This is a genomic window from Nocardioides pini, assembly GCF_026712185.1.
GTDB lineage: Bacteria > Actinomycetota > Actinomycetes > Propionibacteriales > Nocardioidaceae > Nocardioides > Nocardioides pini.
In genome coordinates, this window is the sequence record NZ_JAPPUX010000007.1 from 56816 (window position 1) to 112326 (window position 55511).

Genomic DNA, 55511 nt, shown 5'->3' on the forward strand with positions numbered 1-55511 from the left:
GCCTGCGCTCCCCCGACATCTACGGCGACGGCACGGTCATCCGTCAGGTCTTCTCGCTGCGCGCGCTGATCCGGCCCGGCAACTCCGGCGGCCCGATCGTGACGTCGGCCGGCGACGTGGCGGGCTTGGTCTTCGCGGCGTCCGTCAGCGACCCCGACACCGGCTACGCCCTCACCGCGGACCAGGTGGCCGAGTCGGCGGCCGAGGGCATCGCCGCGACCGCCCCGGTCGACACCGGCACCTGCGTGCGCTGACGTCGTACGTCCGAGGCCCAGGCGTGCAGGCACGTCGGCCGCTGGGCGGTGCGTCAGCCACATTCGCGTGCGTCCGATTGTGGCTGGGCCACCGCCAGAGACCGAGTACCCGCGTGTCGTCCGATGGGCGGTGCGCCACCCACTTGCCCCGGCCGCGGAATGTGGCTGGGCCACCGCTCGCGCCCGGACTCCAGCGGGACCACGATCAGCGAGGGGCGTCGGTCAGGGCTTGCCCTTGAGCGCCTGGGGGATCTGCCGGCCCTGCTCGATCGCGCGCTCGGGCGCCTTGACCTTCTTGACCTGCCGCAGGCCGATGAAGGCGAGCAGCGCGGCGATCAGGACGTAGAGGCCGAAGACGACGAGGAACGCCCACTGCAGGTCGAGGCCCTCGCCGTTCCAGTGGATGAAGTAGGCCAGCGCGACCGAGAACATGATGATCGCGAGCAGCACGAGGAACGCCGCACCGGCGAACAGGCCGACGCCGACGCCGCCGTGCTTGACGCTGATCTTGAGCTCGCTCTTGGCGAGCTGGATCTCCTTGGAGATGAGCGAGGAGATGTCGCGCTGCGCGTCCATGACGAGCTTGCCGAGCGTCGGATCGGTGTCCTTGACCGGTTCGTTTGCCATGCGGGGAAGTCCTTCGGTGTACGCCGGGGGCTGAGTGCTGCGACCCTACCAACGGGCCCGTCTACACTCGGGTCTCAGGTGAGCCGGGAAGTCTGGTCGGCCCGTGGCGAGTGTGTCCGCGGTGATGCCGCTTCGACCACCCCCGGAAGGACCACCTCGTGATGGCCACGCCCCCCGACCGTTCCCGGCTCGACGACCTCTGGAGGTCCGGGCCCGTCTACAGCGCCAGCGACAAGCCGCTGGCCCGGCTGGTCGCGCGGCCGGTGCGCGAGTTCCTGCGCGTGGAGGCGGCGGGCTCGATCCTCCTGCTGCTCGCCGCGGCCGCGGCCCTGGTCTGGGCCAACAGCCCGTGGGCGTCGTCGTACGACGCGCTCTGGCACACCCACCTCACCCTCGACGTCGGTCCGCTGCACCTCGACGAGTCGCTCCAGCACTGGGTCAACGACGCCCTGATGGTGATCTTCTTCTTCGTCGTCGGCCTCGAGATCAAGTACGAGCTGGTCAACGGCGACCTGCGCGACCCGCGGACGGCGGCCCTGCCGATCGTCGCCGCGGTCGGCGGCATGGTCGTGCCAGCCGGCATCTACGTCGCGCTCAACCCGCCCGGCAGCGACGGCAGCGCCGGCTGGGGCATCCCTATGGCGACCGACATCGCGTTCGCGGTCGGGGTGCTGGGGGTGCTCGGGCGGCGGATCCCGTCGGCGGCGCGGCTGTTCCTGCTGACGCTCGCGATCGTCGACGACATCGGCGCGATCCTGGTGATCGCGGTGTTCTACACCAGCGACCTGTCGATGACCTGGCTCGCGATCGCCCTCGGTCTCCTCGGCCTGATGATCGCGGCACGCGCGCTGCGCGTCTGGAGCGTGGTCGTCTACGCGGTCCTCGGCGTCGGCGTGTGGTTCGCGCTGCTCGAGTCGGGCGTGCACGCCACCCTTGCCGGTGTCGCGATCGGCCTGCTCGCGCCCGCGACACCGCTGCTCAAGGAGGAGGTGGCCCGCGAGTTCGCCGCGAGCGCCCTCGATGACCGACACCTCGACGCCGACGAGCTGGCCCGGCTGCGCTTCCTGCTGCGGGAGTCGGTGTCGGTGGTCGAGCGGCTCATCAGCACGCTGCACCCGGTGTCGGCGTACGTCGTCCTCCCCGTCTTCGCGCTCGCCAACGCGGGCGTCGACGTGGGTGCCATCGGCGACGTCCTGACCGAACCGGTGGCCCTCGGCATCGTCCTGGGCCTGGTGCTCGGCAAGCCAGTCGGCATCCTCGCGACCTCCTTCGTCGCCGTACGCCTCGGCATCGCGAAGCTGCCCGAGGACACGCCCTGGTCGATGGTCGCGGGCCTCGGCGCCGTGGCGGGCATCGGGTTCACGGTCTCGATCTTCATCGCCGGGCTGTCGTTCCCGGGCTCCGACCTGCTGACCGAGGAGGCGAAGATCGCCATCCTGCTGGCGTCGGTCGTCGCCGCGTTCGTCGGCGTCCTGCTGCTGCTCGCCGCGAGCCGCGGGCGGTCCGCGCCGGCGGAGGCGGAGGCGGAGGCGGAGCGTCATACGAATCCGCAGTCATAGGTCGCGCTTCGTATGACGCAGCGGCCGCCGGGCCAGGTGGTCGGCCCGGACGTCATACGAACCCGCACCTACAGGTACGGGTTCGTATGACGCGGGCGAGGGCGGAGGCGAGCGAGGTCAGTCCTCCGCGGGGGCCGAGGTCTCCTTGGACTTGATCAGGTCCATCACCGTCGAGTCGGCGAGGGTGGTCACGTCGCCGACCTCGCGGTGCTCGGCGACGTCCTTGAGCAGGCGGCGCATGATCTTGCCGGAGCGGGTCTTGGGCAGCTCGGGGACGACCATGATCTGGCGCGGCTTGGCGATCGCGCCGATCTCCTTCGCGACGTGCCTGCGCAGCTCCTCGACGATGTCCTCGCCGCCGTCACCGGCGGAGTCGCGGAGGATGACGAACGCGCACACGGCCTGGCCGGTGGTCTCGTCGGCCGCCCCCACGACCGCCGCCTCGGCGACCTTGGGGTGCGACACGAGCGCCGACTCGATCTCGGTCGTCGAGAGCCGGTGGCCCGACACGTTCATCACGTCGTCGACGCGGCCGAGGAGCCAGATGTCGCCGTCGTCGTCGAGCTTGGCGCCGTCGCCGGCGAAGTAGAGGCCCGGCCAGCGCGACCAGTACGTCTCCTTGAACCGCTCGTCGTCGCCCCAGAGCGTGCGGAGCATGGCGGGCCACGGCTCCTTCAGCACGAGGTAGCCGCCATTTCCGTTGCCGACGGACTTCGCGTCGTCGTCGACCACGTCGGCGGCGATGCCGGGCAGCGCCTTCATCGCGGAGCCGGGCTTGCCCGCCGTCACACCGGGCAGGGGGCTGATCATGATCTGGCCGGTCTCGGTCTGCCACCAGGTGTCGACGACCGGGCAGCGGTCGCCGCCGATGACCTCGCGGTACCAGACGTAGGCCTCCGGGTTGATCGGCTCGCCGACCGACCCGAGCAGCCGCAGCGACGACATGTCGTAGCCGTCGGGGATCTCGCGGCCCTGCTTCATGAAGGTCCGGATCGCGGTGGGGGCGGTGTAGAAGATCGTGACCTTGTAGTCCTGCACGATCTTCCACCACCGGCCCTTCTCGGGCGTGCCCTCGTACATCACCTGCGTCGCACCGTTGGCGAGCGGGCCGTAGACCATGTAGGAGTGCCCGGTCACCCAGCCGACGTCGGCGGTGCACCAGTAGACGTCGGTCTCCGGCTTGAGGTCGAAGACCTCCCAGTGCGTGAACGACGTCCCGGTGAGGTAGCCGCCGGTCGTGTGCAGGATGCCCTTGGGCTTGCCGGTGGTCCCGGAGGTGTACATGACGTAGAGCGGGTGCTCGGAGTCGTGCAGCTCCGGCTCGTGCTCGGCGGAGGCGGAGTCGACGATGTCGTGCCACCACACGTCGCGGCCGCCCTCTTCCCGGCCGTGCCACTCGACGTCCTGGCCGGTGCGGCGTACGACGAGCACGTTGCGCACCAGGTCGCCGGTCTTCTCGACGGCCTCGTCGACCGCGGGCTTGAGCGCGCTGGCCGCGCCGCGGCGGTAGCCGCCGTCGGAGGTGATCACGACGCGGGCCTCGCAGTCGGTGATGCGCGAGGCGAGGGCGTCGGCGGAGAAGCCACCGAACACGACGGTGTGCGGGGCGCCGAGGCGGGCGCACGCGAGCATCGCGACGACGACCTCGGGGATCATCGGCATGTAGATCGCGACGCGGTCGCCCTTCCTCACGCCGAGCTCCGTCAGGGCGTTGGCGGCCCTCGACACCTCGTCCTTGAGCTGGGAGTACGTGATGTCGCGGGTGTCGTCGTCCGGCTCACCGACCCAGTGGAGGGCCACCTTGTCACCGTTGCCGGCGGCGACGTGGCGGTCGACGCAGTTGACGGAGGCGTTGATCGTGCCGCCGACGAACCACTTGGCGAACGGCGGGTTCGACCAGTCGAGGACCTGGTCCCACTTCCGGCCCCACTCCAGCCGCTCGGCGGCCTCGGCCCAGAACGCCTCCCGGTCGGCGTCCGCGCGGGCGTAGGCCTCCTCCGTGACGTTGGCGTCGGCGGCCAGGTCGGCCGGGGGCTCGAAGCGCCGGTCCTCGTGCATCAGGTTCGACAGGGTCTGCTCGGACAAGGCTCTCTCCTCGGGCGGGGCAGGTGCGGGGACTGGTGCTGCATCGGGTGCTGGTCGGGGGTGGGGACGAGGGAGGCGACCCCCTCGCCGAACCTACTCCGGCTCGGCGAGGGGGTCACCGGTGCTGCTGTGCTCAGTGCTGGACGGCCTGCTCGGCGCCGGCCCCGGTCAGGGCGCGGACCTCGAGCTCGGTGTAGCGGTCCTCGGCCTCCGGCTCACGCTTGGAGATCGTGCCGAGGTAGCCGAGCAGGAAGCCCAGCGGGATCGAGACGATGCCCGGGTTGTTGAGCGGGAACACCGACCAGTCGGAGTCGGGGAACAGCGACGTCGGCAGGCCCGACACCACCGGCGAGAAGAACACCAGCCCGACGGCCGAGATGAGGCCGCCGTAGATGCTCCACACCGCGCCGCGGGTGTTGAAGCGCCGCCAGAACATGTTGAAGATGATCGCCGGCAGGTTGGCCGACGCCGCGACCGCGAAGGCCAGTGCCACCAGGAAGGCGATGTTGAGCCGCTGCGCCGGGATCGACAGCGCGATCGCGATCGCACCGATGACGAAGGCGGCGATGCGGGCGACCCGCACCTCGTCCTTCTCGGTGATGGGCTGGTCCTTCTTGATGACGCCCTTGTAGAGGTCGTGCGCCACCGAGGAGGAGCTGGCCAGCGTCAGGCCGGCGACCACGGCGAGGATGGTCGCGAAGGCCACGGCCGCGATGAGCGCCAGCAGGACCGCCCCACCCGTGGAGCCCTCGCCGCCACCGACGGCTTCGGCGAGGAGCGGCGACGCGAGGTTCTGGTTGCCCCCCTCGAGCGGGTCCACCTGGTCGCGGTCCAGCAGGGCCGCGGCACCGAAGCCGAGCACCAGCGTCATCAGGTAGAAGGCACCGATCAGGCCGATGGCCCAGAGGACCGACTTCCGCGCGTCCTTCGCGGTCGGCACCGTGTAGAAGCGGATCAGGATGTGCGGCAGGCCGGCGGTGCCGAGCACCAGGGCGAGGCCGAGGGACAGGAAGTCGATCTTCGACGTCAGGCTCGCGCCGTACTGGAGACCGGGCTGCAGGAACGCCTCGCCCTTCCCGGAGTTCTCCGCGGCGGCGCCGAGGAGGGAGGAGAGGTTGAAGTTGAACTCGACGAGCACCAGCACCACGATCAGCGCGGAGCCGATCATGAGCAGCACGGCCTTGACGATCTGCACGTAGGTGGTGCCCTTCATGCCGCCGACGACGACGTAGAAGATCATGAGGACGCCGACGCCGACGATGGTGAGGTTCTTCAGCGCCTCGCTGTCGACGCCGAGCAGGAGGGCGACCAGCGAGCCCGCGCCGACCATCTGGGCGAGCAGGTAGAAGATCGACACCACGACCGTCGAGACCGAGGCCGCGGTGCGCACCGGGCGCTGGCTCATCCGGAACGCGAGCTGGTCGGCCATGGTGTAGCGACCCGCGTTGCGCAGCATCTCCGCCACCAGCAGCAGGGCGACGAGCCACGCGACCAGGAAGCCGATGGAGTAGAGGAAGCCGTCGTAGCCGTAGAGCGCGATGGCGCCGGAGATGCCGAGGAACGACGCCGCCGACATGTAGTCGCCGCCGATGGCGAGGCCGTTCTGGAAGCCGGAGAACGACCGGCCGCCGGAGTAGAAGTCGGCGGCCGTCTTGGTCTGGCGGCTCGCCCAGAAGGTGATGCCGATCGTCAGGGCGACGACCGACAGGAACAGGAAGGTGGTCAGGGCCTGGGTGTCCATCAGGCGTCGCCTCCCCTGCGGTACTCCTCGTCGAGCTGGCGGGCCAGCGGGTCGAGCTTGGCGGTGGAGAAGCGGGAGTACAGCCAGGCGAGGCCGAACGTCGTCGCGAACTGGAGGAGTCCGAAGATCAGCGCCACGTTGATGTGGCCCCAGACCTGCGTCGACATGAAGTCGCCCGCCCAGCTGGAGAGGATGACGTACAGCAGGTACCAGGCCAGGAACGCGACGGTCGCCGGGAACACGAAGCCGCGGTAGCGGCGTCGCAGCTCGGCGAACTCGGGTGTCGCGTGCAGCCGGTCGTAGATGGGTGCGTGGCGCGCGGCCTGCTCTTGCTCTGTCACGGATCGGGTCCTTCCGAGCGTGGGGCGGCCACCGGGTGTGACCGTCGTCACCGTGGCACCGGTCACGCGCCGCGCGGGAGGGGTGCGTGGCACCCCGTCGGTCGGAGGGCGTCGCCGGTCGCCCAGCGGTCGGTGTCGTACGACGAACGGTCGCCGCGTCGGCTCAGGCGCTGAGCTCGGCCCAGGTGACCTTGCCGGCTGCGGTGGAGTCGCAGCCGTTGCGGCGCGACAGCATCGCGACGATGGCCATGCCGCGGCCGTCGAGGTCGCCGGGAAGGGCGTGGTGCAGCTCGGGCCTGGCGTGGGACCCGTCCTCCACCGACACCCTGACGGCGTCCTCAGTGCGGACGAGCGACGCCCGGAACGGCGAGTCGCCGTGGGTGACGGCGTTCGTCGCGAGCTCGGAGGTGATGAGGACGGCGTCGCCGACGAGGTGGTCGAGGCCCCAGCCGGCGAGGGCGTCACGCACGAAGCCGCGCACGGACCCGACCGCGGCGGGGACGGGCAGGTGCACGCCCGACCGGACGACGTCGTCGTCCCCTCGGCCCCCGGCGGGCCCCGGGTGCGGTCCGGCCAGGCTGACGTGGTCGTGGAGGCCGCACATCCGCGCCACGTCTCCGAGCTCGGCGTCGCTGAGCACGGACGAGGGGTAGGCGCACAGCAACCGGACCGGGTGCTCGGCGATCGCGGCGTTCCACAGCGACTCCAGCTCGAGGGCGGCCGCGACCTCGCCCTGCTCCCACAGGATGGCGACCATCTCGCCGAACGCGCTCACCTCTTGCCCGTCGGCGGGTACCAGTGAGGCGACGAGCTCGGCGAAGAGGTCCGGGTCCGGGCGCCCGTCGACCAGGAGGCGCGCCATCGTCTCGTCGGCGTCGAGCGTGGTCAGGCGGCCGTCGCGGCGCGCGCGGTCGACGTCGACCGCCTGCGCCGCCAGGAGCGCGTCCACCGCGCGCCGGTGGGCCGGGCGGCTGACGGTGACGACGGGAACGCCTTCCTCCAGCGAGTCCGCGACGAAGGCGGCCACGCGGTCGACGAGCGAGGCGGCCTCGTCATAGGCCGCGACCTCGTGCACTCGGTCGGTCATCGAGCAGAACCCTCTCCACCACCGAGCCGAGCCCTCGGTCCCACGTCCGTCCCTGCTTCCCCCTCGGATTGTGCACCCTTCACCCTCCGGCGGGAAGGAAGGAACCATCAAGGCTTGGCGGGCATCGACCGCACGACGTGAGGCCGTGAGGAGAATGTGACGGCTCCGCCACCGGATCGGCAGGCCGCACGACACACCGGCAGCCGACCCTCGTCGGCATGAGCACCCCCGCCACGGACAACCGCCGCACGCGTCGCTGGATCGAGGACTGGCGCCCGGAGGACGCCGACTTCTGGGAGGCAGGAGGGCGCGCGGTCGCGCGGCGCAACCTCGCCTGGTCGATCTTCGCCGAGCACGTCGGCTTCTCGGTCTGGCTGATCTGGAGCGTCTCGTCGGCCTTCCTGCTGGCCCAGGGCTTCGCCTTCAGCCCCCAGCAGCTGTTCCTGCTGGTCGCGCTGCCCAACCTCGTCGGCTCGCTGCTGCGGCTGCCGTACACGTTCGCGGTGCCGAGGTTCGGCGGGCGCAACTGGACAATCGCCAGCGGCGCGATGCTGCTGGTGCCGACGCTGCTGTTCGCGTACGCCGTCCAGCACCCGACGACGCCCTACTGGGCCTTCTGCCTGATCGCCGCCACCGCGGGGGTCGGCGGCGGCAACTTCGCCTCGTCGATGGCCAACATCAACTTCTTCTACTCCTCCGACAAGAAGGGCGCGGCGCTGGGGCTGAACGCCGCCGGCGGCAACCTCGGCGTCTCGCTCATCCAGCTGCTGCTGCCCGTCATGGTCGGCGGGGCGGGCATCTTCGGCCTCGTGCAGGCGTCCGGCAGCGGCATCCACCTCGAGCGGGCGGCGTACGCCTATGCGGGGCTCGCCCTGCTCGCGACGGCCGCCGCGTGGCTCTGGATGGACAACCTCGCCACCGTGACGTCCTCGCCGCGCGAGCAGATGCAGGTCGTCAGGCAGCGGCAGACGTGGCTGATGTCGCTGCTCTACATCGGGACGTTCGGCTCGTTCATCGGCTACTCCGCCGCGATGCCGCTGCTGATCCGGCTCAACTTCTGGGTGCCCGAGCCCGCCCCGCTCGGCACCGGCACCTACTTCGCGTTCTACGCGTTCCTCGGCGCCGGCGTCGGCTCGCTGACCCGCCCCTTCGGCGGGTGGATGGCCGACCGCTGGGGCGGCGCCCGGATCACGCTGGCGTCCTTCGTCGCGATGGTCGTCTTCACCCTCGGCGTCCTGTGGACGGTCGGCCAGCTGACCCCCAACCCGGGCGCCGACCCCACCGTGGCGACCGCGAACACCGCGTGGTTCCCGCTGTTCCTCGGGTTCTTCCTCTGCATCTTCGCCGCGACCGGGATCGGCAACGGCTCGGTCTACAAGATGATCCCCGCGCTCTGGAAGGCGTCGGCGGAGCGCGCGACCACGCCGGGCACGCCGGAGCGGGAGGCCGCGCTGGTCTCGGCCACCCGGCAGTCGTCCTCCGCGCTCGGCGTGATCGGCGCGGTCGGCGCCCTCGGTGGGTTCCTCGTCCCGCTCGCCTTCGCCGCACCGTGGGTGGGCGACCCGCTGGCGGCGACGCGCGCCGCCTTCACGGTCTTCACCGCCTACTACCTCGGCTGCGCGGCGCTCACGTGGGCGCTCTACCTTCGCCGGCCGGTGCGCGCGCACGGGCTCGCGACCGCGGAGATCTGATGAGCGGGACCCGAACCGAGACCCGGACCGAGACCCACTGCCCCTACTGCTCCCTGCAGTGCGGGATGCGACTGGCCGGACGTCGTGCGCCGGAGGTGTCGGCGTGGGAGGAGTTCCCGGTCAACCGCGGGGCGCTGTGCCGCAAGGGGTGGGCCGCGGCCGGGCTGTACGGCGGTCGTGAACGGCTCACCTCGCCCCTGGTCCGCGACCGCGGGACCGGCGAGTGGTCGGCCGTCTCGTGGGACGACGCGCTCGACCGGGTCGCCGCCGGGATCCGCGCCGCCCAGGCGGCAGGCGGGCCGGACGCGGTCGCCGTCTTCGGCGGCGGCGGGCTCACCAACGAGAAGGCGTACGCCCTCGGCAAGCTCGCGCGGGTCGCTCTCGGCACCTCGCAGATCGACTACAACGGCCGCTGGTGCATGAGCTCGGCCGCCTCGGCCGCGATCCGCGCCTTCGGCCTCGACCGCGGGTTGCCGTTCCCGCTGGCCGACGTGGAGGAGACCGACGTGCTGGTGCTCGTCGGGTCCAACCTCGCCGAGACGATGCCCCCGGCCGCGCGCCACCTCGACCGGCTGCGCGAGCGCGGCGGCACGGTCGTCGTCGTCGACCCGCGGCGTACGCCGACCGCGGACCGCGCGGACCTGCACCTCCAGCCGGTGCCGGGCACCGACCTCGCCCTGGCGCTGGGGGTGCTCCACCTGCTCGTCGCCGCCGGCGCGGTCGACGCGTCGTACCTCGCCGAGCGCACCACGGGCTGGGAGGAGGTGCGCGACTCGGTCGCCTCCTGGTGGCCCGAGCGCGTCGAGCGGGTCACCGGTGTCGACGCGCACGAGGTGCGGGCGCTGGCGGCGCTGATGTCCGGCCGCAAGGTCATGGTGCTCACCGCCCGCGGCGCGGAGCAGCACTCGACCGGCTCGGACACCGTGCTCGCCTGGATCAACGTCGCCCTCGCGCTGGGCATGGTGGGCCGGCCCGGCGCCGGCTACGGCTGCCTCACGGGCCAGGGCAACGGCCAGGGTGGTCGCGAGCACGGGCAGAAGGCCGACCAGCTGCCCGGCTACCGGCGCATCGACGACCCCGCCGCCCGCGCGCACGTCGCCGGCGTGTGGGGAGTCGACCCCGACACGCTGCCCGGGCCCGGCCGGTCGGCCTACGAGCTGCTCGACGCGCTCGGCACGCCCGACGGTCCGTCGGCGCTGCTGGTCATGGGCTCCAACATCGTCGTCAGCGCACCGCGGGCCACGCACGTGACCGCGCGGCTGGAGGCGCTGGACCTGCTGGTGGTGTGCGACGTCGTGATGTCGGAGACCGCCGCGCTCGCCGACGTCGTGCTCCCGGTGACGCAGTGGGCCGAGGAGACCGGCACGATGACGAACCTCGAGGGCCGGGTGGTCCTGCGGCAGCGCGCGATCACGCCCCCGGCGGGAGTCCGGTCCGACCTCGAGGTGGTCGCCGGACTCGCCGAGCGGCTCGGCTCGCAGGCGTCGTTCCCGACCGACCCCGAGGAGGTCTTCGCCGAGCTCGGCCGCGCGTCGGCGGGCGGCCCCGCCGACTACTCGTCCATCACCTACGACCGGATCCGCGACGAGCAGGGCGTCTTCTGGGGTGGCAAGCGGCTCTTCGCCGACTCCTTCGCGCACCCCGACGGCCGGGCGAGGATGCACGCCGTCGAGCACCGCGGGGCGGCCGAGCAGCCGTGCGCGGACTACCCGGTGCACCTCACCACCGGACGCGTGCTGGCGCAGTACCAGTCCGGAGCCCAGACCCGGCGGGTCCGGTCGCTGCCCGACGACGGCCCCTTCGTCGAGCTGCACCCCTTCCTGGCGGCGCGGCTCGGGGTCGCGACGGGCGAGGCCGTGCGCATCGCCACCCGGCGCGGCGAGATGACCGCCCGGGCGTCGGTGGTGCCGACGATCCGGCCCGACACGGTCTTCGTGCCGTTCCACTGGGTGGGGGCCAACCGGCTGACCAACGACGCCCTCGACCCGGCGTCGCGGATGCCGGAGTTCAAGGTGTGCGCGGCGCGGCTCTCGCCGGTCGAGGAGGTCGCGCAGCGACCGTCACGAGACCCGGCCGCATGACCGAGGCGCCCGAGCGGGTCGTGGTCGTCGGCGGCGGGATGGCCGCCGTCCGCCTGTGCGAGCACCTCGCCGCGGACGACCGGTTCGCCGTCACGGTGCTCGCCGACGAGGCGGTGCCGCCGTACAACCGCATCCTGCTGTCGGCCGTGCTCGAGGGGACCCACCCGACCGACGCGCTGACGCTGCGGTCCGCGGGGTGGTACGCCCGGCACGGCATCGACCTGCGGCTCGGAGCCCGCGTGCTCGAGATCGACCGGGACGCCCGCGAGGTCGTGCTGGTCGACGGGGAGCGAGTGGCCTTCGACCGGCTCGTCCTGGCCTGCGGGTCGATCCCCACCCTGCCGCCGATCCGCGGGCTCGTGCGCCGCGACGGCACCCTCGACCCGCGCGTCCACCCCTTCCGGAGCCTCGGCGACTGCCGTCGGCTGGACGCGGCCGCCTCGGGGAGCCCCGTGACGAGCCGAGCCGTCGTCGTCGGCGGCGGGCTGCTCGGCCTCCAGGTCGCCCGGGCGCTGGCGGTGCGGGGGCTGCCCACCGAGGTGGTCGAGGGCGCCGACCACCTGCTCGCCCGCCAGGTCGGCCCCGCCGCGGGAGGCGTCCTCGCCCGCGACCTGCGGCGGCTCGGGACCGAGGTCTACACCGGTGCCCGTGCGGTCCGGCTGACCCCCGACGGGCTGCAGCTCGACAACGGCTACGTCCTGCCCAGCGACCTCGTCGTCCTCACCGCCGGCGGCCGCCCGTCCACCGCGCTCGCGCGGAGGGCGGGGCTGATGGTCCGCCGCGGGGTCGTGGTCGACCACACCCTCACCAGCGTCACCGACGACCGGGTGCACGCCATCGGCGACTGCGCCGAGCACCGTCGCCGAACGACCGGCTTCGTCCCTCCGGCGTGGGAGCAGGCCGGGGTGCTGGCCCGGGCGCTGCGCGGCGAGGAGGCGTCGTACGACGGCAGCCGCAGCGTCGCGCGCCTGCGCGCCACCGGCCTCGACGTCGCCGTGCTCGGCGATCCCGAGCGCGCGGAGGGTGAGGTCGTGGAGGTGACCAACCCCATCAGCGGCTCGCACCGCCGGCTCGTCGTGCGCGGGGGGCGGATCGTCGCCGCGGCGCTCGTCGGTGACCTGTCGCGCGTCGGGCTCATCACCCAGCTCTACGACCGCGGCACCCTGCTCGGCCCCGACGAGCCCGGCCGGCTGCTGCTGCCCGAGTCGGGGGCCGGCCCGGCGCCGCTGCCCGACGAGGCAGAGGTGTGTGCATGCGCCGGCGTGACCGCGGGTCAGGTGCGGTCGTGCGCGTCGGTGGGGGAGTGCGTCGACCGGACGCGGGCCACGACCGGTTGCGGGGGCTGCGCGGACGTCGTACGCCGCCTCGTCGAGGACAGCCCCACGCCGGTCGCGGTCGGCTGACAACTTCTCCGGGCGACCCGGCGTCCCACGGGGGTACCGGAGGAGGGTGGCGGTGGGCAGACGGGTCCTGGCGGGTGCGGTCGCGCTCCTCGTCGGCTTCCTCGGCGGCATGCAGCTGCACCACGTCATGGCGTCGCCCGACCAGCCGCAGCCGATGGTCCGCGCCATCGACCCGAGCGCCCACCGCGAGGAGGAGGTGGTCGTCGAGGACTGCCCCCGGCTCGCGACGGCACCGCCCTACCCGGTCAACGAGAACGGCATGTCCTACGGCTCGGGTGCCGGCATCGACGAGGACGACCCGGGGCCGGACCTGGTCGCCGCCGCCGGCACCGACGGCAGGTGCGGCTTCGTCCGGGCCTCCGACCGGCACCGGGACGAGGAGCCGCCGCCCGACTCGGAGGGCCGGGACATCCCGCTCTACGCGCAGGACGGCGTCACCGTCATCGGCAGCTTCCACATCGGTCCCGCATCGAACCGGGCAGGGTCTTGACCTCAGGTGCACCTGAGGCTCCACGATCGACTCCATGACCGACGCCCAGATCGCCGTGCACGAGCTCCGGATCACCCTGACCGTCGACGACTTCGACGCTGCCGTCCGCCTCTACCGTGACGCGCTCGGCCTGCCCGAGGTGGCCGACTGGAGCAGCGAGCAGGGCCGGGTGCTGCTGCTCGACGCCGGCCGCGCCACGCTCGAGCTCTTCGACGAGGCGCAGGCCGCGATGGTCGACGACCTCGAGGTGGGCCGGCGGGTGTCGGGGAAGGTGCGGTTCGCGCTGCAGGTGCCGGACGCCGACGCCGCCGCGACGACGCTGGTGGCCGCCGGCGCCACGGCGGTCGCGCCTGCCGCCGAGACCCCCTGGGGCGACCGCAACGCCCGCGTCGCCGCCCCCGACGGGATGCAGCTGACGCTGTTCACACCGGGGGAGTCCTGATCATCCAGCCGGCCGGGTCGGGCACCGGCACGAAGCCGGAGCCGGCGTAGACCTCGTGCGCGTCCCGCGTCTTCAGCAGGGTGCGCCCGACGCCCAGCTCGTCGACCAGCTGCGCGACTGCGGCCGCCAGCCGCTTCCCCAGCCCGCGGCCGCGGTGGTCGCGGTCGACGTACACGTCGCACAGCCAGGCGAAGGTCGCATGGTCGGTGACCACGCGGGCGTACGCCACCTGCCGGCCGTCGGCGGTGAAGACGCCGATGTTGAGCGAGTGCTCAGCCGCCGTGCCGACGGCGGCGCGGCTGCGGCCCAGGGACCAGTACGCGTCGGTGCTGAGCCACTCGTGCACGAGGTCGAGGTCCATGTCGGCGAGGTCGGTGCGGATCGCGTAGTCGGTCACACCGCGCATCCTCCTCGATCGGGCTGGACCGGCCTTGAGCGGTGCTCGCCGCAGGTCGATAGTGGCGGGATGGGCGAGGTCGAGGTCGTGGTCGAGCGCACGGTCGCGGCTCCGATCGGCGAGGTCTTCGCCCGCCTCGCCGACATCGAGGGACACAACACGTGGGTGCCCGGACGCGCGAGCATCCTGCGGGGGACGCGGCAGACGTCGCCCGGCCCGGTGGCCGTGGGCACGACCTACGAGGACCGCACCCGGATGGGCACCCTGCCCGGCGACGTCGCCGAGCTCGACCCTCCGCGCCGGATCGTCTACCACTGGTGGGACCGCGGCCCGTCGGGGAGGACGAAGATGGAGGGCTGGCCCGGCTACACGCTCGAGGCCGTGGGGGAGCGGGAGACGCTCGTGCGCCACGACGCGCGGCTGCGGGCCAACGGGATCCGGGCGCTCGGGGCGCCGGTGCTGCGCATCCTGGTCCGGCGGGAGCGGACGGCGACCATGGACGCGCTCGTCCGCTCCTTCGCCTAGCGACGGGAGGGGTGCGGCCGCCGGAGCGAGTCCGGCAGCAGCCGGGCACCGGACCCGCGCTCGCCGTGGACGTCGTCGGGGTTGGAGAAGGCGCAGGACCGCAGGCTCAGGCAACCACACCCGATGCAGCCGTCGAGGCCGCTCTTGAGCCGCTGCAACGCCGCGATCTGCTCGTCGAGGCGACGTCCCCAGTGGCGGGAGATGCGCTGCCAGTCGGCCTTGGTGGGGGTGCGGTTGCCGGGCAGCCGACCGAGCTCGTCGCGGATCTCCTCGATGGTGAGGCCGACGTTGGACGCCGCCCGGATGAAGGCGAGCCGCCGCAGCACGCTGCGCTCGAAGCGCCGCTGGCCACCGCCGGACCGGTGGGCCTCGATGAGCCCCTCGGCCTCGTAGTAGCGGATCGCCGACGCGGCGAAGCCGCTGCGCCGCGAGATCTCGCCCATCGGCAGCAGGTCGCGACCATCCATCTTCGCTCCGTCCCTTGAACTCAAGTTCACTTCAACTTGAACCATGGTGCCATGACGACGAACACGACGGAACGGGTGGCGCTGGTCACCGGGGGATCGGCCGGTCTGGGGCTCGCGCTGAGCAGAGAGCTGGCACGGCGGGGCTGGCGGGTGATCACGGACGGACGGAGCGAGGAGAAGTTCAAGGAGGCCGGGCTTCCTGGGACGGTGACGGTGGTCGTCGGCGACCTGACCGACGCCGACCACCGCGACCGCCTGCAGGCGGAGGTGGAGCGCCACGGCCGGCTCGACCTGCTCGTGCACAACGCCAGCACGCTCGGCCCGCTGCCGATGCGCCCGCTCGGCGAGGTCGACGTCGCGGACCTGATGCAGGTCTGGCGGACCAACGTCGGTGGCCCGCTGGTGCTCACCTCGGCCCTCCTGCCGTGGTTGCGCGACGCGGACGGCGTCCTGCTGTCGATCAGCTCGGACGCGGCGGTCCAGCACTACGAGACGTGGGGCCTCTACGGCGCGAGCAAGGCCGCGCTCGACCACGTGACCCTGACCTACGCCGCCGAGACCGGCCTGCGGGCGTACGCCGTCGACCCCGGCGACATGCGGACGGCGATGCACCAGGACGCCTTCCCGGGCGAGGACATCTCGGACCGGCCGCTGCCGGAGACCGTCGTACCTCACCTCCTCGCGCTGGTGGAGGCGCGGCCGGAGCCGGGTCGCTACCGGGCCGCGGACCTCGGGGGTGACCGCTCATGACGCTGCTCCACGAGACCCCGCGGACGCGCTTCGAGGCGTCGGCGTTCGCCCCTCGCCCGGCCGAGGACCGCGGACTCGCCCGCGACGAGGTGCGCCTGCTGGTCGCGACGCCGGACGGGATGTCGCACGGCCGCTTCCGCGACCTGCCGGACCACCTGCGCGCGGGCGACGTGCTGGTGGTCAACACCTCGGCGACCGTCGCCGCCGAGGTCGACGCCGAGCTCGGCGGGGACCCAGTGGTGCTCCACGTCGCGCACCGCCTCGACGACGGCGACGCCGTCGTCGAGCTGAGGACCGCGCCCGATGCCGCCCGCGCACTGCTGACCGCGAGCAGCGGGGAGGTGGTCCTCGTCGGCGACGTGCGCCTGCTCCTCCGCGCGCCCTGGCCGGGCGGTGCGTCGTCCCCGACGGGCAGCGGCAACCGGCTCTGGCGCGCATCGGTGCGCGGGGACCTGGACCGCCAGCTGGACCGGAACGGCCGCCCCATCGCCTACGGCTACCTCGACCGCCGCTACCCGCTCGAGGACTACCAGACCGTGTTCGGCACGCGACCGGGCAGCGCCGAGATGGCGTCGGCGGGTCGCCCGTTCACGCACGAGCTCGTCACCCGGCTCGTCACAGGCGGCGTCCAGCTCGCGCCGGTCACGCTGCACACCGGCGTGTCCTCCCAGGAGGCGGGCGAGGCGCCCGGGCCCGAGTGGTTCGAGGTGACGCCGACCAGCGCACGGGTGATCAACCAGGCGCGGGCCAACGGCGGTCGCGTCGTCGCCGTCGGCACCACGGCCACGCGGGCCGTCGAGTCCAGCGTGCGCGGGTCGTCCGTCGTCGCGGGCCGCGGCTGGACCGACCGGGTCGTCACGCCGGCTGCTCCGCCGCGGGTCGTGGACGGCCTCGTCACCGGCTGGCACGACCCGATGGCCTCGCACCTCCTGCTCGTCGAGGCGGTCGCCGGCTCGCGCCTGACGCAGGCGGCGTACGACGCCGCGGTCGCGGAGGGCTACCTCTGGCACGAGTTCGGCGACGCGGCGCTCCTGCTGCGCAGGTGACCGTGGTCCGGGCCGGAAAAATTCGGCGGAAACTACGGGTGCGGCCGGACGAGACCGTCCTACATTGGACGGATGATTCTCGGGGCACACCGCGCCTCCGCCGACCTGGGCTCGCTCGAGCCGGGGACGCACCTGTGCGCGCTCGAACGCGACCAGACCCTGCTCGAGCGGGTCGCCGCAACCTTCGTCGGGCAGGGCCTGGCCGCGGGCGACCAGCTGCTCTACGTCGCCTCCGAGGAGCAGGTCGACGCCCTCGTCGTGAGCCTGAGCCAGCACCTCGACGCCAGCCAGGCCCTCGCCACGGGACAGCTCCTGACCACCTCGTTCGAGGACGCCTACGGCTCGTCGCGGCCCGAGCGCCTCGACACCGTCGCCGACGGGTTCCGCCGCGCGGCGCAGGAGGCGCACAAGCGCGGGTTCCCCGGCCTGCGTGTCGCCGCCCGGATGGACGAGCTCCCCGGGCTGCTCGGCTCCGTCGACCGGGTGGTGGCCTGGGAGCGGATGGCCACCGGACTCCAGCGCGAGCTCCGGGTCAGCTCGGTGTGCCTCTACGACACCCACCGGCTGCGGGCGGGCGAGGGAGCCTCGCTGGCCCGTGAGCACGACGGGCTCGCGCCCGACCTCGAGGTCGCCCCCATCGCCACCTTCCTCCCGGTCGACGAGCCCTGGGGCGTGCAGGTCAGGGGCGAGGTCGACGTGTCCAACCGGCACCTCCTGCACCGTCTCGTGCTCTCGAGGGCCGCCGTCGTGCCGCGGCTGCGGCTGGACCTGCACGGCGTGACTTTCGCCGATGCGTGCACGGTCGCCCGCCTGAGTGCGATCGCCGCCGCCCTGCCCGAGGGCGGCCACCTCGTGCTGGCGCGCGTGCCCGCCGTCGTACGCCGCGTCCTGGAGCTCACCGGGCTCGACCACCCGAAGCTCGTGGTGGAGCCATGAGGCCGTCGCCGTGAGCGTTGCCCCGACCCACACCAGCCTGGTCTACGACGGGGACCGGGCCTACGCGACGGAGGCCGGCGGCTTCCTCCGCGAAGGCCTCGAGCAGGGACAGCGGGCGCTCGTGATGGCGCCGCAGTCCCGCATGGAGCTGGTCGCGACGGAGCTGGGGCCCGACGCCGACGCGGTCGACTTCGTCGACGAGGCCGTCGCCTACGAACCGCAGTGGAACGCCTACCGCGTGCTGCTCGACCACCTCGCGGCGACACCCGGCGTGCGCACCCGTGTCGTCGCCGAGCAGGCACTGGCGCGACGCGCCCCGGCCGAGCTCGTCGACTACCGCCGGCTGGAGTCGGCCGCCAACCTCGTCTTCGCCGGGCGGCCGGTCGACCTGCTGTGCCCCTACGACGCCCGCACCCTGCCGGCAGGGCTCCTCGACATCGCCCTGCGCGCGCACGACGGGCTGCGCGTGGAGGGGGCGGTGCTGCCCAACGCAGGGTTCCGCGACCCGATGGAGGAGCTCGCCGACCTGGCCTCCGTGGTCCACCCCCCGGTGGACGCCACGACCCTCGACTGCTCCTACCAGTCCGACGTCTCGCTCGTGCGCCGCACCGTGCGCGCCAAGGGCTCGCGGGACGGGCTCGCGACCGGGGTGGTCGACGACCTCGAGCTGGCGGTCTCCGAGGTCCTGACCAACGCCCTCCTGCACGGGTCCCCGCCGGCCCTGGTCCACCTCTACGAGGAGGCCGACATGTGGGTGTGCCACGTCCAGGACGGCGGCGGCCTGCCGGTCGACCCGCTGGCGGGCGTCGTGCCCCCCGACGACCCGTCGGACCACGGCTACGGGCTGTGGCTCGCACGCCAGCTCGTCGCGGCCGTCGACGTGGGCAGCGACCTCACCGGCACGCACGTACGGCTGCACGTGCGCGCGCCCGGCAGGGCGGGGCTCGGCGACCTTCAGCCGGCCTGAGCGCTGCGCGGCAGCCGCACCGCCACGACCGTGCGACCCGGCTCCGACCGGACGTCGATGGCCCCGCCGTGGTGCTCGACGACGATCCGCCGGGAGATGTCGAGGCCGAGGCCGGTGCCCTTGCCGACCTCCTTGGTCGTGAAGAACGGCTCGAAGGCGTGGGCGGCGACCTCCTCCGTCATGCCCTCCCCGGTGTCGCAGACCTCCACCACGACGTGGCGCTCGTCCGCGGAGGTCCGCACGGTCAGGGTGCCGGTGCCGTCCATCGCGTCGACCGCGTTGTCCACGAGGTTGGTCCACACCTGGTTGAGCTCGCCGGGGTTCGCGGTGATGACGGGCACGGAGTCGTCGTAGTCGCGGACGACCGTGACGCCGTCGCGCAGCCTGTGGCCGAGCATGATGAGGGTGCTCTCCAGGCCGTCGACGACGCGGACGTCCTGGACGGCGGCGCGGTCGAGCTGGGAGTAGGACTTCACGGCGGAGACGAGGTCGGAGATGCGGCGGGTCGCGTCCTGCGCCTCGGCGATCAACACGCTCGTGGTCACGGCGCTGGCCACCCACTCAAGACCGGCCTGCAGCTGCGCCCCGGACAGTGCCGCGGCCGCGCGGTCGAGCCACGCCGACGAGGCACCCGCGGCGGCCAGCGCCGGGGCGATCACCCAGTCGCGGTCGACGTCGTGCTCGGTGAGCCAGTCGGTCAGCTCGTCCTCGCGCCGCGCGAGCTCCACGCCGGTCGGTGCCGACGACGGGTCGATCGAGCGCCGCAGCCCGTCGAGCGCGACGAACTGCTCCGCGGTGATGCCGTGGCCGGCGAGCCGCTGCAACGACTCGAAGGCGTCGTCGCTGCTCTGCTGCAGGGCGCCGACGGAGCGCACGGCCGCGGATGCGGGGTTGTTGATCTCGTGGGCGAGGCCGGCAGCGAGGGTCCCGAGGGCGACCAGCGCCTCCCGCTGCCGGGCGTTCTGCTCGATGCGGCGGGCGGTGACGATCAGGCCGCAGAGCAGGTGGACGGCGAAGGGGAACCACTGCTGGCCGAACCGCGCCAGCTCGGCCGCGGGCAGCCGGAACACCCGGCTCGGCTCCATGACCCGCGCGGATCCCATGTAGACGCCGTGCTCGTCCCACGCGCGGAACCCACCGGCCCACTGGCCGGGGTTCTCGATGGTCACCATGACCGCTTCCTCGTGGCCGACGCGGCGCACGACGTCGATCCGGCCCTCGAGCATCACCCACCAGTGCTCGGCGGGCCGGCCCTCCTCGAAGGCGCGCTCACCGGGGGCGTACGACACCTCCTCACCGGCAGCGGCCAGCTCGGCCACCTGCTCGTCGGTGAAGCCGTCCAGGATCGCGATCGCGCGCAGCTCGTCGGTCAGCATCACGTCGTCGCCAGGTAGCGGTGGACGAGGTAGACCGACATCGCTCCCTCGCCGACGGCCGACGCGACCCGCTTCATCGAGTCGCGGCGCACGTCGCCGGCGGCGAACACCCCGGGCACGCTGGTCTCCAGCGCGAACGGCGCGCGGTCGAGGGGCCAGCCGTCGTCGGCCGGCAGGTCGGGCCCGGTCAGCACGAAGCCGCGGTCGTCGCGGGAGACGACGTCGCCGAGCCAGTCGGTGCGCGGCGCCGCCCCGATGAAGACGAACACCCAGCCGGTCTCGACCTCCTCGACGCGCCCCGCGCCGCGGTCGCAGAGCGTGATGGCCTCGAGGTGCCCGTCCCCGCGGGCGCCGACGACCTCGGACTCCAGCCGCACCTCGATGGTGGGGGCGGCCACGATGCGGCTGACGAGGTACTGCGACATCGACGCCTCCAGCGACGCGCCGCGCACCACGAGCACGACCCGCCTGGCGTAGCGGGCGAAGTTGAGCGCCGCCTGCCCGGCGGAGTTGGCGGCGCCCACGACGAACACGTCCTCGCCGGCCGTCTGCGCCGCCTCGCTCGCGCTGGCGCCGTAGTAGACCCCGCGACCGACCAGGTCGTCGAGGCCGGGTGCCTCGAGGCGGCGGTACGACACCCCGCTGGCGACCAGGACGGCACGCGCCTCGATGTCGGCCGACCCGTCGAGCAGCACCGCGCGCACCGGGCCACGGGTCTCGAACCCGACCACGTCCCTGGCCAGCACCATCTCCGCCCCGAACCGGGAGGCCTGCGCCACCGCGCGGTGGGTGAGGTCCGCGCCGGACAGGCCCTTGGGGAAGCCGAGGTAGTTCTCGATGGACGCGCTCTGCCCGGCCTGGCCGCCGGGTGCGTCACGCTCGACGACCACGGTCGCGAGCCCCTCGCTGGCGGCGTACACCGCTGCCGCGAGGCCGGCCGGGCCCGCGCCGACGATGCACAGGTCGTAGAGCGGCCTCTCCGCGCGGGTGCGCAGGCCGAGGGCGTCGGCGAGCTCGACCATCGTGGGGGAGCGGAGCGCGGCGCCGTCCGGCAGCGCGACCACGGGCAGGTCGTCCACGCCGGCGCCGGCGAGGTCGAGGAGCCGGGTGGCCTCCTCGGCCGTCTCGTCGGTGCCGACCTCGAGCCACCGGTAGGGGACGTGGTTGTGGGTGAGGAACGTCTTCACCTCCACGGTCCGCTCCGACCAGCGGTGCCCGACGACCCGCACCTCGGAGTCGCGGTCGGGGTGGGCGTTGGCCCAGTCGCGGAGCAGCTCGTCGAGCACGGGGTAGAGCCGGTCCTCCGGCGGGTCCCACGGCTTCATCAGGTAGTAGTCGAGCGCGATGTCGTTGATCGCCCGGATCGCGACGTCGGTGTCGGCGTACGCCGTCAGCAGCAGCAGCTTGGAGTCGGGGGACTGCTGCCGCACCTCCCGCAGCACGTCGATGCCCGTCATTCCCGGCATCCGCTGGTCGGAGACGACCGCCGCCACCGGCCGGTCCTGCAACAGCTGGTCGGCGAGGATCTCGAGCGCCTCGGCCCCCGAGGTCGCCCGCAGCACGCGGTAGTCCTGCCCGTAGTGCTGGCGCAGGTCGCGCACGACGGCGGCCACCACGGCCGCGTCGTCGTCGACCGCGAGGATGGCGGGCTTCGCCATCGGCACCTCCCGGTTCGTTGCCGTCCTCGGACGCTACTGCCGCCGGCGCGCCGGGGCACAGGTGGTCGAGACCAGCTCCCGGAGTCGCCGAAGCCTCACATCGGGCACGGGTGGCGTAGGGTGGCTGGTGTTGAAGGGGACGGCTCCACGTCGCCCAGGTCGCCCACCGTGCGACCCGTATCTCGTTTTCCCTGGTTTTCGGTTCGCTGGACATCAGCACGAATGGATGTCTTCAGCGGCTCGGCGGCACGTCGTCGCCGGCAGAGAACAAAGGAACAGATCATGGCTCAGGGCACCGTCAAGTGGTTCAACGCTGACAAGGGCTTCGGCTTCATCGCGCAGGACGGCGGCGGGGAGGACGTGTTCGTGCACTTCTCCGCGATCCAGTCCGGCGGCTACAAGTCGCTCGACGAGAACCAGAAGGTCGAGTTCGAGGTGACGCAGGGCCCCAAGGGCCCGCAGGCCGAGAACGTCCGCGTCGTCTGACGCTCGTCCGAGGAGCCCCGACCGCCGCGCGGTCGGGGCTCCTCGCGCGTCCGGCCGGCGACGGTTGTCCTTCGGTCGTCCTTCGGGGTGGACGACGACGCCGCCGATCTACGGCAGGCTCTGCGGCGTGAGCTCGTCGACGGAGCGGCGCCAGGCCGCGCGCACCCTGGCCCTCGTCTGGGTCGTCCTCGTCCTCGGCGTCCTGGCAGTCGGCTGGCTGCTCACGGGGCCGCTGGCCTCGGCGGTCGATCCTTGGGACGACAGCGTCGTGCGCTGGCTCGAGGAGCGTCGTACGCCCGGACTCGACACGGCCGCGGCCGTCGGCAGCGCGATCGCCGACACGATCGTCGGCGTCGGCCTCGCAGCTGTCGTGGGCATCGCCGGCTCGTGGTGGCAGCGCTCGTGGCGACCGCTCGTCTACTTCACCGTGCTCGTCGGGGGCTACCTCGCCCTCTACGTCGTCGTCACGCACCTGGTCCCGCGCGACCGGCCGCCGGTGGAGATCCTCGACCCCGGGCTGGTGCCGGACCACAGCTACCCGTCCGGGCACATGGCCACCTCGATCGTCGTCTACGGCGGGATCGTGCTCTGGGTGTCCGCGGTCGCGCCCCGCTGGCGCCGGTGGGTCTGGCCGCTGCTCCTGGCCCCGCTCGTCGTCGCCCCGTCGCGGCTCTACCAGGGGGCGCACCACCCGACCGACGTGATGGCCAGCCTCGTCTTCGCCACCGTCTGGCTGCTGGTCGTGGCCCGCGTCCTCCTTCCCGGGCAGGCGCGTGACGCGCATCAGGACCGCGCTGTCATGGTGGAGACATGACCTCTGCGATCGTCGTCGTGACCGGTGCGAACGGACTCGTGGGCAGCCACGTCGTGTCAGCGCTGGTGCAGCGCGGCGCCACGGTGCGCGCCGTCGTACGCCGCGTGGGCACCGCGCCGCGGCACCCCGGCGTCGAGGAGCACGTCGGCGACTTCGCCGACCCGGCCTTCGCGGCGACCGTGGTGGCCGGCGCAGACGCCCTCGTCACCACGGTCCACCCGCTCGGCAGCGGGCGCGAGGACCAGCGCCGGGTCGGCCTCGACGGCACCCTGTCGATCGCCGAGGCGGCGGTCGACGCCGGCGTACCCCTCCTCGTGCACGTCTCGACCGCGGGCGTCTACGACCGCAGCCCGGGAGTCGGCGACGTGGACGAGTCCGCGGCCCTCGTGCCCGACGACTCGTCGGCCTACGGCGTGGTGAAGCGTGACGTCGACGCGGCGCTCGAGCGGCTCGCGGGGGCGACCCGGGTGTTGCTGCGCCCGCCGGCCGTCCTCGGCCCGGGCGCCACCTCGGTCTGGAACACCGTCCGCCCCGCGCAGATCAGGGACGACGAGGGCGAGCGGCACGCCAACCCGGCCCAGACCTTCGCGTGGGTGCACGTCGACGACCTCGCGAGCCTCGCCGCCGACCTCGCCACCGGTGCCATCGCGACGGCCGGCGACCCGGACTCGGGCCCGGTCGCGGGCGGGTGCACCCCGGTCAACGTGGCCGGCGGGCCGGCCACCCAGCGCGACTACCTCGGCGCGGTCTGCGACGCACTCGGGGTCGAACCCACCTGGGACGACGGCCCGGCCTGGACCGGGCAGGTCGTCGCGGAACGGGCGCGGCGCTGGGGCTGGCGTCCCCGGGTCGACCTGCCGACGGCCCTCGACGAGCTGAGGGCCGGACTGCAGGGCTGACCTACACGGCGAGCGCCACCAGTGCCACCGCCGGGAGCACCGACGACGCCACGGTGCCCCGCACGCTGCCGCCGCGGGGGCGCCAGTAGCCGAGCAGGTCGGCGACGCCCATGGCGAGCGACGAGAGCAGCATGTAGACGAGCACCGTGACGACCACGCTGGTGCCGACGGTCTCGTCGCCGCGGTTGACGATCCACAGCCCGACCAGGCCGCCGATGCCGGCGAGCGCGTTGCGGAACCCGATGCAGAACGACCACAGGTGGACGTTCTCGATGCCGTGCGGCTCGATGCCGAGGAAGCGCTGCACCCACGGCCGGTCGACGAGGAACGCCTCGAGGGGGAAGACGACGATCAGGACGAGCGCCGCGACCGCGGTGCAGACCTGGGCAAGGGCGTCCACCTCAGGCCGCCTTCCGTGCCTCGACGAGCGAGATCGGGGAGATGGTCGGCACCATCCGCCGGGTCAGGCCCTGGGCCGCCGCGCGGACGGACGAGGCCGCGCGGGCGACCGGGACGGAAGGAAGTCTGGTCACGGCACGCCCCTCGATGCTCGCTGGGATGCCGTCCATGATGGTCAGAAAAACTGACTAATGTCAAGGGTGGGGCGTAGCCCGTCCGGCCGGCGCTCGTTGGTGCCTGTGACCCCTGTCGCAGGAGAGATGCCATGACCACGCTGCCGCACCGTCCCGCCGCCCGACTCCTCGCCGTCGCCGTCGCCGGCCTGCTCACGGCCGCCACCGCGCCGTTCGTCGGGGCGCCCGCCTCCGCCGCGGACGCGGTCACCACGACCGACGGCTGCCTGCGGAGCGTCCCGGACCCCGGCACGACCGCACCCGTCGACATCTGCTTCACAATCTTCCGCCCGGCGGGCGCCACGGAGGACCGTCCGGTGCCGATGGTGCTGCACAGCCACGGCTGGGGCGGCAGCCGTACGACGGACCCCGCCGCGTTCGCCTACCTCACGGACGCCGGGTTCGGCGTGCTGAGCTTCGACCAGCGCGGCTTCGGCGAGACCGGCGGCAAGGCCCACATCGAGAACCCCGACGTGGAGGGCAAGGACGTCCAGGCGATCGTCGACCTCGTCGCCGCCCAGCCGTGGGTGCAGGAGCAGCGGCCGGGCGACCCGGTGCTGGGGGCGATCGGCGGGTCCTACGGCGGGGGCTACCAGTTCGTCGGGGCGCTCAGCGAGATCCGCGACCGGGGTGCGACGCGCTTCGACGCGCTGGTCCCCGAGATCACCTGGTTCAGCCTCACCGAGAGCCTGTTCCCGCAGGGGGTGCCGCGCACGGAGTGGGCGACGGCGCTGACGGCGGCGTCGCTGCCGAGCGACGCCCTGCCGCCGCGGGTGGTGCAGGGCTTCGCCGAGGCGGCGGCGACGGGCAACGTGCCGACGTACCTCCACGAGTTCCTCGACCGCAACGGCCCCGAGTGGCACCTGCGGCAGGGCCGGCGGCTCGACGTGCCGGTGCTCTTCGGCCAGGGTGCGACGGACAACCTCTTCCCCCTCGACCAGGGGCTCGAGAACTTCAGCCGGGTGCTGACCGAGGAGGCGCGATCGCAGAGCATCTTCGTCGGCTACAACGGCGGGCACACGCTGCCGGCCGTGCTGCCCACCGGGACCAACCTCGACATCCCGCTGGCGACCACGGACGCGTGCTCAACGACGCTCGGCAGCCCCACCTTCGCCGACCTCGGCCTGCGCTTCCTCCAGCAGAACCTCCAGGGCCGACGGACCGGGCTGACCGGTTTCGGTCGCTACCACCTGACCACCGCGGCCGGCGACCGCTGCGTCAGCGTCCCCGCCGTCGCGCCCACCACCTCCGTCGAGCTCGGCGAGGTGGTCACCACGGTCGCAGCCGGGGCTCCGGTCGCCTACCCGGTCGCGCAGGGTCCCCTGACGATCGCCGGATCGCCGACCCTCGACACCCGGCTCACCGCGCTCGGTCTCGACAACCGCGCGTTCCTCGGTCTGTCGGTCGGGACGAGCCCGCTCGACGCCCGGGTCGTGCAGAACAACATGCTGCCCATCCGTGAGAACGGCATCGCGATCGACAAGCCGCGCCGGGGTGTCGAGCTGCCGTCGGTCGCCGTCGACGTGCCTGCCGGGCAGACCCTCTTCCTCACCGTCGCGCCGGTCTCCGACATGTCGGTCGGCTTCGGCAGCCGGGTGGTCGGGGCGATGCGGATGGAGGACGTGGTTCTCCACCTGCCGGTGGTGAACCCGTGAGGGACTGACCCCTCAGAAGTCGGTCGTGCCGCGCAGCCGCCGCGGGCGGCCGTCCGGGTCGTAGGCGTAGCGGTAGGCCGGCCGCGCCCACAACGTCGTACGTCGGGGGAGCCGGGGCGGCTCGTGGAGCTCGATGCGACTGCCGGCGGCGCCCGCGCGCGACGTCCAGAGGGCCACGGGGTCTTCGAGGACGTCGGGACCGCCGAGGCGCGGGTCGTCCTCGGGCAGGCCGAGGTGCTCGCCCCACAGGGACGTGCGCAGCTCCCGGGGCAGCTCGCCGTCCGGGTCGACCACCGCGCAGGTGAGCTCGGAGTCGTGGGTCCACGAGCGGAGGTTGAGGTTGTCGGAGCCGATCGTCATCCACTCGTCGTCGACGATGCAGACCTTGGCGTGCACGTAGACCGGGGTGCCCGCGGCGTTGTGCAGGTCGAACATCTGGAAGCGCTCGCCGCCTGCCTCCTTGAGCCGGTCCCACGCGATGCGCTGGCCGTGCTGGATCGGCGGGCCGCCGACCCGGCTGTCCTCCTCCGGGTGGCGCGGCACCACCGCGATCACCTGCAGCCCCGGCTCGCGCTCCAGTGCGTCGGCGAGCGTCGCGGCCACGAGGTCGGACCAGAAGTACTGGTCCTCGACGTAGACCAGCCGGCGCGCCCGGTCGAAGGCACGCGAGTAGGCCCGCGCGATCGACCGCTCCCCGTCGGGCGCGAACGGGTAGCGGGGCCGCTTGAAGGGGTAGGTGCGCAGGATCTGCACCTGGTGGCGGCCGGCCTCAGGCGGCGGGTCCCACCGCTCGGGCAGCTGCTCGGGACGGCGCGGCATCCGCGCGATGCGGTGCGCGACGGCCCGGTAGGGGTTGCGGTGGTCGAGCGGCGTGGCGTCGTCCCACCGCTCGGTGAAGGTGTCGAGCACGTGCGCCACGGCCGGTCCGCGGATCTCGGCCATCGCGTCGTGCCACGGCGGGGAGTCGCCGTACCGGTCGTCGAGCGGCGGTGCCTGCGGGTCGCCCGCGTGGTCGGCGTCGTCGCGCCGTCCGTGGCACAGGTCGATGCCGCCGACGAACGCCACGTCCTCCTCGGGTCGCCCCTTGCGGCGCACGACGAGAAGCTTCTGGTGGTGCGAACCGCCCTTGCGGACCCGCTCGTCGAGCAGCGCCTCACCGCCGCACTCGTTGAGGATCCGGCCGAGGTGGCTGTTCTCCTCGCCGTTGAGCCGGCCCGGGTGGGAGCGCCACATCAGCGCCCGGACCTCCACGTCGCGCGCGGCCGCGGCCCGGAGCAGCTCGGCGACGGTCGGCCCGTGCTCGGTGAGCCGCTCGTCGGCGTCGCCGCGCCAGTCGGTGAAGTAGATGCGGTCGCCGGCCGAGGTCGCCTCGACCAGCTCGACGAGGCGGGCGAAGTAGGAGGCGCCGTGCACGCGGGGGACCACCAGGTTGCCCGAGGTCCAGGGACGCTCTGTCTCCGGCAGGAACCACTCGCTCACCCGCTCAGGCTCCCAGCACAGGGTGGGTCCCGTCGACGGTGTGCCACCCTCAGGGAGTGGCTGCTCCCGCTCGCGCGCTGACCCCGGCAACCCTCGGCGCGTGGCTGGTGAAGGCCAGCGGCGCCGCGCCCTCGACCCGCGAGCACCTGCGGGCAGGGTTCGCCGGCGTGGACTCGTGGTGCGCGCGGCCGACCTACCGCACCGACCTCGTCGCCGCGGGCCAGCCCGTGCTGCTCTGGGTCAGCGGCTCCGAGCCCGGACTTCCCGCCGGCATCCATGCCCGCGGGCAGACCACCGGTCCGGCACGTGACGGAGTGATGCCCGTGGTCCTGGTCCCGCTCGACCAGCCGCTGCTGCGCTCGGAGCTCGTCGGGCACCCGGACCTCGCCGCGCTGGAGGTGTTGCGGATGCCGGCCGGCAGCAACCCGTCCTACGTCACGCCCGAGCAGCTCGCCGTGCTCGTCGGCATGTGCGAGGGGCTCTCCCGGCCCGCCTGACCGCCCCGGCTGGACGTGAGGTCGTGCCGCCCAGTTTTCACGCCCGAAACATGCGGGCGACCGGCTGGGAACATGTCGTTCCTACCGTCCTCGGCATGACCAAGCGCCAGCGGATCGTCGTCGTCGGGCACGGCATGGTGGGCCACCGGTTCGTCCAGGCCGCGATCGAGCGCGGCCTCGCCGAGACCCACGACATCGTCGTCCTCGGCGAGGAGCCTCGCGCCGCCTACGACCGGGTCGCGCTCACGAGCTGGTTCGGCTCCGGCCCCGATGCGCTGTCGCTGCTGCCCGGCGGGGAGTACGACGACCCGCGGGTGAGGCTGGTGCTCGACAGCGTCGTGACCGAGGTCGACCGCGCGGCGCGGACCGTCACCGTCGTGTCGCCGCCGTCGGCCGTCGGCGACCTCCTGGCACACCCGGGCGCCGTCACCGTCCACGACTACGACGTCCTGGTGCTCGCGACGGGCGCGGCGCCGTTCGTCCCGCCGGTCGAGGGCCGCGGCAAGGACGGCTGCTTCGTCTACCGCACCATCGAGGACCTCGAGGCGATCCGCGCCGCCAGCGAGGCCGCGACCAGCGGCGTGGTCATCGGCGGCGGGCTGCTCGGGCTGGAGGCGGCCAACGCGCTCGTCCAGCTCGGCCTCGACACCCACGTCGTCGAGATGGCGCCGCGACTGATGCCGGTGCAGCTCGACGACGCCGCGGGCTCGACGCTGGTGCGGCACGTCGAGCGGCTCGGCGTCACCGTGCACACGGGCGTCGTCACCGAGGAGGTCGAGGGCGGGTCGTCCGTCACCGGGCTGCGCCTGCGGCAGGCGGGCACGGAGGAGGGCGCCCCGACGGAGGTCGTCGACGCGCAGGTCGTGGTGTTCTCCGCCGGCATCCGGCCGCGCGACGCGCTCGCCCGGGAGTGCGACCTCGAGGTGGCCCCGCGCGGCGGCGTGCTTGTCGACGAGCAGTGCCGCACCGCCGACCCGCACGTCTTCGCGATCGGCGAGTGCGCGGCACCCGGCGGCACGATGTACGGCCTCGTCGCGCCGGGCTACGCGATGGCGGAGGTCGTCGTCGACGCCCTGCTGGACGGCCCGGGCACCTTCACCGGCGCCGACATGTCCACCAAGCTCAAGCTCCTCGGCGTCGACGTCGCGAGCTTCGGTGACGCGTTCGCGGCCACCGACGGCGCGCTCGAGCTGACCTACGCCGACGCGGTCGCCGGCGTCTACAAGAAGCTCGTGGTGAGCGAGGACGGGACGCGGCTGCTCGGCGGGATCCTCGTCGGCGACGCGTCGGCGTACGGCGTGCTGCGGCCCATGGTCAGCAGCGGCCTCGCCCTGCCCGACAACCCGGAGCAGCTGATCCTGCCCGTCGGCACGGGTCCCGGCCTGCAGCTCGGCATGCCCGACGAGGCGCAGGTCTGCTCGTGCAACGACGTCACGAAGGCCGACATCCTCCACGCGGTCGCCGAGCAGGGCTGCGAGTCCGTGGCCGACGTCAAGCAGTGCACACGGGCGGGCTCGACGTGCGGCTCGTGCGTGGCGACCGTGAAGAACATCATCGAGGACCACTTCGCGAGCGTCGGGAAGGTCGTCGACAAGGGGCTGTGCGAGCACTTCCGGCTGACCCGGCAAGAGCTCTTCGACGTCGTCGCGGTGCACGGCTACCGACGCTTCGACGACATCGTGGCCGCGCACGGCACCGGCCGCGGCTGCGACGTCTGCAAGCCCGCGATCGCGAGCATCCTCGCCAGCCAGACCAGCACCCACATCCTCGCGCCGGCCACCGCGGAGCTGCAGGACACCAACGACGCCTACCTCGCCAACATCCAGCGCAACGGCACCTACTCCGTCGTCCCGCGCATCCCCGGAGGCGAGATCACGCCCGACAAGCTCATCGTGATCGGCGAGGTCGCGCGCGACTACGGGCTCTACACCAAGATCACCGGTGGACAGCGGATCGATCTCTTCGGTGCCCGGATGGAGCAGCTGCCTGCGATCTGGCGGCGGCTGGTCGACGCCGGCTTCGAGTCCGGCCACGCCTACGGCAAGTCGCTGCGCACCGTGAAGTCGTGCGTCGGGTCGACCTGGTGCCGCTTCGGCGTGCAGGACTCGGTGGGCCTCGCGATCGCGCTCGAGCTGCGCTACCGCGGCCTCCGCAGCCCGCACAAGCTCAAGGGAGGGGTCAGCGGCTGCGCCCGGGAGTGTGCCGAGGCGCGCGGCAAGGACTTCGGCGTCATCGCGACCGAGAAGGGGTGGAACCTCTACGTCGGCGGCAACGGTGGGGCGACGCCCGCCCACGCGCGGCTGCTCGCGGGCGACCTGTCCACCGCCGACCTGGTCTCCTACCTCGACCGCTTCCTCATGTACTACGTCCGGACCGCCGACCGGCTCCAGCGCACCTCGACCTGGATCGAGCAGCTCGACGGCGGTCTCGACCGCGTGCGCGAGGTCGTCGTCGACGACTCGCTCGGCCTCGGAGCTGAGCTCGAGGCGGAGATGGCGCGCCACGTCGGCGGCTACGAGGACGAGTGGCGCGCGACGCTCGAGGACCCGGCCAAGCTCGCCCGGTTCGTGTCGTTCGTCAACGCGCCGGACACCCCCGACCCGTCCATCGCCTTCACGACCGAGCGCGAGCAGATCCAGCCGATCGCCCCGGCCCTCATCCCGGTGGGAGCGCCCGCATGAGCACCGTCGCGATCTCCCTGACCCCCGTCTGCGCGGTCGACACGATCCCGATCGAGGGTGGTGTCGCCGCCCTGGTCGCCGGCTCGGCCGTGGCGGTCTTCCGCTCCTTCGACGGGTCGGTGTTCGCGCTCTCCAACGTCGACCCCTTCAGCGGCGCGTCCGTGCTCTCGCGCGGCATCGTCGGCTCGCGCGGCGACGTGCCGGTGGTGAGCTCCCCGATGTACAAGCAGGCCTTTGACCTGCGCACCGGCGCCTGCCTCGACGACGCGGCGGTGCGGGTGGCGTCGTACGACGTCGCGGTCGTCGACGGCGTCGTCCACGTCGGATCGATCCGGCCGGCTGGGGAGGACGCGTGAGCCTGCCGCTCTCGGGATTCCGCATCGGCGTCACCGCCGCCCGCAAGGCCGAGGAGCAGGTCGCGCTGCTCGAGCGCCGCGGTGCGACGGTCGAGTGGGCGGCGGCGCTGTCGCTCGAGCCCAACCACGTCGACCTCGGCGAGCTGCTGGCCGCGACCAAGGAGGTGGTCCTGGGGCCGGTCGACCTCTTCCTCGCCACCACCGGCATCGGCATGAAGACCTGGCTCGCCGCGGCCGCCGACGCCGGGCTGTACGACGACCTGGTCGCTGCGCTCGGCTCCGCGGAGATCCTCGCCCGCGGTCCGAAGAGCGTCGGCGTGCTGCGGGCCAACGGCCTGCGCGAGCTGTGGGCGCCGGAGTCGGAGTGCTTCGAGGACGTGCTCGCACACCTCCGGGGCCGCGACCTCACCGGCAAGCGCATCGTCGTGCAGGAGCACGGCCAGTCGCTGTCGATGGCCGCCCACGCGCTCCGCCGGCAGGGGGCGTCGGTGGTCACGGTGCCGATCTACCGGGTGGCGTCGGCGGACGATCCCTCGCCGATGTTCCACCTGATCGACCTGGTCGCCGACAGGGAGCTCGACGCGGTCACCTTCACGTCGGCGCCCGCGGTCGCCGCGCTGATGGAGGCGGCGTACTCCGTCGGCCGCCGCGACGACGTGATCAGCGCCTTCCAGTCAGACGTCGTCGCCACCTGCGTCGGCCCGGTCACCGCGGCCGCCTTCGAGATGTGGGGCGTCCCGACGATCGTCCCCGACCGCTCGCGGCTCGCCGGGATGGTCAAGCAGCTCGAGACCGAGCTCCCGACCCGGCGCGACGGGGTCGACGTACGCCTCTCAGACGGCCGCACGCTCCTCGTCCACGGCGACGCGCTCCTGCTCGACGGCGTGCCGGTCGAGCTCTCGCCCGCGCCCCTGTCGGTGCTCGACTCGCTCCTCGTGAACCCGGGCCACGTCGTCTCCCGCCGCGCGCTGCTGGCCGCCCTGCCCTCCGGCCAGGCCGGCTCCGAGCACGCCGTCGAGATGGCCGTGGCCCGGCTGCGAGCGGCGATCGGGACGAAGGCGGTCGTCACCGTCGTGAAGCGGGGCTACCGGCTCGCGGTGGGGTGAGCGGCTCAGGTCTCGCCGCCGATGTCGAACTCGTACGCCTCGAAGACGAGGTCGGACCCCCGCTGCCGGTGCCGGACGATCCGTCCGAGGAGGGCCGTCGCCGAGCGGCGTACGCCGTCCACGGCCGCGGTGACCTCCGGGCCGGCGACCCGGCCCAGCAGGTCGTCGATCTGACCGCCGATCAGCGCGTGGTCCCGGGTGAGGACCTCCACGGGACCGGCGAGCCGAGGGGAGGTCGCGAGGAGCTCGACGTAGAGCCCGCTCGGCCCCTCGGTGATGTCGACGTGCGCGCGGAAGTCGCCCGCGACCTCGACGAGGGCGGCCTCGACGCGCTGGGTCCACCGCGCGCGGTCGGCGGTGGCCGGTGACGCCAGGGCGTCCTCCAACGCCCCCATCGACTCGCGCAGCTCGGCGCGGTGACGCCGCAGCTCCTCGAGCAGCTCGCGGTCCGACCTGGACGAGCCCTCACCCATCGACGCCTCCGACCTCACCGATCGCGGACGAGGTGAGCCCCCGCCGTGGCGCCGGCCCACTCGACTCACGCTAGTCCCGGCGCCCCTCGGTTCCCCGGGTGTCTAGACCGATCCGTGGATCCGTCGACGATGGCCGACCATGGCAGAGGGACGCCTGCGGGGAGGGGTGCGTGCGCTTCCCCACCGCCGTCCCCGTCGGCTCCGCCATCCGGATGAGGGCCGACGTCGTGGTCGCCGCCCCGGACTGAGCACCACGCAGGCAGTTCGCGCGCGCGCGGGCGCGGCTGAGCGTGCAGCGGACGCGTGGACGCCCGAACTGCCTGCACGGTGCCTGCCGCCGGGCCGCCGTACGCTCGGCGGGTGAACGACGACGTGCTGGACGACGGGCCGTTCTTCCACGGCACGAAGGCCGACCTGCAGCCGGGGGACCTGCTGACCGCGGGCTTCCGGTCCAACTACCGGCCCGAGGTGGTGATGAACCACGTCTACTTCACCGCGCTGCGCGACGGCGCGGGGCTGGCCGCCGAGCTCGCGGCCGGCCACGGCGAGCCGCGCGTCTACGAGGTCGAGCCGACCGGCGCCTTCGAGGACGACCCCAACGTCACCGACAAGAAGTTCCCCGGCAACCCGACGCGCTCCTACCGCAGCACCGACCCGATCCGGGTGGTCCGCGAGGTGGACGACTGGCCCCGGCTGGCGCCCGAGGACCTGCAGGCGTGGCGCGACCGGCTGGCGGTCCTCCTCGCGGACGAGCGCGGCGAGATCATCAACTGACCTCGGCGGGATAACCGGTCGCCGCCCGCGGTCCTGCCTGCCTAGGTTGGGCCGATGACTGCCCGTCTGCACGCGCTGACCGTCCTCGCCTCGGATCCCGAGGTCCTCGCGTCCTTCTGGGGCGACGTGCTCGGGTGGGAGCGCTCGGGCCTCGACCTGCTGCCTGACGCCGATGCGCCGATGCGGCTGTCGTTCGAGGCCGCTGACCTGCCCCGAGCGCGGCTCAACCAGATCCACTTCCACCTGACGAGCTACACCAGGTCGCAGGAGGTGAACGTCGCCCGCGTGCTCGGGCACGGCGGCTCGCACCTCGACGTCGGTCAGCTCCCCGAGGAGGATCACGTCGTGCTATCCGACCCGGAGGGCAATGAGTTCTGCGTGATCGAGGAGACCAACAACTGGCTCGCGGGCACGGGGTTCCTCGGCGAGGTGGCGGCGGACGGCACCCGCGAGGTCGGCCTCTTCTGGGCCGCGGCGCTCGACTGGCCGCTGGTCCACGACGAGGACGGCGAGACCGCGATCCAGCCGCCCGAGGGCCGGATGAAGATCGCCTGGGGCGGTCCGCCGCTCAACGAGAGGTCCGCTCGCAACAAAATGCACTTCGTGCTCGTCACACTGGACGACCTCGACGACGAGGTGCAGCGCCTGGTGGCGCTGGGTGCGACCGAGGTCGGGCGGTCGGGAGACGCGGTCGAGCTGGCCGATCCCGACGGGAACGAGTTCTGGTTGCACCCAGCCTGATACCCGCCAGGTGAGAGTGAGGTCCTATCGGGAGGGGGAGCCGTGCGGCTCATCAAGACAGCAGGGTCCGTGGTGGCAGCGCTCGCGATGCTCGGCGGGCTGGTCGCGCCGGCGAGTGCGCGGACGCTCGAGGTGGAGTGGCGGACCGACGCCGACCTGAAGGCGTTCGGCCAGTACTTGGAGGTGGACGAGGGGACAGGCGATGCCTTCGCGCTCCTCATGTACGCCGATGGCAAGGAGGTGCTGCGTCGTCTCGATGCCGCGACGGGCGAGGTCGAGTGGGCCGTCCCGGTTCCGTGGATGACCGCGCTCGTGTCGGACCCCACCACCGGTCAGGTGGTGCTCAGCGGCCGGCGGGAATCCCGTCAGGTCGTGATGTACGTCTCCGGGGACGGCCGGGTGGTGCGCGAGGTCGTCACGGACGTGCCGGCTGTTCCGGTCGCGATGGCTGTCGACGAGACGACCGGGCAGGTGTGCAGCCTGGGATCGAAGCGGAAGGCGGGCCAGTCGCTGATCACCTGGTACACCTCGTGCTGGACCTCGGCCGGCGACGCGGTCTTCAGCGACGCAGAGGTGGTCGGTGACGGCAGGTCGTTCCCCAGCGCGCTCGGCGTCGACCCGAGGACGCACAGGGTGTACGCCGCCGGGACCTCGCGGGCGAGGAAGTTCAACGACGGTCGGGTAGGCCTCGTGGTGCTGCGGTCCTTCAGCGCCTCCGGCGCGTTGAAGTGGCAGGCGCGCAAGAAGGTCCCGACGCCCGACGGCGCCCTCGAGATAGCCATCGACTCGAAGCGCCGTCTCGTCCACGTCGTCGACCAGCCCGGCCTGATCCAGTCCCCGGTGTCGCTCGTGACGTTCGATCGGCGCGGGAAGTCCCGTCCCGTGCGCCGCTTCCAGGACCTGGGCAGCGTCCACGACCTAGAGATCGCGCTGACGACCAGGGGGCGGGTGCTGATCGGCGATGCCGACGTCACCCGCGCCAGCGTCCGGGTCTACAGCGCGCGGGGCCGACTGCTGCGCAAGGCTGTCGTTCGCACCGAGCGGAACCCGCGCCGCGCCTACCACTCCCAGGTCGCCATCGACCCCGTCCGTGAGCGCGTCCACCTGCTCGGCGGGGGAGGTGACACGCCGTCGCGCGTCCACACGTACGACGTCCACGGCAAGCGACTGTCCAGGGTGGTGGTCGACGACCGCCACGTCATCGAGGGTGAGCTCGTCGTGCACGGTCCGACTGGTCGGGTGTTCGTCAGCACGAGCCAGTTCCAGGAGGACGGGCAGCGGGTCACCGCGCTGCGTGAGTAGGACCGGTCAGCGCTGGAGCTCGACGGCCTCGGGGGTGTGCAGGCGCACCATGAAGCGCCCGGCGTGGGCGGGCACCGAGGCCCGGGTCAGGCGGGAGACCACGACCATCGTGAGGAAGGACGCCGGCACCGACCAGGCGGCGGGCTGGCCGAGGAGCGCCGACGACCACCCGGGCGAGGGCGAGGTGGCGAGGGTCCAGGCCACCGCGAAGCCGGACCCCAGCCCGCCGACCAGCAGCCCGGCGACCGCGCCGACGGGCGTCAGCCCGCGCCACCAGATGCCGAGCATCAGCAGCGGCGCGAAGGTGGAGGCGGTCACCGCGAAGGCCAGGCCGACGGTGCGCGCCAGGGCGACGTCCTGCGCGGGCAGCGACATCAGCAGGGGTACGACGACCGCGATCGCGGCCGCGACGCGGAAGGCCGCCACCCCGCCGAGCCGGTGCGACCCCCAGCGCCGCCCGGTCACGTCCTGCGAGAGCACCCCGGCCACCGCGATCGTCAGGCCCGAGCTGGTGGAGAGGAAGGCAGCGAACGCCCCGGCGGTGACGAGGCCGGTCAGCACCGCGCCCACCGCGCCACCGACCATCAGCGACGGCAGCTCGAGCACCAGCACGTCGGACCTGCCGTCGACGAGCGACGGGGCGTAGATGCGGCCGAGGGCGGCGTACACCGGCGGGAGCACGTAGAAGATGCCCAGCAGCCCGAGCACCGCGAGCGTCGTACGACGGGCCGCGCGGCCGTCGGGGTTGGTGTAGAACCGCACGACCACGTGCGGCAGACCCATCGTGCCGAGGAACGTCGCGACGATGAGGGAGTACGTCGTGTAGAGCCCGATGCCGCCGCCGGGCCAGGCCAGCGGGACCGACCACGAGTGCGGCGCGGCGGCCGCGGGGTCGGCCGCACCGTCGGCCATCCAGACGGCCAGCAGCACGAAGACCGGCACCAGCAGCGCGGTGAGCTTGAGCCAGTACTGGAAGGCCTGCACGAAGGTGATGGACCGCATGCCACCCGGGCTCACCGACGCCAGCACGACCACCGCCACGACCAGCGAGCCTGCCCACGGCGGCGCCCCGATCGTCGAGCGCAGCGTCACGCCGGCGCCCTGGAACTGCGGCAGCAGGTAGAGCCAGCCGATCGCGACGACCAGCACCGAGCACAGCTTGCGCACGCCGCGCGACCCCAGCCGCGCCTCGGCGAAGTCGGGCAGCGTGTAGGCGCCCGAGCGGCGTAGCGGAGCGGCGACCAGCACGAGCAGGACGAGGTAGCCCGCGGTCCAGCCGATCGGGTACCAGAGCATCTCCGCGCCGAAGGTCAGCAGCAGCCCCGCGACGCCGAGGAAGGAGGCGGCGGAGAGGTACTCACCGCCGATCGCGCTCGCGTTGAGCCGCGGCCGCACGGTGCGCGAGGCCACGAAGAAGTCGCTCGTCGTGCGCGAGATCCGCAGCCCCCACGTGCCGATCACCAGGGTCGCGAGCGAGACGAGCACCACCGCGACGACGCCGGGCACGACGTCGGTGCTCACGAGGGTTCCTCGTCCGGGCCCCCGGAGCCGACCGACCCGACCAGGTCGGCGAAGTCACGCTCGTGGTCCTCGGCGCGCCGGATGTAGAACCAGCCGAGCACGACCAGCCACGGGTAGGCGAGCACCCCGAGCAACAGCCACGCCAGCGGCATCTGCCCCACCCGCACGTCGCCCAGCGACGGGACGAGGAGGAAGAGCAGGGGCAGCAGCCCGAGCGTGAGCCCCAGCGCGGCCAGCACCCGCAGGGCCAGGAAGAGCTGCTCGCGCAGCAGCGAGCGCATGAAGACCTCACCCAGCGCGGTCTCGGCGTCGATCTCCCGCGTGCCCACAGGGCGTACGACGTCCGCGCGCCGCCGCGGCGGTCCGGTCACCCGGACCCGCGGGGGAGGCTGGTCGCTCACGTCGGCCTCACGTCTCGCGGCGGGTGAGCACCGACCGCAGCTCGCGGGTGTGGCGGCGGCTGACCGGCAGCTCGGTGCCGGCGATGACGACGCTGACCCGGCCGCCCTCGCTGCGCACCTCCTCGACGTGGGGGAGCGCGACGAGCACGGAGCGGTGGATCCGGACGAAGCCGGCCGGCGCCCACTGCTCGGCGAGCGACGACAGCGGGGTGCGCACGAGGTGGGAGCCGTCGGCGGTGTGCAGGCGCGCGTAGTCGCCCTGCGCCTCGACGTGGGTGATCTCCGAGCGGCTGATGAAGCGGGTGACGCCGCCGCGCTCGACGGGGATCTGCACGTCACCCGACGGCGCGGGGACGCCGGCCTCCACCACGCGGCGTACGGCCTCGGCGAGGCGCTCCTCGCGCACCGGCTTGAGGACGTAGTCGACGGCGCGCAGCTCGAACGCCGCGACCGCGTGCTCCTCGTGGGCGGTCACGAAGACGACCGGCGGCGGCGACTTGAAGCGCGAGAGCACCTGCGCGAGGTCGAGCCCGGTGAGGCCGGGCATCTGGACGTCGAGGAAGACCGCGTCGACCTCCTCGGCCTGGAGCACCCGCAGCGCCTCGGTCGCGGAGTCGCTGCCCCGGACCTCCCCGATGCGCGGGTCGCGGCCGAGCAGGAAGGTGAGCTCGTCCAGGGCCGGACGCTCGTCGTCGATGACGAGGACCTTCAGCTGCGTCATACCTGCACTCCGGGGGCGAACTTCGGCACCCGGACGACCACCTTGGTGCCGGCGCCGGGTGCGGTCTCGACCACCAGACCGTAGTCGTCGCCGTAGGCGTTGCGCAGCCGCGCGTCCACGTTGCCGAGCCCGACGGAGTCCATCGACGCGTCACCGGCCAGGGCCTGGCGAACGCGCTCCGGGTCCTCGCCGGTGCCGTCGTCCTCGACCTCGAGGACGCACTCCTGGTCGTGGTCGCGCGCGATGATCGACAGCCGCCCGACGCCGTCGACCTTGTCCGCGCTGGCCTCGAGCCCGTGGCGCACGGCGTTCTCGACGAGCGGCTGGATGCACAGGAACGGCACCGCGACGGGCAGCACCTCCGGCGCGACCTGCAACGTGACCTGCAGCCGGTCGCCGAAGCGTGCCTGCTCGAGCAGGAGGTAGCGCTCGACGGAGCGGAGCTCCTCGGCGAGCGTCGTGTACTCGCCGTGGCGGCGGAAGGAGTAGCGGGTGAAGTCGGCGAACTCGAGCAGCAGCTCGCGCGCCCGGTCGGGGTCGGTGCGCACGAAGCTGGCGATCGCGCCGAGCGAGTTGTAGATGAAGTGGGGGCTGATCTGCGCCCGCAGCGCGCGCACCTCGGCCTCCATCAGCCGGGTGCGCGACAGGTCGAGCTCGGCGAGCTCGAGCTGGCCGCTGACCCACGACGCCACCTCGTCGGCCGCGCGGACCAGGCCGCCGGTGGTGTGCGGGGCGCCCACGACGAGCGCCCCGACGAGGGTGTCCTCGACGACGAGCGGGCTGACGATGGCCTGCCGGACCTGGCACCCGCCGTCGTCGCAGACGAGGGTGCGCTGGTCGACGATCATCGTGCGCCCGGTCTCCGCCACCTGGCCGATCGTGCCCGCGAGCTGCGAGCGGTGGTGGCTGCCGAGGCCGTCCCACGCCAGCAGCCCGCTGGTGTCACCCAGCCCGGCGGCCGGCGTGCCGAGCAGCGCGCGCAGGTGGCGTACGGACCGCTCCGCACTCGCCGTGGTCAGGCCCTCCCGCAGCGCCGGGCTGGCGAGGGAGGCGTTGTGCAGGGCGCGGAAGGCGGCGCGGTCGGCCTCGCCGCCCAGCGACGTACGCCGCCACCGCCATCTCGCCACGCCCGCGACCCTAGTCGCGAGCGGGCCTCACCGCTCGCAGCTTCGCGCGCGCTCGGCGAAGCACCTGTCGCGGCCGGGCCCGCCGACGGCGAGGTCCTTGCCCTTGCGGCCCTTGATCCAGTCGTTGCCGCCACCGCCGCGCAGGACGTCGTCGTCGATGGTCCCGCGGATGGTGTCCTTGCCGGCGCCGCCGTCGACGCGCATGCGAGGAGCGCACGCCTGCTTGCGCAGGGCGTCGTCACGGATGTGGAGGATGTCGTCGTCGCCGCCACGGCCCTTGACGACGCCGAGCCCGCACGGCCCGACGGCCAGGCGGTCCACGCCCGAGGAGCCGACCAGCTCGACGCGCTGCGCGACGCCGAAGAGCATCCGCGGTGAGATGCCGAAGGTGGTGACGACCCGGCCGTCCACCCGGACCTCGCCGGCCTTGCCGTCGATCGCGATGCTGCGGCCCGGCGCGGTCACCTTGATCCAGCCGGAGGACCGCTCGGCGACCGTCGAGCCGATGGTCGCGGGCAGAGCCTCGCCGGGCTTGATGGCGTAGTTGACGAAGTCGTCACCGCGATCGGCGACGACGGTGTCCTCGAAGCCCGCCTCGACCCGGTCCTCCCAGCCACCGCCGCGGAACGAGTCGACGCCCGGGCCGAGCCTGGTCCACGAGTTGTTGTGCTCGCCCTCGGACACGACGGTGTCGTCACCGGCGCCCGCGTCCACCTCGACGACGTTGCCGAGCAGGTCGCCCTCCATCGGGGGGATGCAGACCAGGTCGTCGCCGTCGCCGGCCTTCACCGACCACGCGCCACCGGACACGATGACGTCGTCACCCGCGGTGCCCACCACGCGACCCTCGGGAGCGCCGACGATGGTGGCCGGAACGCCCTGGCAGGTCTCGCCGGCTGCGCTCGCCGGAGCCGCCCACGAGGCAGGCGTGAGCAGGGCCAGGCCCGTCAGCAGGGCAGCGGTCAGTGTGGTCGTGCGCATGGTGTGTCCCCCGAGATCCGTGTGGTGTCCACGCGGTGGGACGAGCCGCCCGCGCGAGAAGTTGTGGCGCGTCAGCGGAAGTCGATGAGCAGCATGTCGGTGTCGGTGCCGTCGCTCACGACCGGCCCGTCCGGCTCCTGCGCGTCGGGGTCCGGGCCGGTGTCGTCGTCGTCGACCACGACGGCGCGGTAGCAGCGGGTCACGTAGGGGATCTGCATCCCGTCCATCCCGCGGCCGTAGTCGTCGTAGAAGGCCAGCACGCGGGCGAGGTGGTCGTCGCGCTCCTCCTCGCCCATGGTCGTGACGGTGGAGCGTGAGCGGGCCAGGTCGAGGATCGTCTCGCGGTTGACCTCCTGCCAGTGCTTGAAGGTCGCCTCCTCCACGAAGCCGAAGTGCTCGCTGTGCACGACGTGCTCGGCCGAGCTGGTGTCGAGGTCCTGGCGGCCCAGGATGTCGCCCATCCGGCGCACCCACGGGATGCGCTCGTCGCGGCTGTTCCACACCAGTGCGAGGTGGCCACCCGGCTTGAGCACCCGCGCGATCTCGGCGAGCGCCGCGCGGTGGTCGAACCAGTGGAACGCCTGCGCGACGACCACCACGTCGACCGAGCGGTCGTTCGCCGGGATCGACTCGGCGGTGGCGGCCCTCGCGCTCACCTCGGGCACCCGCTCGCGGAGCACCTCGAGCATCGCCTCGTCGGGCTCCGTCGCGAAGACCGCGTGGCCCTGGTCGACCAGCGCGCGGGTCAGCTTGCCGGTGCCCGCCGCGAGCTCGAGGACGACCTTCGCCTCACCGCCGGCGAGCCACGCGACCGCCTCGGCGGGATAGCCGGGGCGACCCCGGTCGTACGCCTCGGCGACGGACCCGAAGGACCGCGCGCGGTCGGCGGTGGCAGCGGTGGTCGGGGGTTCGTCGTTCATCGCGCTCACCGTATCCCGCGATCGGGCGCGGCCGTCGCCGCGACTACCGTCCTCCCCATGACCGACCCGCTCGCCTGGCTCACCGACCTCGAAGGGGTCCGCTCGGCCTACGCCGGCACCCGCGACGGGATCGACGCGATGCTGCGCGACCGTGGCCTCCGGCGTACGTCGCCGGAGCTGACCGCGGAGTCCCTGCTGCGCGGCGCCCACGCGAGCGCCGTCCTCGAGGGGTCGTCGTCCACGCTGGAGCAGGTGCGGGCCGGGGAGGGCGACGACATCGCCGGCGACGCCGTCCGGCTGTCCGCGTCCATGCTCGCGCTCGCTCCACTGCTCAAAACCGCGCCCCTGCAGGCCATCGCGCGGCTGCACGCCGTTGTCGGCGCCTCGGCCCTCGCGCCCGACGAGCTCGGACGTCCGCGCGACGCCGCGTCCGCCGACCGGCTGCGGGGGGTCGCGGAGCTGCTGCTGTCCGGCAGCGAGGCGCCCGCCCTGCTCGTGGCCGCCGTGGCTCATGCCGACGTGGCGACCGCCGCGCCCTTCGCGTCGCACAACGGCATCGTGGCCCGGGCGCTCGAGCGGCTCGTGCTGGTCTCGCGCGGCGTGGACGCGAAGTCGCTCGTCGTGCCGGAGGCCGGGCACCTCGCCCATCGGGCGGCGTACGAGTCGAACCTGGGCGCCTACGGCAGCGGTGGGCCCAGCGGGGTCCAAGCCTGGGCGCTCTACGGGGCCGAGGCGTTCAGCGCGGGGGCCGAGGCCTCTCCGCTGAGGGGGTAGCCGCCAGCGCGTGCGAGCGGCACCCGCTCACGTGGATCGGGTGCCGCCGCTGACACGTGATGCCTTGGCTACCAAGCGTGCTCTTCTCAATCGCTGCCTCGGGCAGATCCCGATCGGCCAGCACCCCATCGGATGGGTGGATCGCCGCGTGGGTACCCGGATCACGTGCTGCTGTGTAGTTCTACGTCCGTTCTATCCCGGTCCCCAGCCACCTTCAAGGGTTGACTTTGGCGGCCGCGGATGGGTCCCGCTCAGGTGCCGGTGGTCCTCCTGCGACGGTTCGACCAGATGATCCCGCCCGCTGCGACCGCACCGCCCACGGCGAGTGCGGCGAGGGTCGGCCGCGCCGCCGGGACGGGCAGCCGCCGGCGCAGGGCCACCGGGCGGACGAACAGCAGCACGGGCCACTCGCGGGCAGTCGCGATGCGGCGCAGCTCGCGGTCGGGGTTGACCGCGAAGGGGTGGCCGACGACCTCGAGCATGTGCACGTCGGTCACCGAGTCGCTGTAGGCGTAGCACTCGCCGAGGTCGTAGCCCGCGGTTGCGGCCAGGTGCTCGATGGCGCGTGCCTTCTCCTCGGCGTAGGCGTAGTAGTCGATGTTGCCGGTGTACTTGCCGTCGGCGATCTCCATGCGCGTGGCGATCACCCGGTCGGCGCCGAGCATCTCGCCGATCGGCTCGACCACCTCCACGCCCGACGCCGAGACGATCACGATGTCGCGACCGGCCGCGCGGTGCTCCTCGATCAGCGTCACCGCCTCGTCGTAGACGAGCGGCTCGACGATGGTGGTGAGGGTCTCGTGGACGATGTCTCGCACGGTCGCGACGTCCCAGCCGGCGCAGAGCTGCGACATGAACTCGCGCATCTTGTCCATCTGGTCGTGGTCGGCGCCGCCGGTAAAGAAGACGAACTGCGCGTACGCCGAGCGCAGCATCGCGCGTCGCGAGATCAGCCCGCCCGCCTGGAACTCGCGGCTGAAGGCCAACGTGCTCGACTTGGCGATGATCGTCTTGTCGAGGTCGAAGAAGGCCGCTTGGGGGCGGGGCATGCGGCCATCGTAGGGGGCCGGACCGACCGGGTCGGGTGCTCCGGCGGGCCGTCAGGTGTCCACAGGCGCGGCCGTGAGCTCGTCCTCCACAGGCAGGCGCGCTCCGGGCTGACGGGCGTCGGTGCCGGCGCCGACGCTCGGTGCCATGCCTGTCCTCCTGATCACCCGGTCCCCGTCCGTCCACGAATCGGTCGTCCCCCTCTGTGCGGCCGCAGGGGTCGGGGCCGAGGTGTGTGCCGAGCCCTCCCTGTCCCTCGCGGCCTGGCGCGACGCCGACCTGGTGCTGGTCGGCGACGACCTCGCCGGTGCGCTGGTCGACCTCTCGCCACCGAGACGCGCCGGGGTCCACGTCGTCGGGGTCGGTGTCGGCGACGCAGCCTTCAGGTTCGCCGTCGGGCTGGGCGCGGCGTCGGTGGTCGACCTGCCCGCGGGCGCGGGCTGGCTCTCCGACGAGCTCGCCGACGTCGGTGAGCGGGCCTCGCCGGGCCGCCTGGTCGGGGTGGTGGGCGGAGCCGGTGGCGCGGGTGCCACGACGCTGGCGTGCGCCCTCGCGCAGTGCCACGCCGCGACGGCGTCGACGCTGCTCGTCGACGGCGACCCGCTGGGTCCCGGCATCGACCGGCTGCTGGGCATGGAGGACCTCCCCGGCGTGCGCTGGGAGGCCCTCGCCGAGACCGCCGGACGGCTCGGCGCACGCGCCCTGCGCGAGGGCGTGCCGCGCCGCGACCACCTCGGCGTCCTCACCTGGTCCGGCCTGCGCCGCCGCCTCGACGTGGCGGCCGCCCGCCGGGTCCTGCCCGCCGCGGTGCGCGGCCACGACCTCGTCGTCCTCGACCTCGCCCGGCAGGGCGGACCGCTGCTGGCCGAGCTGGTCGACCGCTGCGACGACCTGCTCGTGGTGACCCCGGCGACCGTGCCCGGGCTGGCCGCCGCCGCACGCCTGGTCGCCGACCTCGGCGGTGACCGCCGTGCCGGGCTGGTGATCCGCCCGGGCGGTCTGAGCGATGCAGATGCCGAGCGGGTGACGGGCCTGCCCGTCGTCGGGGCGGTCGCCGACCAGCGCGGCGTGGCCGCCTCGGTCGACCGCGGCCTCGGTCCCCTGGCCGGGCGGGGCCCGCTCGCCCGGGCCGCCCGCGACCTCCTCGCGGACGCCGCCGCATGAGCACCCCGGTGCCGGCCGCGGTGCTCGACGACGTGCGCCGCCGCCTGGCGGTGTCGGCCGGCGAGCTGACGCCCCACCGGGTCGCCGAAGCGCTGCGCGCGTCCGGGTCGCCGGTCGGCGACGCCACCGTGCTCGCCGTGCACGACCTGCTGCGCCGTGACGTGCTCGGTGCCGGGCCGCTCGAGGACCTGCTCCGGTTGCCCGACGTCACCGACGTGCTGGTCAACAGCCCCGACGAGGTCTGGATCGACCGCGGGGCAGGGCTCGAGCGGGCGGCAGTCTCCTTCCCCGACGACACCGCCGTGCGTCGCCTCGCCCAGCGGCTCGCCGCCTCGGCCGGGCGGCGCCTGGACGACGCGACCCCGCACGCCGACGTACGCCTCCCGGACGGCACGCGCTTCCACGCCGTGCTCGCGCCCGTGGCCCGGTCCGGCACCGTGCTGTCCCTGCGGGTGCCGCGGGGACGGGTGTGGACCCTGCCCGAGCTCGTGACGGCCGGCGCGCTGCCCCCGGACGGAGCGTTCCTGCTGGAGGAGGTCGTCGACTCGCGGTGTGCCTTCCTGGTGACCGGCGGCACCGGCACCGGCAAGACGTCGGTGCTGTCCGCGCTCCTGTCGCTGGTCGACCCCGGTGAGCGCATCGTCCTGGTCGAGGACGCCAGTGAGCTGCGCCCCGACCATCCCCACGTGGTCGCGCTGGAGGGGCGCCCGGCCAACATCGAGGGAGCGGGCGAGATCTCGCTGCAGGTGCTGGTCCGGCAGGCGCTGCGGATGCGTCCCGACCGGCTGGTGGTCGGCGAGGTGCGCGGGGCCGAGGTGGTCGACCTGCTGGCCGCGCTCAACACGGGCCACGGCGGAGGGTGCGGCACGCTCCACGCCAACTCCGCCGCCGACGTACCGGCCCGGGTGGAGGCGCTGGCGCTGGCAGCGGGCCTGCCGCGCTCGGCGGCCCACAGCCAGCTCGCGTCGGCGCTCGACGTCGTCATCCACCTCGGCCGTGGCCGCGACGGGCGTCGCCGGGTGCTCGAGCTCGGCGTGCCCGAGCGGGACGGGTCCGGTCACGTCGCCCTCCGCACCGCGGCCTCCTTCGAGCCCGACCGCGTGGTGCGCGGTCCGGCCGCGGGAGCACTCGCCGCCCGGCTCGGGTCGGCGACGTGGTGAGCGGGTGGCTCGTCGCGCTGCTGGCGGGGATGGCGGCTGCGGCCCTGGTGCCGTCGGCGGGGCCGGGCGCACGCCGTCCGGGCCGCTCGCGGCCCGACTGGTCGGTCCCGGTGCCGGTGCTCGCTCGACGCAGGCGCGCGGCCGCCGACCAGGCGGCCGTGCTGGAGGTCTGCGACCTGCTGGCCGCCGACCTCGCGGCGGGGCGTCCGCCCGACGCCGCCCTGGCCGCGGGCGCCGAGCGGTGGCCGCCGCTGGTCCCGGTGGTCGAGGCGATGCGGCTCGGTGCCGACGCCCCCGACGCCATGCGCCGACTGGCGGCCGAGAGGCGCGGTGCGTCCGACCTGCGGTGGGTGGCGGGGGCGTGGCAGGTCGCCCAGCACTCCGGGCACGGGCTCGCCGCAGCGCTCGAGCGCACGGCGGCCGGTCTGCGGGCGCGCCGCCGCACGCGTCGCCTGGTCGACTCCGAGCTGGCGTCGGCCCGGTCGACCGCGCGGCTCGTCGCCTGCCTGCCGGTGGCCGTGCTGCTGATGGGCTCCGGCGCCGGCTCCGACCCCTGGTCCTTCCTGCTGTCCACGCCGGTCGGCTGGGTCTGCGGCGTCGTCGGGCTCTCCCTCGTCGGGCTGGGCCTCTGGTGGATCGAGCGACTGGCCGACCAGGCGGCGGCGCCGTGACCTGGCTGAGCGTCACGTGCCTGTCGATGGCGGTCGCGGCGCTCGTCCCGTCGGTCCCGCGGGGCCTGCGCCGGCGCCCGGCCTCCTCGCCGGGCCTGCGCCCCCTCGCGGTGGCGGGCGTCGCGGTCGGCGCCTGGCTGTTCGTCGGAGGGGTGGCCGGGGTGCTGGTGGGGGTGGTGGCGGCCGTGGTCGCCCGGCGCGTGCTGGCCGCCGCGGAGCGGCCGTCCGCGCGCCGCGAGCGCGAGGAGGTGGAGCGGACGCTGCCGCACCTCGTCGACCTGTTCGCCGCCACGCTGCGCGCCGGCTCCGAGCCGGTCTCCGGCCTGGCGCAGGTGTGCGCCGCGCTCCCGGGCCCGGCAGCCGACCGGCTGGTCCCGGTCGTCGAGCAGGCCCGCTGGGGCGCCGCCGGCGTCGAGGCCTGGTCGGCGGTCGTCGACGACCCCGAGCTCGCCCCGCTGGCGCGGGCGATGGTCCGCTCGCAGCTGTCGGGCGCGTCCGTCGTGCAGAGCGTCGAGCGGCTCGCCGACGAGCTCCAGCGGGAGTCGCTCGCCCGCGCCGAGGACGCCGCCCGCCGGGTCGGGGTGGCCGCGGCGATCCCGCTCGGCGCCTGCCTGCTCCCGGCGTTCATGCTGCTGGGCGTCGTGCCGACGGTGGCGTCGCTCTTCGGTTCGGTGACGCCGTGACGGGCCGCTCGACGTCCACAGGGCCGCAGGTCCGGGTGCTCTCCACAGCCTCGTGCCCGGGGCCGTGCACGGAGATCCCCGGGCTCACAGGCTGGGTGCTCGACGGGGCTCATCGGGAGCCCCACGACGACAGGGGAACTGATGAAGCTCACGCATCGCCTCGGACGGACCAGGACGGGCCGGTCGGGCATGGAGGCCGGCATCACCACGGCGGAGTACGCCGTCGGCACGGCCGCGGGGGCCGGCTTCGCCGGCCTGCTCTACACGCTGCTCACCGGCGCGTTCGGCGACCAGCTGCTCGGACGGCTGTTCAAGCACGTCATGGGCCTGCTCGGCATCGGGTGAGGGCGGTGCGGCCTCACGGTAGACCCGCTCGCACGGAGTCGGGGGCGGCGACGGCCGAGCTCGCGCTCGGCATCCCGCTGCTGCTGGCGCTGACCGTCGGCCTGGTCTGGATGCTGGCCGTCGGAGCGGCGCAGGTGCGCGTCGTCGACGCGTCCCGCGAGGCCGCCCGCGCCGTCGCCCGCGGGGACGACGTCGCCTCTGCTCAGGCGGTGGCGGCCCGGATCGCACCCGAGGGTGCCCGCGTGCGGGTCGACGTCGGTGGCTCCGACGTCGTGGTGACGACCAGCGTCCGGGTGACGGGTCCCGGCGGCCTGCTCGGCTCGCTGCCCGGTGTCACCGTGGCGGCCGAGGCCGTGGCCGTCGTGGAGGCGTCGTGATGGCCGGCGGCGAGGGCCGCGGGGAGCGTGGCGGGGCGACGGTGCTGGTCGTGGCGATGGCCGGGGTGCTGATGTTCGTGATGGCCGGCCTGGCCGCGGTCGGCGGCCTGGTGACGGCCCAGCGGCGAGCCCAGGCCGCAGCGGACCTCGCCGCCCTCGCAGCGGCCTCGGCGCTCGCTGCGCTCGGCGGACCGACGGACGCGTGCGCCGCGGCCGACCGGGTCGCGGGTGCGAATGCCGCGGTGCTCGACGCGTGCACGCCCGAGGGTCGCGCGGTCCGGGTCACCGTCTCGGTGCCCGGCCCGGACGTGCCGTGGAAGGAGGTGAGGGTGAGCGCCGAGGCGCGCGCCGGCCCCGGGTGAGCCGGCGGCGCCCGGCCGGGCCATGCGCCGAGGGGGAGCCTCAGACGGTGTCGCGACCCTCCGGGTCGTCGGTGCGGCGCTCGGCCTCGACCCGCTCGAGCTTCTGGTTGAGCTCGGTGAGCTCCTTGCGCTCGCGGCGATGGGCGAGGCTCCGCCGGGTGCCCCACTTGAGGAGCGCGAAGCCCCACAGGATGGCCGCTCCGGCGGCGACGCCGACGAAGAACGACTCCAGCGTGGTGACGTCGAAGCCGAGGAGCTCGCCACCCGAACCGGGCTCGCTGACGAAGAGCGCGGACAGCACCGCGATGCCGCCGAGGATCATGAGGCCGAGGCCGAGGATCACCATGGGTCGAATCTAGTCCCATCCATCCACACGCGGTGCCCCCGACAGGAGCGCGTCGAGCAGGGAGATGGCGCCGTCCTTGTCGAGGGGGTTGTTCTGGTTGCCGCACTTCGGTGACTGGATGCACGACGGGCAGCCGCTGGCGCACTCGCAGCTGGCGATCGCCTCGCGGGTGGCGGTGAGCCACGCGACGGCCGTGCGGAACCCGCGCTCGGAGAAGCCAGCACCGCCCGGGTGGCCGTCGTAGACGAAGACGGTGAGCACGCCCGTGTCGGCGTGGCGTGCCGTGGAGACGCCGCCGATGTCCCAGCGGTCGCAGGTCGCGAAGAGGGGGAGCAGGCCGATCGAGCAGTGCTCGGCCGCGTGCGCCGCGCCCGGCACGTCGAGCGCGGCGAGGCCGGCCTCGGCCACGACGTCGTCGGGGACCGTCCACCACACCGCCGTCGTGCGCAGGGTGCGCTCCGGCAGCTCGAGGGGCTCCTCCGCCAGCACCTCGCCGCCGGGCTGGCGCCGCTTGAGGAAGGACACCACCTGGTGCGACACGTCGACCTCGCCGAGGGACAGCTCGCAGCCGCCCCACGACCGGCGCTCGCGGGTGGTCACGATGCTGATGTCGGTGACCTCCCGCGCCGTGGTGGAGTACGACGGCTCGTCGCGGCGCATGGTCGCGACGTGGTGCTCGAGGTCGAGGTCCTCGACCAGCCAGGTCTCGCCCTGGTGCACGTAGACCGCGCCGGGGTGGGCCTGGTTGTGGGCGCCGCCCGCGTCGACGGTGCCGACGACCCGACCGGTGTCGGCCTCGATCAGCTGCACGGGCGACCCGCCGGCCGACCGGATGTCGGCCAGGTCGGCCGCCCGGCTCCGGTCGGTCCAGAACCAGCCGCGCGGCCGCCGCCGCAGCAGCCCGAGCGTCGTCAGCTCGTCGACGACCTCCCGGGCCGTCTGCCCGAAGAGCGGCAGGTCGGCCTCGGTGAGCGGCTGCTCCTGGGCCGCCGCGCAGAGGTGCGGTCCCATCACGTGCGGGTTCGACGGGTCGAAGACCGAGGCCTCGACCGGTGCCCCGATGAGCTTGTCGGGGTGGGTGACGAGGTAGGTGTCGAGGGGGTCGTCCTTGGCGACCAGCACCCCGAGCGCGTCCTGCGCGCCGCGACCGGCCCGTCCCACCTGCTGCCAGAACGCCGCCCGCGTGCCGGGGAAGCCGGCGATGAGCACGGCGTCGAGACCGCTGATGTCGATCCCCAGCTCGAGGGCGTTGGTCGCGGCCAGGCCGACCAGGTCGCCCCGGCGAAGCGCGGCCTCGAGCGCCCGGCGCTCCTCGGGGAGGTAGCCGCCGCGGTAGGCCGCGACCCGGTCCGGCAGCGACGGGTCGACCTCGGCGAGCAGCTCGGCCGCGGACAGGGCGACCTGCTCGGCGCCACGCCTCGAGCGGATGAACGCCAGCGTGCGCACGTCCTCGGCCACCAGGTCGGCGAGCAGGTCGGCGACCTCCGACGACGCCGCGCGGCGCACCGGCGCGCCGTTCTCACCCGCGTGCGAGGTGAACGGCGGCTCCCAGAGCAGCAGCGACACCCGGCCGCGGGGGGAGTCGTCGCGGGTCAGGGCGACGACGTCGAGGCCCGTCAGCCGTGAGGCCGTGACCTCCGGCTCGGCGACGGTCGCCGAGGCGAGCACGAACGTCGGGTGGGCGCCGTAGGTCGCGCACACCCGCCGCAGCCGGCGCAGCACGTGGGAGACGTGCGCCCCGAAGACGCCGCGGTAGTGGTGGCACTCGTCGACCACGACGTACTGCAGCGACCCCAGCAGCCGCGACCACCGGTGGTGGGAGGGCAGCAGCGACCGGTGGAGCATGTCGGGGTTGGTGAGGACGTACTCCCCGAAGTCGCGGGTCCAGTCCCGCTCCTCGCGCGAGCTGTCACCGTCGTGCGCCGCGAGGCGGACGTCGAGGCCGAGCGAGGACAGGCCGGCGAGCTGGTCGTGGGCCAGCGCCTTGGTCGGGGCGAGGTAGAGCACCGACGCACCCCGCTCGCCACGCGGTCCGCGGGCGGCGCGGATCGCCGACAGCGCCGGCAGCTGGTAGGCGAGCGACTTGCCCGACGCCGTGCCGGTCGCGACGATCACGTGGTCGCCGGCGTGGGCCGCCTCGGCGGCCACCACCTGGTGGCGCCAGGGCCGCGCGACACCCTGGGCGGCGTAGGCCCCGCGGACGTCGTCGGGCACCCAGTCCGGCCAGTCCTCGTGCACCGCCTCCCGGGCGGGCAGCACCTCCAGGTGGCGCAGCCGGTCCTCCCGGCCGGGCACGCCCGAGAGTCGACGGACCAGCGTGTCGACCGGCGGCAGGACGCCGGGGCGGGAGGGCTTCACTCCGTCAAGTGTGGCAAAGGGCAGGGACGTCGCCCGAGGCGGCGGGAGGGGTCATGTGAGGAGGAGTCCTGCGGAACCCTTGTGACTCGTGGTTTGATACCACCCGGAAGAAGGAAGGGGCACCTGCGTGCCCGCAGGCGCACTGTCCGAACGAGTTCGGGGACCGGGGAGCAGTCGTGGATCTCACCCTTGCGACACGCGAGGTGGACGGCCGTGCCGTCGTTGCCGTCGGCGGCGAGATCGACGTCTACACCGCGCCCAAGCTGCGTGACTGCATCACCGAGCTGGTCGGCGCCGGCACCTACGACATCGTGATCGACCTCGAGGCGGTCGAGTTCCTCGACTCCACGGGCCTCGGCGTGCTCGTCGGCGGGCTCAAGAAGGTCCGCGCCCACGACGGGTCGCTCGACCTGGTCTGCACCCAGGAGCGGCTCCTCAAGATCTTCCGCATCACCGGCCTGGCGAAGGTGTTCGTGATCCACGACTCCGTCGGCCTCGCGCCCGGCGCCTGAGCCGAGCACCCGCCACCACCCCTCCGGACGTGTCCGGAGGGGTTTTGTCACGTTCGAACCGAGGCCCGGACCAGATAGGCGGTGTGGTGTGGGTCACGCCCTCCCGTGATCTGGGTCACGTCTGCGTAGACTCCGGCGCGTTCACGGATCTTTTCCAGTGCCAGATCAAGTCCGAGGAGGACACGCATGACGGGGATCTTGCCCGCGGTCGTCGCGGAGCCTGAGCTCGAAGGTGGCAACCTCGTCCTGGTGGTCGTCGTCGCCCTGATCGCGCTCGGCGCGCTCGGGATGGCCGCGATGTTCAGGTCGCAGGTGCTCGCCGCGGGTGAGGGCACCGACAACATGAAGACGATCGCCCAGGCCGTCCAGGAGGGCGCCAACGCCTACCTGCAGCGGCAGTTCCGCACGCTCGCGGTCTTCGCCGTCGTGGCGTTCGTGGTCCTGTTCGCGCTGCCCGCGGACGACATGACCGTCCGCATCGGCCGCTCCATCTTCTTCCTCGTCGGCGCGGGGTTCTCCGCTGCCATCGGCTACCTCGGCATGAGCCTGGCCGTGCGCGCGAACCTGCGCGTCGCGGCCGCCGCCGAGACGGAGGGCCGCGACCCGGCGATGACCATCGGCTTCCGCACCGGCGCCTTCGTCGGCATGGCCACGGTCGGTCTCGGGCTCCTCGGCGCCAGCGTCGTGGTGCTGCTCTTCAAGGACCAGGCACCCCACGTGCTCGAGGGCTTCGGCTTCGGCGCCGCCCTGCTCGCCATGTTCATGCGTGTCGGTGGCGGCATCTTCACCAAGGCCGCCGACGTCGGCGCCGACCTCGTCGGCAAGGTGGAGAACAACATCCCCGAGGACGACCCGCGCAACGCCGCCACCATCGCGGACAACGTCGGCGACAACGTCGGCGACTGCGCCGGCATGGCGGCCGACCTCTTCGAGTCGTACGCCGTGACGCTGGTCGCCGCGCTGATCCTCGGCGCCGCCGCGTTCGGCGACCAGGGCCTGGTCTTCCCGCTGCTGATCCCCACGATCGGCGCGCTGACCGCGGTGCTCGGTGTCTTCATCACCAGGCCGAGGGCCGGCGAGAACGGCCTGACCACGATCAACCGCGCGTTCTACATCTCCGCCGCCGTCGGCGCGGTCGCCTCGGTGGTCCTGTCCTACGCCTACCTCCCCGCCACGTTCGCCGGGTTCGACAACGTGACCGGCGTCGACATGGCCGACGCCTCCGGCGACCCGCGGCTGATCGCGAGCCTCGCCGTGGTGATCGGCATCGTGATGGCCGCGGGCATCCTGGCCCTCACCGGCTACTACACCGGCACCGAGTACCGCCCCGTCAAGGACGTCGGCAAGACCTCGCTCACCGGCCCCGCGACCGTCATCCTGTCCGGCCTGAGCGTGGGCTTCGAGTCGGCCGTCTACACGACGCTCGTGATCGGGGCCGCCGTCTTCGGTGCCTTCCTGCTCGGCGGCGCGACGGTCACCGTCTCGCTCTTCGCGGTGGCGCTCGCCGGCTGCGGCCTGCTGACCACCGTCGGCGTCATCGTCGCGATGGACACCTTCGGCCCGGTCTCCGACAACGCCCAGGGCATCGCCGAGATGTCCGGCGACGTCAGCGAGCAGGGCGCGCAGATCCTCACCGAGCTCGACGCCGTCGGCAACACCACCAAGGCCATCACCAAGGGCATCGCGATCGCCACGGCCGTGCTGGCCGCGACCGCGCTGTTCGGCTCGTACTCCACATCGGTCGCGGACGCGGTCCTCGACGCCGGGGCGCTCAGCGCCGACGACGAGACAGCACTGAACTTCCTCGTCTACAACCCCGGCGTCCTGGTCGGCGTGCTCCTCGGCGCCGCGGTCGTGTTCCTCTTCTCCGGCCTCGCGATCAACGCGGTCGCCCGCGCCGCCGGCGCCGTCGTCTTCGAGGTGCGCCGCCAGTTCCGCGAGATCCCCGGGATCATGGAGGGCACGGGTCGGCCGGAGTACGGCAAGGTCGTCGACATCGTCACCCGCGACTCGCTGCGCGAGCTGATCACCCCCGGCATCCTGGCCGTGATGGCGCCCATCGCCGTCGGCTTCGGCCTCGGTGTCGCAGCGCTGGCCGGCTTCCTCGCCGGTGCGATCGGCACGGGCACGCTGATGGCCGTCTTCCTGGCCAACGCGGGCGGCGCCTGGGACAACGCGAAGAAGCTCGTCGAGGACGGTCACCACGGCGGCAAGGGCTCCGAGGCCCACGCGGCCACCGTCATCGGCGACACCGTCGGCGACCCGTTCAAGGACACCGCCGGCCCGGCCATCAACCCGCTCATCAAGGTGATGAACCTGGTGTCGCTGCTCATCGCCAGCGCCATCGTGTCGATGAGCGTCGGCGAGGACCAGAACGACGTCCTGCGGATCGCGATCGCGCTGGTGGCAGTCGCGATCATCACCGTCGCGGTCGTCATCTCCAAGAAGCGCGAGGTGGCGATCGCGGACGACGGTGACAACGCCGGCTCGTCGTCGTTCGCGCCGCACCACGCCTGACGCCCTCCGGCGTACGACGTCGGCGGCCCGTCGCTCCTCCGGGAGCGGCGGGCCGCTGTCACGTCCGTGGGTGTCTGCGAGGCTGGTGCCATGCCGTCCGACCTCGACTTCGCCGGGCCCCTGCGCGAGGCCCTGCTCGCCGCCGACTTCACCTACGACCGGGTCGCCGAGGCGATCGGCGAGCAGGCGCACCGGGCGCTCGGACGCAACGAGACGCTCCCCGCGCTGCGTCGTACGACGTCGGGCGCACCGCTCGACACGCTGGTCCGGCTGTTCCTGCTGCAGACCCGGGTGGCGCGCGACCACGCGGAGCGGGCGCTGCCCGGCCTGGTCGACCGGCTCTGCAACGCCGGGCTGCTGGAGCAGAGCGTCGGCGAGGTCGCGGCCCGGACGGACTGTCGTCCCTATGCGACGGACGAGCGTGACCTCTGGGTCGTCTCCGACCTGACGCCCGGCCTCGACGGCGCCCCGGTCGCCGTCGGCCCGGACCACGTCCTCGGCATCTCCAGCGCCTCGACGAGCCTGGCCCAGCTGACGATGCGTGAGCCGGTGGGCAGCGCGCTGGACCTGGGCACCGGGTGTGGCGTGCAGGCGCTGCACCTCGCGGCGCACGCGAGCTCCGTGGTCGCGACCGACGTCAACGAGCGCGCCCTCTGGATGACCCGGCTCAACGCCGCCCTCAACGAGGTCGAGGTCGACGTGCGGGGCGGGTCGTTCTTCGAGCCGGTGACGGGCGAGCGCTTCGACCTGGTCGCCACGAACCCGCCCTTCGTGATCTCGCCGGCGACCGGTGAGCGCCTGGTCTACCGCGACTCCGGCCTCCCCGGGGACCGGGTCGTCGAGCACATCGTGCGCACCGGCCCCGACCACCTCACCGAGGGCGGCTGGTTGCAGGTCCTGGCCAACTGGGCCGTCGTCGACGGCCGGCCCTGGGACGAGCGGCTCGGGTCGTGGCTGCGCGACGACTGCGATGCGCTGGTCGTCCAGCGGGAGACCCTGGACCCGTCGGCCTACGTCGAGCTGTGGCTCAAGGACAGCGGCCACCACGGGCGCCCCGACTACGCCGAGCGCTACGACACCTGGCTGTCGTGGCTGGAGGGGACGGGGATCGAGGGAGTCGGGTTCGGCTGGATCAACGTGCGGCGCGGCGGCGCCGGCCGCCACGAGCTGATCGAGTGGCCCTACGACGTCGAGCAGCCGATCGGCCCGGCCGTCCGGGCCTGGGGCTCGGCGGCGACGGCCCTGCGCGGCCTCACCGACGACGAGCTGCTGCGCAGCACGTTGCGCGCTCGGGACGACGTGCAGCAGGAGACGGTCGGCCGGCCCGGTGCGGAGGACCCCGAGGCGATCGTGCTGCGCCAGCAGCGTGGCTTCCGGCGGGCGCGGACGGCCGACACGGTCGAGGCCGCCCTCGTCGGGGCCAGCGACGGCGACCTGGCGCTCGGCCAGCTGCTCGGCGCCATCGCGGCCCTCCTGGAGCGCGACGAGGCCGAGCTCCGCGAGACCTACCTGCCCGTGGTGCGCGAGCTGGTGGGGGAGGGCTTCCTGGTCCTCGGCTGAGGCCCACCGCTGGGGGTGGTCCCACGACTGCCGACTTGTGTCGATAGGCGGACAAAAGTCGCCTGCTCGTTGACGTGACGCCGGTCACGTGCCTACGTTGCTTGTCGGCTCCCTAGCCACCTCGGGAACAGGAGACCCCCCCAATGAAGCATCCTCACCGCTCAGGGCTCACGGCTGCCGTCGGCGCCGCCCTCTGCCTGCCCATG

57 protein-coding genes (2 of these 57 running past the window's edge) are annotated in these 55511 nt (G+C 73.4%); 35 read left to right on the forward strand and 22 right to left on the reverse strand.

Features of this window, described 5'->3' with window-relative positions:
* A protein-coding gene (locus NYO98_RS20750; protein ID WP_268113786.1) for a MarP family serine protease crosses the window boundary here: on the forward strand, positions 1-254 show its 3' end. It extends 922 nt beyond the left edge of the window; 254 of the gene's 1176 nt are visible here — the last part of the coding sequence; the start codon falls outside the window, past its left edge; the stop codon is at positions 252-254.
* A gap of 222 nt (positions 255-476) precedes the next feature.
* Here the strand turns inward: NYO98_RS20750 and NYO98_RS20755 are convergent, their stop codons facing one another.
* Complete coding sequence (locus NYO98_RS20755) at positions 477-881, reverse strand: phage holin family protein (RefSeq protein WP_268113787.1); 405 nt, start codon at positions 879-881, stop codon at positions 477-479.
* Between the two features lie 161 nt (positions 882-1042).
* On the opposite strand from NYO98_RS20755, the gene nhaA reads away from it, so the two are divergent.
* The gene (gene nhaA, locus NYO98_RS20760; protein ID WP_268113854.1) at positions 1043-2440 is read left to right on the forward strand and encodes a Na+/H+ antiporter NhaA; all 1398 of its coding nucleotides are present in this window, start codon (positions 1043-1045) and stop codon (positions 2438-2440) included.
* 117 nt (positions 2441-2557) lie between these two features.
* On the opposite strand, the gene acs is transcribed toward nhaA, so the two are convergent.
* From acs to NYO98_RS20780, 4 genes are all read right to left on the reverse strand, one after another.
* Entirely contained in the window at positions 2558-4498 is a 1941-nt protein-coding gene (gene acs, locus NYO98_RS20765; protein ID WP_456094058.1) for an acetate--CoA ligase, read from the reverse strand.
* A gap of 160 nt (positions 4499-4658) precedes the next feature.
* On the reverse strand, positions 4659-6266 hold the full coding sequence (locus tag NYO98_RS20770; RefSeq protein ID WP_268113789.1) for a solute symporter family protein: 1608 nt from the start codon (positions 6264-6266) through the stop codon (positions 4659-4661).
* Positions 6266-6607: a DUF485 domain-containing protein gene (locus NYO98_RS20775; protein ID WP_268113790.1), complete on the reverse strand. Its 342-nt coding sequence runs from the start codon at positions 6605-6607 to the stop codon at positions 6266-6268. The genes NYO98_RS20770 and NYO98_RS20775 overlap by 1 nt, the downstream gene beginning before the upstream one ends.
* Positions 6608-6770: 163 nt before the next feature.
* Positions 6771-7694 carry an MEDS domain-containing protein gene (locus NYO98_RS20780; protein WP_268113792.1) on the reverse strand — a complete coding sequence of 308 codons (924 nt, stop codon included), beginning with the start codon at positions 7692-7694 and terminating at the stop codon, positions 6771-6773.
* A 218-nt stretch (positions 7695-7912) separates the two neighbouring features.
* On the opposite strand from NYO98_RS20780, the gene NYO98_RS20785 reads away from it, so the two are divergent.
* The 5 genes from NYO98_RS20785 to NYO98_RS20805 are packed head-to-tail and all read left to right on the forward strand — an operon-like array spanning position 7913 to position 13801.
* Positions 7913-9385, forward strand: a complete 1473-nt coding sequence (locus NYO98_RS20785) for an MFS transporter (RefSeq protein ID WP_268113794.1) — start codon at positions 7913-7915, stop codon at positions 9383-9385.
* Positions 9385-11466 carry a molybdopterin oxidoreductase family protein gene (locus NYO98_RS20790; RefSeq protein WP_268113795.1) on the forward strand — a complete coding sequence of 694 codons (2082 nt, stop codon included), beginning with the start codon at positions 9385-9387 and terminating at the stop codon, positions 11464-11466. Before NYO98_RS20785 ends, NYO98_RS20790 begins: the two co-directional genes overlap by 1 nt.
* The gene (locus NYO98_RS20795; RefSeq protein WP_268113796.1) at positions 11463-12869 is read left to right on the forward strand and encodes an FAD-dependent oxidoreductase; all 1407 of its coding nucleotides are present in this window, start codon (positions 11463-11465) and stop codon (positions 12867-12869) included. The genes NYO98_RS20790 and NYO98_RS20795 overlap by 4 nt, the downstream gene beginning before the upstream one ends.
* Before the next feature lie 52 nt (positions 12870-12921).
* The gene (locus NYO98_RS20800) at positions 12922-13359 is read left to right on the forward strand and encodes a hypothetical protein (protein WP_268113797.1); all 438 of its coding nucleotides are present in this window, start codon (positions 12922-12924) and stop codon (positions 13357-13359) included.
* 34 nt (positions 13360-13393) lie between these two features.
* Complete coding sequence (locus NYO98_RS20805; protein WP_268113798.1) at positions 13394-13801, forward strand: VOC family protein; 408 nt, start codon at positions 13394-13396, stop codon at positions 13799-13801.
* On the opposite strand, the gene NYO98_RS20810 is transcribed toward NYO98_RS20805, so the two are convergent.
* Positions 13782-14207, reverse strand: a complete 426-nt coding sequence (locus NYO98_RS20810) for a GNAT family N-acetyltransferase (RefSeq protein ID WP_407673963.1) — start codon at positions 14205-14207, stop codon at positions 13782-13784. The two genes, NYO98_RS20805 and NYO98_RS20810, sit on opposite strands and share 20 nt — an antisense overlap.
* A 60-nt stretch (positions 14208-14267) precedes the next feature.
* Between NYO98_RS20810 and NYO98_RS20815 the strand changes: the two genes are divergently transcribed.
* The gene (locus NYO98_RS20815) at positions 14268-14723 is read left to right on the forward strand and encodes an SRPBCC family protein (RefSeq protein WP_268113800.1); all 456 of its coding nucleotides are present in this window, start codon (positions 14268-14270) and stop codon (positions 14721-14723) included.
* Here NYO98_RS20815 and soxR read toward each other — a convergent pair.
* Complete coding sequence (soxR, locus tag NYO98_RS20820) at positions 14720-15190, reverse strand: redox-sensitive transcriptional activator SoxR (protein WP_268113801.1); 471 nt, start codon at positions 15188-15190, stop codon at positions 14720-14722. The two genes, NYO98_RS20815 and soxR, sit on opposite strands and share 4 nt — an antisense overlap.
* A gap of 51 nt (positions 15191-15241) precedes the next feature.
* On the opposite strand from soxR, the gene NYO98_RS20825 reads away from it, so the two are divergent.
* The 4 genes from NYO98_RS20825 (at position 15242) to NYO98_RS20840 (ending at position 18889) form a co-directional block, all read left to right on the forward strand.
* On the forward strand, positions 15242-15940 hold the full coding sequence (locus tag NYO98_RS20825) for an SDR family NAD(P)-dependent oxidoreductase (RefSeq protein WP_268113802.1): 699 nt from the start codon (positions 15242-15244) through the stop codon (positions 15938-15940).
* A complete protein-coding gene (locus NYO98_RS20830) occupies positions 15937-16986 on the forward strand; it encodes an S-adenosylmethionine:tRNA ribosyltransferase-isomerase (protein WP_268113803.1) in 1050 nt (349 codons plus the stop codon). Before NYO98_RS20825 ends, NYO98_RS20830 begins: the two co-directional genes overlap by 4 nt.
* Before the next feature lie 72 nt (positions 16987-17058).
* Positions 17059-17922 carry an MEDS domain-containing protein gene (locus tag NYO98_RS20835; protein WP_268113804.1) on the forward strand — a complete coding sequence of 288 codons (864 nt, stop codon included), beginning with the start codon at positions 17059-17061 and terminating at the stop codon, positions 17920-17922.
* 10 nt (positions 17923-17932) lie between these two features.
* Complete coding sequence (locus NYO98_RS20840) at positions 17933-18889, forward strand: sensor histidine kinase (RefSeq protein WP_268113805.1); 957 nt, start codon at positions 17933-17935, stop codon at positions 18887-18889.
* Here the strand turns inward: NYO98_RS20840 and NYO98_RS20845 are convergent.
* Both NYO98_RS20845 and NYO98_RS20850 read right to left on the reverse strand, forming a co-directional pair.
* Entirely contained in the window at positions 18877-20265 is a 1389-nt protein-coding gene (locus NYO98_RS20845; protein WP_268113806.1) for a sensor histidine kinase, read from the reverse strand. The two genes, NYO98_RS20840 and NYO98_RS20845, sit on opposite strands and share 13 nt — an antisense overlap.
* Entirely contained in the window at positions 20265-21923 is a 1659-nt protein-coding gene (locus NYO98_RS20850) for an FAD-dependent oxidoreductase (protein ID WP_268113807.1), read from the reverse strand. The genes NYO98_RS20845 and NYO98_RS20850 overlap by 1 nt, the downstream gene beginning before the upstream one ends.
* 282 nt (positions 21924-22205) lie before the next feature.
* On the opposite strand from NYO98_RS20850, the gene NYO98_RS20855 reads away from it, so the two are divergent.
* The 3 genes from NYO98_RS20855 to NYO98_RS20865 all read left to right on the forward strand — a co-directional run bounded on the left by NYO98_RS20855 (position 22206) and on the right by NYO98_RS20865 (position 24122).
* A complete protein-coding gene (locus NYO98_RS20855) occupies positions 22206-22409 on the forward strand; it encodes a cold-shock protein (protein ID WP_268113808.1) in 204 nt (67 codons plus the stop codon).
* 127 nt (positions 22410-22536) lie between these two features.
* Positions 22537-23223, forward strand: a complete 687-nt coding sequence (locus NYO98_RS20860) for a phosphatase PAP2 family protein (RefSeq protein ID WP_268113809.1) — start codon at positions 22537-22539, stop codon at positions 23221-23223.
* Entirely contained in the window at positions 23220-24122 is a 903-nt protein-coding gene (locus NYO98_RS20865; protein ID WP_268113810.1) for an NAD-dependent epimerase/dehydratase family protein, read from the forward strand. The genes NYO98_RS20860 and NYO98_RS20865 overlap by 4 nt, the downstream gene beginning before the upstream one ends.
* A gap of 1 nt (position 24123) precedes the next feature.
* Here NYO98_RS20865 and NYO98_RS20870 read toward each other — a convergent pair whose 3' ends face one another.
* Together NYO98_RS20870 and NYO98_RS20875 are read right to left on the reverse strand one after the other, a co-directional pair.
* On the reverse strand, positions 24124-24522 hold the full coding sequence (locus NYO98_RS20870; RefSeq protein WP_268113811.1) for a DUF1304 family protein: 399 nt from the start codon (positions 24520-24522) through the stop codon (positions 24124-24126).
* A gap of 1 nt (position 24523) precedes the next feature.
* Positions 24524-24655 (reverse strand): hypothetical protein, encoded by a 132-nt coding sequence (locus tag NYO98_RS20875; RefSeq protein WP_268113812.1) that lies wholly within the window; start codon positions 24653-24655, stop codon positions 24524-24526.
* Positions 24656-24786: 131 nt separating this feature from the next.
* Here NYO98_RS20875 and NYO98_RS20880 point away from each other — a divergent pair, with 131 nt between their 5' ends.
* Positions 24787-26349 carry an alpha/beta hydrolase family protein gene (locus NYO98_RS20880; RefSeq protein ID WP_268113814.1) on the forward strand — a complete coding sequence of 521 codons (1563 nt, stop codon included), beginning with the start codon at positions 24787-24789 and terminating at the stop codon, positions 26347-26349.
* A gap of 12 nt (positions 26350-26361) precedes the next feature.
* On the opposite strand, the gene NYO98_RS20885 is transcribed toward NYO98_RS20880, so the two are convergent.
* On the reverse strand, positions 26362-27828 hold the full coding sequence (locus NYO98_RS20885; protein WP_268113815.1) for a phospholipase D-like domain-containing protein: 1467 nt from the start codon (positions 27826-27828) through the stop codon (positions 26362-26364).
* Between the two features lie 56 nt (positions 27829-27884).
* Between NYO98_RS20885 and NYO98_RS20890 the strand changes: the two genes are divergently transcribed.
* From NYO98_RS20890 to NYO98_RS20905, 4 genes are all read left to right on the forward strand, one after another.
* Positions 27885-28325, forward strand: coding sequence for a hypothetical protein (locus tag NYO98_RS20890; RefSeq protein WP_268113816.1), 441 nt, complete (start codon positions 27885-27887; stop codon positions 28323-28325).
* Positions 28326-28420: 95 nt separating this feature from the next.
* Complete coding sequence (gene nirB, locus NYO98_RS20895) at positions 28421-31006, forward strand: nitrite reductase large subunit NirB (RefSeq protein ID WP_268113817.1); 2586 nt, start codon at positions 28421-28423, stop codon at positions 31004-31006.
* Positions 31003-31362 carry a nitrite reductase small subunit NirD gene (gene nirD / locus NYO98_RS20900; RefSeq protein WP_268113818.1) on the forward strand — a complete coding sequence of 120 codons (360 nt, stop codon included), beginning with the start codon at positions 31003-31005 and terminating at the stop codon, positions 31360-31362. Before nirB ends, nirD begins: the two co-directional genes overlap by 4 nt.
* Positions 31359-32468 (forward strand): uroporphyrinogen-III synthase, encoded by a 1110-nt coding sequence (locus NYO98_RS20905; RefSeq protein ID WP_268113819.1) that lies wholly within the window; start codon positions 31359-31361, stop codon positions 32466-32468. The genes nirD and NYO98_RS20905 overlap by 4 nt, the downstream gene beginning before the upstream one ends.
* Positions 32469-32473: 5 nt before the next feature.
* Here NYO98_RS20905 and NYO98_RS20910 read toward each other — a convergent pair whose 3' ends face one another.
* Positions 32474-32941: a hypothetical protein gene (locus tag NYO98_RS20910; RefSeq protein ID WP_268113820.1), complete on the reverse strand. Its 468-nt coding sequence runs from the start codon at positions 32939-32941 to the stop codon at positions 32474-32476.
* A 360-nt stretch (positions 32942-33301) separates the two neighbouring features.
* On the opposite strand from NYO98_RS20910, the gene arr reads away from it, so the two are divergent.
* The 3 genes from arr to NYO98_RS20925 are packed head-to-tail and all read left to right on the forward strand — an operon-like array spanning position 33302 to position 35758.
* Entirely contained in the window at positions 33302-33715 is a 414-nt protein-coding gene (gene arr, locus NYO98_RS20915) for an NAD(+)--rifampin ADP-ribosyltransferase (RefSeq protein ID WP_268113821.1), read from the forward strand.
* 54 nt (positions 33716-33769) lie between these two features.
* The gene (locus NYO98_RS20920; protein ID WP_268113822.1) at positions 33770-34456 is read left to right on the forward strand and encodes a VOC family protein; all 687 of its coding nucleotides are present in this window, start codon (positions 33770-33772) and stop codon (positions 34454-34456) included.
* Between the two features lie 42 nt (positions 34457-34498).
* On the forward strand, positions 34499-35758 hold the full coding sequence (locus tag NYO98_RS20925) for a hypothetical protein (RefSeq protein WP_268113823.1): 1260 nt from the start codon (positions 34499-34501) through the stop codon (positions 35756-35758).
* A gap of 6 nt (positions 35759-35764) precedes the next feature.
* On the opposite strand, the gene NYO98_RS20930 is transcribed toward NYO98_RS20925, so the two are convergent.
* From NYO98_RS20930 to NYO98_RS20955, 6 genes are all read right to left on the reverse strand, one after another.
* On the reverse strand, positions 35765-37279 hold the full coding sequence (locus NYO98_RS20930) for a sodium/solute symporter (protein WP_268113824.1): 1515 nt from the start codon (positions 37277-37279) through the stop codon (positions 35765-35767).
* Positions 37276-37680: a hypothetical protein gene (locus NYO98_RS20935; RefSeq protein ID WP_268113825.1), complete on the reverse strand. Its 405-nt coding sequence runs from the start codon at positions 37678-37680 to the stop codon at positions 37276-37278. The genes NYO98_RS20930 and NYO98_RS20935 overlap by 4 nt, the downstream gene beginning before the upstream one ends.
* A 7-nt stretch (positions 37681-37687) precedes the next feature.
* Positions 37688-38401, reverse strand: coding sequence for a LytR/AlgR family response regulator transcription factor (locus NYO98_RS20940; RefSeq protein ID WP_268113826.1), 714 nt, complete (start codon positions 38399-38401; stop codon positions 37688-37690).
* Positions 38398-39528 (reverse strand): sensor histidine kinase, encoded by a 1131-nt coding sequence (locus NYO98_RS20945; protein WP_268113827.1) that lies wholly within the window; start codon positions 39526-39528, stop codon positions 38398-38400. The genes NYO98_RS20940 and NYO98_RS20945 overlap by 4 nt, the downstream gene beginning before the upstream one ends.
* A gap of 27 nt (positions 39529-39555) precedes the next feature.
* The gene (locus tag NYO98_RS20950; protein WP_268113828.1) at positions 39556-40509 is read right to left on the reverse strand and encodes a calcium-binding protein; all 954 of its coding nucleotides are present in this window, start codon (positions 40507-40509) and stop codon (positions 39556-39558) included.
* A gap of 71 nt (positions 40510-40580) precedes the next feature.
* Positions 40581-41429 (reverse strand): class I SAM-dependent methyltransferase, encoded by an 849-nt coding sequence (locus tag NYO98_RS20955; RefSeq protein ID WP_268113829.1) that lies wholly within the window; start codon positions 41427-41429, stop codon positions 40581-40583.
* Between the two features lie 57 nt (positions 41430-41486).
* Between NYO98_RS20955 and NYO98_RS20960 the strand changes: the two genes are divergently transcribed.
* Complete coding sequence (locus NYO98_RS20960) at positions 41487-42203, forward strand: Fic family protein (RefSeq protein WP_268113830.1); 717 nt, start codon at positions 41487-41489, stop codon at positions 42201-42203.
* Between the two features lie 251 nt (positions 42204-42454).
* Here NYO98_RS20960 and NYO98_RS20965 read toward each other — a convergent pair whose 3' ends face one another.
* Positions 42455-43252, reverse strand: a complete 798-nt coding sequence (locus tag NYO98_RS20965; protein ID WP_268113831.1) for an HAD family hydrolase — start codon at positions 43250-43252, stop codon at positions 42455-42457.
* Between the two features lie 145 nt (positions 43253-43397).
* Between NYO98_RS20965 and ssd the strand changes: the two genes are divergently transcribed.
* From ssd to NYO98_RS21000, 7 genes are all read left to right on the forward strand, one after another.
* Positions 43398-44414: a septum site-determining protein Ssd gene (ssd, locus tag NYO98_RS20970; protein WP_268113832.1), complete on the forward strand. Its 1017-nt coding sequence runs from the start codon at positions 43398-43400 to the stop codon at positions 44412-44414.
* Positions 44411-45574, forward strand: coding sequence for a TadA family conjugal transfer-associated ATPase (locus NYO98_RS20975; protein WP_268113833.1), 1164 nt, complete (start codon positions 44411-44413; stop codon positions 45572-45574). The genes ssd and NYO98_RS20975 overlap by 4 nt, the downstream gene beginning before the upstream one ends.
* Positions 45568-46245, forward strand: coding sequence for a type II secretion system F family protein (locus NYO98_RS20980; protein WP_268113835.1), 678 nt, complete (start codon positions 45568-45570; stop codon positions 46243-46245). Before NYO98_RS20975 ends, NYO98_RS20980 begins: the two co-directional genes overlap by 7 nt.
* The gene (locus tag NYO98_RS20985; protein ID WP_268113836.1) at positions 46242-46928 is read left to right on the forward strand and encodes a type II secretion system F family protein; all 687 of its coding nucleotides are present in this window, start codon (positions 46242-46244) and stop codon (positions 46926-46928) included. Before NYO98_RS20980 ends, NYO98_RS20985 begins: the two co-directional genes overlap by 4 nt.
* A 141-nt stretch (positions 46929-47069) precedes the next feature.
* A complete protein-coding gene (locus NYO98_RS20990) occupies positions 47070-47273 on the forward strand; it encodes a DUF4244 domain-containing protein (RefSeq protein WP_268113837.1) in 204 nt (67 codons plus the stop codon).
* A gap of 5 nt (positions 47274-47278) precedes the next feature.
* Positions 47279-47650 (forward strand): TadE family protein, encoded by a 372-nt coding sequence (locus tag NYO98_RS20995; RefSeq protein WP_268113838.1) that lies wholly within the window; start codon positions 47279-47281, stop codon positions 47648-47650.
* The gene (locus NYO98_RS21000) at positions 47650-48012 is read left to right on the forward strand and encodes an Rv3654c family TadE-like protein (RefSeq protein WP_268113839.1); all 363 of its coding nucleotides are present in this window, start codon (positions 47650-47652) and stop codon (positions 48010-48012) included. Before NYO98_RS20995 ends, NYO98_RS21000 begins: the two co-directional genes overlap by 1 nt.
* A gap of 40 nt (positions 48013-48052) precedes the next feature.
* Here NYO98_RS21000 and NYO98_RS21005 read toward each other — a convergent pair whose 3' ends face one another.
* On the reverse strand, positions 48053-48358 hold the full coding sequence (locus tag NYO98_RS21005) for a CgeB family protein (RefSeq protein WP_268113840.1): 306 nt from the start codon (positions 48356-48358) through the stop codon (positions 48053-48055).
* 9 nt (positions 48359-48367) lie between these two features.
* Entirely contained in the window at positions 48368-50716 is a 2349-nt protein-coding gene (locus NYO98_RS21010; protein WP_268113841.1) for a DEAD/DEAH box helicase, read from the reverse strand.
* A 176-nt stretch (positions 50717-50892) separates the two neighbouring features.
* Between NYO98_RS21010 and NYO98_RS21015 the strand changes: the two genes are divergently transcribed.
* The 4 genes from NYO98_RS21015 to NYO98_RS21030 all read left to right on the forward strand — a co-directional run.
* Entirely contained in the window at positions 50893-51228 is a 336-nt protein-coding gene (locus tag NYO98_RS21015) for an anti-sigma factor antagonist (RefSeq protein WP_129427178.1), read from the forward strand.
* 186 nt (positions 51229-51414) lie between these two features.
* Positions 51415-53745, forward strand: a complete 2331-nt coding sequence (locus tag NYO98_RS21020) for a sodium-translocating pyrophosphatase (RefSeq protein ID WP_268113842.1) — start codon at positions 51415-51417, stop codon at positions 53743-53745.
* A gap of 90 nt (positions 53746-53835) precedes the next feature.
* Positions 53836-55305: a DUF7059 domain-containing protein gene (locus NYO98_RS21025; RefSeq protein WP_268113843.1), complete on the forward strand. Its 1470-nt coding sequence runs from the start codon at positions 53836-53838 to the stop codon at positions 55303-55305.
* A 143-nt stretch (positions 55306-55448) separates the two neighbouring features.
* On the forward strand, positions 55449-55511 hold the start of the coding sequence (locus tag NYO98_RS21030) for a PQQ-dependent sugar dehydrogenase (RefSeq protein WP_268113844.1). It continues 2064 nt past the right edge of the window; only the first 63 of its 2127 coding nucleotides appear in the window; it begins with the start codon at positions 55449-55451; its stop codon lies beyond the right edge, outside the window.

What these genes read in the sequence shown, in the direction of transcription:
- NYO98_RS20755 (WP_268113787.1), bottom strand. Translation starts at nt 881, where the DNA reads ATGGCAAACGAACCGGTCAAGGACACCGATCCGACGCTCGGCAAGCTC.
- nhaA (WP_268113854.1), top strand. Translation starts at nt 1,043, where the DNA reads ATGGCCACGCCCCCCGACCGTTCCCGGCTCGACGACCTCTGGAGGTCC.
- acs (WP_456094058.1), bottom strand. Translation starts at nt 4,498, where the DNA reads ATGCACGAGGACCGGCGCTTCGAGCCCCCGGCCGACCTGGCCGCCGAC.
- NYO98_RS20770 (WP_268113789.1), bottom strand. Translation starts at nt 6,266, where the DNA reads ATGGACACCCAGGCCCTGACCACCTTCCTGTTCCTGTCGGTCGTCGCC.
- NYO98_RS20780 (WP_268113792.1), bottom strand. Translation starts at nt 7,694, where the DNA reads ATGACCGACCGAGTGCACGAGGTCGCGGCCTATGACGAGGCCGCCTCG.
- NYO98_RS20785 (WP_268113794.1), top strand. Translation starts at nt 7,913, where the DNA reads ATGAGCACCCCCGCCACGGACAACCGCCGCACGCGTCGCTGGATCGAG.
- NYO98_RS20790 (WP_268113795.1), top strand. Translation starts at nt 9,385, where the DNA reads ATGAGCGGGACCCGAACCGAGACCCGGACCGAGACCCACTGCCCCTAC.
- NYO98_RS20795 (WP_268113796.1), top strand. Translation starts at nt 11,463, where the DNA reads ATGACCGAGGCGCCCGAGCGGGTCGTGGTCGTCGGCGGCGGGATGGCC.
- NYO98_RS20805 (WP_268113798.1), top strand. Translation starts at nt 13,394, where the DNA reads ATGACCGACGCCCAGATCGCCGTGCACGAGCTCCGGATCACCCTGACC.
- NYO98_RS20810 (WP_407673963.1), bottom strand. Translation starts at nt 14,207, where the DNA reads ATGCGCGGTGTGACCGACTACGCGATCCGCACCGACCTCGCCGACATG.
- NYO98_RS20815 (WP_268113800.1), top strand. Translation starts at nt 14,268, where the DNA reads ATGGGCGAGGTCGAGGTCGTGGTCGAGCGCACGGTCGCGGCTCCGATC.
- soxR (WP_268113801.1), bottom strand. Translation starts at nt 15,190, where the DNA reads ATGGATGGTCGCGACCTGCTGCCGATGGGCGAGATCTCGCGGCGCAGC.
- NYO98_RS20825 (WP_268113802.1), top strand. Translation starts at nt 15,242, where the DNA reads ATGACGACGAACACGACGGAACGGGTGGCGCTGGTCACCGGGGGATCG.
- NYO98_RS20830 (WP_268113803.1), top strand. Translation starts at nt 15,937, where the DNA reads ATGACGCTGCTCCACGAGACCCCGCGGACGCGCTTCGAGGCGTCGGCG.
- NYO98_RS20835 (WP_268113804.1), top strand. Translation starts at nt 17,059, where the DNA reads ATGATTCTCGGGGCACACCGCGCCTCCGCCGACCTGGGCTCGCTCGAG.
- NYO98_RS20845 (WP_268113806.1), bottom strand. Translation starts at nt 20,265, where the DNA reads ATGCTGACCGACGAGCTGCGCGCGATCGCGATCCTGGACGGCTTCACC.
- NYO98_RS20850 (WP_268113807.1), bottom strand. Translation starts at nt 21,923, where the DNA reads ATGGCGAAGCCCGCCATCCTCGCGGTCGACGACGACGCGGCCGTGGTG.
- NYO98_RS20855 (WP_268113808.1), top strand. Translation starts at nt 22,206, where the DNA reads ATGGCTCAGGGCACCGTCAAGTGGTTCAACGCTGACAAGGGCTTCGGC.
- NYO98_RS20865 (WP_268113810.1), top strand. Translation starts at nt 23,220, where the DNA reads ATGACCTCTGCGATCGTCGTCGTGACCGGTGCGAACGGACTCGTGGGC.
- NYO98_RS20880 (WP_268113814.1), top strand. Translation starts at nt 24,787, where the DNA reads ATGACCACGCTGCCGCACCGTCCCGCCGCCCGACTCCTCGCCGTCGCC.
- nirB (WP_268113817.1), top strand. Translation starts at nt 28,421, where the DNA reads ATGACCAAGCGCCAGCGGATCGTCGTCGTCGGGCACGGCATGGTGGGC.
- nirD (WP_268113818.1), top strand. Translation starts at nt 31,003, where the DNA reads ATGAGCACCGTCGCGATCTCCCTGACCCCCGTCTGCGCGGTCGACACG.
- NYO98_RS20910 (WP_268113820.1), bottom strand. Translation starts at nt 32,941, where the DNA reads ATGGGTGAGGGCTCGTCCAGGTCGGACCGCGAGCTGCTCGAGGAGCTG.
- NYO98_RS20920 (WP_268113822.1), top strand. Translation starts at nt 33,770, where the DNA reads ATGACTGCCCGTCTGCACGCGCTGACCGTCCTCGCCTCGGATCCCGAG.
- NYO98_RS20940 (WP_268113826.1), bottom strand. Translation starts at nt 38,401, where the DNA reads ATGACGCAGCTGAAGGTCCTCGTCATCGACGACGAGCGTCCGGCCCTG.
- NYO98_RS20950 (WP_268113828.1), bottom strand. Translation starts at nt 40,509, where the DNA reads ATGCGCACGACCACACTGACCGCTGCCCTGCTGACGGGCCTGGCCCTG.
- NYO98_RS20955 (WP_268113829.1), bottom strand. Translation starts at nt 41,429, where the DNA reads ATGAACGACGAACCCCCGACCACCGCTGCCACCGCCGACCGCGCGCGG.
- NYO98_RS20960 (WP_268113830.1), top strand. Translation starts at nt 41,487, where the DNA reads ATGACCGACCCGCTCGCCTGGCTCACCGACCTCGAAGGGGTCCGCTCG.
- NYO98_RS20965 (WP_268113831.1), bottom strand. Translation starts at nt 43,252, where the DNA reads ATGCCCCGCCCCCAAGCGGCCTTCTTCGACCTCGACAAGACGATCATC.
- ssd (WP_268113832.1), top strand. Translation starts at nt 43,398, where the DNA reads ATGCCTGTCCTCCTGATCACCCGGTCCCCGTCCGTCCACGAATCGGTC.
- NYO98_RS20975 (WP_268113833.1), top strand. Translation starts at nt 44,411, where the DNA reads ATGAGCACCCCGGTGCCGGCCGCGGTGCTCGACGACGTGCGCCGCCGC.
- NYO98_RS20990 (WP_268113837.1), top strand. Translation starts at nt 47,070, where the DNA reads ATGAAGCTCACGCATCGCCTCGGACGGACCAGGACGGGCCGGTCGGGC.
- NYO98_RS21000 (WP_268113839.1), top strand. Translation starts at nt 47,650, where the DNA reads ATGGCCGGCGGCGAGGGCCGCGGGGAGCGTGGCGGGGCGACGGTGCTG.
- NYO98_RS21005 (WP_268113840.1), bottom strand. Translation starts at nt 48,358, where the DNA reads ATGGTGATCCTCGGCCTCGGCCTCATGATCCTCGGCGGCATCGCGGTG.
- NYO98_RS21020 (WP_268113842.1), top strand. Translation starts at nt 51,415, where the DNA reads ATGACGGGGATCTTGCCCGCGGTCGTCGCGGAGCCTGAGCTCGAAGGT.
- NYO98_RS21025 (WP_268113843.1), top strand. Translation starts at nt 53,836, where the DNA reads ATGCCGTCCGACCTCGACTTCGCCGGGCCCCTGCGCGAGGCCCTGCTC.